Raw genomic sequence first — 57201 nt, forward strand, 5'->3', positions numbered from 1 at the left:
GGAGGAGACACGTCTTGCCAACGCCTGGGTCACCAGCGAGGAGCACGCTCTTTCTGGCGTGCACCGCTTCGATGAGCATCTCGAGTATCGCCTGCTTGGACGGAGGGAGCCAGAGCTCGCCGTCTTCGACCTCCTTTGAAAATGGCTCTGCGGTGAAGCTGAAGTAGCTACAAAAGTCCATGGTCATTCCTCCTCGCCATCGCGGGGCGTTCGTCCGAGAGCCTTGTCCAGAAGCGTTTTCGGCGGGTCGAAGGGCACCCGCGCCTCGTGCGCGACATCAAGGTTGCAGGCCGGCCGCGGGCGACGGGCGTTCTTCACCGGATCGACCCGGTGCAGGGCGAAGCGTTTGCCCTCGTGTTCGATCCAGGGCGGCTCGTTCGGCGTGACGAGGCACCGCGACACCGTGACGAGGTGGCCGGCGAGGAAGCCGAGATCGGTCTCCCAATCCTCTCCATCCATCGAGAGCGTGCTGTCGCGTCGGACGCGCCGACGGGCCTGGGTCGTGAGCGCGTCGCGGAGCTTCCGCTCGTCGAGGTTGTCGGTGACGTGGGGATACCCCTCGTACACCTGCGCGGGGGATTTGCCGAAGAGCGCCGCGTGCGGTGTGCGGTGGTAGTGCTCGTCGACCCAGGCGTAGAGCCGGACGTTGAGGTCGTGCAGCGAGCCGAGCGCTCCGGTGAAGTCCACGCACCTCTCTCGCAACGTCCTCCAGAAGCGCTCCATCTTGCCGCGCGCGGGGGCGTCGTACGGACGGGCGTGGATCAGGGTAGTGCCGAGTCGCTCACACGCCAGGTGCAAGGTGTGCCCGCGGTAGGTCGAGCCGTTATCCAGGTAGAGGGCGTCGGGAGCGCCATGTTTGCGCAGTGCTCGGATGAAGAGCGCCAGCATGTCGACCTCCCGCTCGGCGCTCATCGCCTCGATCGCGAGGATGTACCGGGAGGCGTCGTCGAGCAGCGCGTGGATCCGCACCGGCGCCACGCTGCCGCCAACGAGGATCGGTGACACATGACACACGTCGCCGTGCCACAGAGCGCCGGGGTGCTCGGCCTGCCAGCGCAACCGCACCTTGCCGCCCGTGCGATCGCGCAGCGCGACGCGATCAAGGCGGTGTTCGGCGTACAGGCGTCGCACCGTGGTGGCGGAGATGGCCTCCTTGTCGATCCGGCCCGCCGCGATCAGCGTGTCGAGGATGAGCGAGACCGAGGCGCTCGGGTGCTCTTCTCGAATGTCGAGCAGCATCTGCCGTTGCTCGGGGGTGAGCTCGCGCGCCCGTCCCTTGTCCTTGCGGGGCTTGGGACGCAAGCCTTCGAGACCTTCGGTCTTGTACGCGTAGTACCAACGCTCGAGCGTGGGGACCGAGTAAGTGCGCGGAGAATGGGCGCGCGGTGGGCGAAACCGCTGTTTGCTCAGGTCGGCGAGCGCTTCGGCGAGCTCTCCCCGGTCGAGCTCGCGGTGCATGAGCGAGCCGATGATCTCACTGCGATAGAGCGCTACCGCTTCCGCGTGGTCCTTCGGCTTGAGGGGGTCTTGCACGTCGTGTCCTTTCCGGACCGGTGACACCGCACCGGCCGCACAGCCATCCAAGCGCAAGGCGCTCCGCCGACCGAGGATCCAGCCGGGTGGAGCCCGACATGAGCCCGAGAAGCGGGCCGCTCGCCATCACGCAGCTCGCGCGGCGCCGGCCATGACGGCGGCCTCGAGGACCTCGGCCGCAAAAGGCGCCATCGCGACGAGCGTCATCGCGGCCCGCTCGGCCCGCTGCCGCAGCGAAGCAGCAAGGGGACTGGGGCGGACTGACGGAAAGAGGCGCCCCTGGTCGATGGCGCGTAACCAGCGCCGCACGGTCGCCCAGCTGTCGGCATCGAAGCTGGCAGACCAGGGGCTGACACGCCGCCGCACCTCGATGAGCGCTGCACTGGCGATGCCGACGAGCAGCAGGGCCAGACCGATCGCCGTCGCGGCGAAGTGCCGTCGCGGTGCGACGCCCCGCGGTACGACCGTGATCGTCGCGCCGCAGCGGCGGCATCGATAACGGCGCACCTCGATCGTGACGAGCCCGCCGCGCTCGCCGGCAGCCAGCGGCCCGCGTACCTGCCGGGACCGCGAGCCGTGACCCCACAGCCCCAACCCGCCCCCCAGCGGGCAAGCCGCGGCACCGCAACGCGGGCAGCGGGCTGGCCGCGCGCGATCTACGGTGGGCGGTGAAGCGAGCCAGCCTTTGACATCGAGGTCCAGATGGACGATCTGTTGAGGGCTCCGCTCTTTCAAGCGATTCGGAGCACGACGGGAGGGGGCACGCGGCCAAACGAGCTCCTCCCGTCGCCTATTTTGTGGCCCGCGCCGCGCCGATGCTCCGCTCCTGTCGCTGACCTACCCCGTTCGTGACGCGGACGGGCGAGGAGTCGTGCTGGTAATTTTCGGGAGACGAAGGGAATGCGCGCTCCCTCTTTTCCTGTGCACCCGCATTCGACCGACGCGATCGTGCTCAGGAGGAGCTACGCTGAGAATTTGATCGAACGCGGCGCAATGCATCGCCGGAGAAGGTCCTGGCAGCTTGCTGCCCCCGGACAACGTCGCCATCGACCATGATCCGCCTCGGCGATGGTGCGCTGCGGTGAGCCGGCCGCCCCGCCATCAAAGAGCTGGCTCGACAAGCGCATCATCGGCATCAACGACGGTGCTCAGTAACACCCGCGTTGCTGCCTGTGGTGGTCGCCCCGTCGAGCGCTACGGCGTGCTCGCCGGGCACCGCGCTCGAGATCGTGTTTCCGGACGGAGCGGTCGTGCGCGTGCCGCCGACGTTCGACGAGGATACGCTGGCGCGCGTCGTTCGCGCACTCGGAGGCGTGCGATGATCCCGGGCCGCGTCTCGATCTACGTCGCCACCGAGCCGCTCGACTTGCGCCGATCGTTCGATGGCCTCGCCGCCGTCGTGCGCGAGGTGCTGCGGCAGGATCCGCTCTCTGGAGCGCTGTTCCTCTTTTTCAACCGAGCAGCCGACCGCTGCAAGGCCCTGTGGTGGGACCGCAGCGGGTATTGCCTGCTCTACAAGCGTCTCGAGCGCGGGACGTTTCGAGCCCCGCGTGCGGTCACGCCGGGAGCTACGAGCGTCGTCATCGACGCGGCCGAGCTGGCGAAGATCCTCGAGGGCATCGCGCTTACGCCGTCGAAGCTGCGGCGAGACGTGCGCCTCGGCGAGGTGGCTCCGCCTCCAGGCTCATGATCTCATCCGACCTGTCCGCGCTCTGCCGGACATCGCGCGCGCCGCATTGCCTCGAGAGCCCTTCTTTTTCCTGTAACAACCCTCTTCAAAAAGCAAAAAGTCACGAGTACTTACCGCCTCGTGAGCAAGTCGCTCGATGAGCAGATTCATGAGCTGAAGGACAAGCTGGCGCGCGCCGCGCACGAGCGCGACGAGTACCGCAAGCTCTACGAGCTCGCCAGCATCGAGCTGGAGCGGCTTCGCCGCCACATCTTCGGCCAGAAGGCCGAGCACGTCGACCCTGGGCAGATGCAGCTCGCCTTCGACGCCATCGTCCAGATGCTCGCGGGGGCAGCGGCGTCACCCGATACCGGCACCGCGAGCACGCCTGAGGACGACGGCGCTGCGCCAGGAGGCGGCTCTGGGGGCAACGGCAAGGGGCGCAGGAGCACCCCGCACGGACGGCAGAAGCTGCCCGAGCACCTGCCGGTCGAGCGGATCGAGCTGCTGCCGCCCCAGATCCGCGATGAGCGCGCCGCCGAGATGGTCCGCATCGGCGAAGAGGTCTCCGAGACGCTGGAGTGGAGACCCGCGAGCTTCGTGCGGCTGCAAATCGTGCGACCCAAGTTTGCCACCAGGGGCGAGCCCGAAGCCGGCGTCGTCATCGCGGACGTAGCCGACAGCCCCGTGCCCCGGTCGCTGGCCGGGCCAGGGCTGCTCGCGCACGTGCTGGTGAGCAAGTACGGCGATCATCTGCCGCTGCATCGGCAGGAGAAGATCTATGAGCGCCAAGGGGTGCACCTGGCGCGCTCGACGCTCTGCGGCTGGGTGGGCTCGTGCGCCGAGGTGCTGGGCTATCTGGTCGCCGCCATGGCCAAGGACGCGCTCTCGGCCCATTGCATCGCCATCGATGCCACCGGGGTGCTCGTGCAGGCCAAGGACAAGTGCCGGCGTGGACACTTCTGGGTGCTCGTGGCCGACCGCGACCACGTGCTCTTCCGCTTCACGCCGCGTCACAACCAGGATGGCCCCAAGGAGTTTCTCCGCGGGTACAAGGGCTACGTCCAGGCCGACGCATCGAGCGTCTACGAGGAGCTGTTCCGGACCGAGCAGGTCACCGAGGTCGGCTGCTGGGCCCATTGCCGCCGGCGCTTCTTCGAAGCGATGTCGTCGGACCGGGAGCGTGCGATGACGGCGCTCGGCTTCATTCACCAGCTCTTCGCCATCGACAAGGCGACCAAGGACCTGGCCCCCGGTCGCCGCACCGAGCAGCGCCGAAGCCATGCCCAGCCCGTGCTCGATGCCTTCCGCGCGTGGCTCGACAGCGAGGAGCTGCTCGTGCTGCCCAGGAGCCCCATCGCTGGCGCCATTGGGTATGCGCGCAACCAGTGGCTCGCACTCATCCGCTTCCTTGAGGATGGGCGGCTCCGCCTGGACAACAACCGCAGCGAGCTGGAGCTCCGCAGAGAGGCACTCGGGCGTAAAAACTGGATTTTCGTGGGCAGCGACGATGGGGCGGAGTGGAACGCCATCATCGTGTCGCTGATCGCCTCCTGCGCCTTGCACCAGATTGACCCCTGGGCCTACCTGCGCGACGTGCTGATCCTGCTGCCGAGCTGGCCGCGCGAGCGGATCCTCGAGCTCGCTCCCAAGTCCTGGAAGCAGACCCTCGAGAACACCGACGCTCGGCAGCGGCTCGCTGACAGCCCGTGGACGGCGCCGGTCACGCTGGCCGCGTGAGCGCATCGAAGCCTGCTCTGCGCCACGGGTAACGTCCGGCGACGTCGCGCTGGGCGTGGGCGCCGCTCGCCGGCGTTGCCGCGGCGGCGCCGCCTCGGCGCCATCGATCGCGGCGAACGCGCTCGCCTTGCCGGGGCGCCGCCTTCGCACGCCCGCGTCACCGGTGCCGCGCTCCTCTGGCGTCGCTTCGGGGTCCCTCAGTCGGGTCTCGCCACCGTTGCCGGTGCCCTGCCGTCGCTCTCGCATCGCACGGCAAGCCTATGTCCCTGGCCTGCTCGACGTCAGGATGGGCTCTGCCGAACGGATACGGAGGAGGCCCGGCGAGGGCGTCTTCGCCCGCGTCGGAGACCGAGGCGCGCTTCGTTCAGGGCGCGTCGGCAGCGGTCGGAGCAGCGCTCGACGATCTCGCCCAGGCGTCGGGCAGCAACTCGTCCAGCCGGTCGCGCGGCCAGCCCGCCTTCCACTTGCCACCCACCGAGCGGCGCATCAGCTCTGCCGACGCTCGACCGGAGCGACGGCACGTTCTGGCGAGCCGAGGTAATCACGCGCAGACATGGTTGGCGCAGGTAGCGCAGCGACGCTCGGGGACAGCGAGGCGGTGGGCAAGGGGGCCGACAGCGCAGCGACGTTCGGCGCAGGGCGGAGCGCTGGCAATTCCTGCGCGCCATGCGCCGCTGATATCTGCGACGGATCGCGCCATGTGGTCCTGATCTGCTTGTCCTTCGTTGCCTCGACTTTCGAGGAGAACGAACGGATAATTGATCGTTGGATGTCTAGCGGCAAAACATTCCACTCGTCAACTATCTGTTGAACATAAGCGCGTGCATGCTTTCGAGTCTCGACGGTGTCGTTGCCTGCCGTTTCCTTGAACTCGGCTTCCTTCGCCTCGATCGCTGCAAGCGCGTCGTCGAGGCGATTCAGTTCTGTCTTCACGTCGTCAACGGTGAAGAGACCCGTTGCGACAAATTCCACGACTCGCTGTCGCGACATCTTGATCTCGCGGCGCTGGGCGGCAAAGTCTGGCTTCTCGATTTGACGCGGCGGTCTAGTCAGCGAAGTGAGGAGCGAGCGAGCAAACGTCAAGAATTGCTCGCTTGCGGCAGCGTCCGCGTCCGGCTGGCGAACCCACGCGCTGAGCTTGCAGCGGACGCCTTTCTCCTTCTGCTCCACATGGCCACGGCAGACGTAGTAGCCCACCTTGTGTCGGCCGCTGCGGTCCACCGGACGGGCAGCGACGCTGCCGCCGCATTCCGCGCAACGGCAGAAGCCGCGCAGCAAGTAGTTCGCCGTCGCGGACGTGTCCTGGGGCTTCCTCCCGCGACGACGGCCTCTCAATGCAAGCTGGGCGTTGTTGAATGTCTCATCGTCGATGATCGCCTCGTGTGCAGGGATCCACTCGGCCGGAAGTTGCACGACGCCGCGCGTGGCGCTCGGCCGCACGCTGGTCTTTGCGACACGGCCCGTGTAGGTACGGTTGCGCAGCGCGGTAAGAACCCAGGCGCGCCCGAACGCCTTGATGCTGCCGTACTCTTGACGAAGCCGCTTGGCGGTCGCGAATACGCTATAGCCTTCAAGGCAGAGCGCGAACATGCGACGCACCACCGCGGCGTGCTCCGGAACCACGCGGAGGGGGAGCGGTGTCTTCGTCCCTTTGGGCTTGGGCTGACGTTCGTAGCCGAACGGCGGATGCCCTTCGACGAAGTGCCCTTGTGCGCGCAGGTGCTTCCGCCCCCCTTCGGTTCGCTCCTTGATCCGACGGCGCTCCTGCTCTGCCCCGACCGCCCAGTTGGCGAGCGTGTCCTCTGCCATCGGCGAGCGCGAATCGAACCCCTTGTCAATGGCGACGAACACGGCGCCCTTGCGCATGATCTGCCGAACGTTCTTGACAATGAAGACCACGTCGCGCCCGAAGCGGTCGATGTCCGTCACGATGACCATGTCCCCCCGGCGGACGTCCGCCAGGAGCGCGGCGACCTTCTTCCTGTTCGCCTCGTTCTCCTCGCCGCCGCTCTCTACCTCCGGGAACAGGATCGGCGCCGGCAGCGAATGGAGCCGGCAGTAGTTGCCGATCTTCTCGGCCTGGGCGTCCAGGGAGACGCCCGCGATCTCCTGCTCCCTCGTCGAGACGCGCGGGTAGCCGAGCGTCCGCCGGATCGCGGCGTTGGGGGTTGCGTCTTTCATTTGTTTCACCTGTCCGAAAGGTTGATCATGCTCCAGCTCGCACGGCTGAGCAAATCGCCGGTTTTGGCCGGGATTTCGGCCTCCTCTGCGTGTACTAAAAGTTCCGCTACTCTGGGTGGGGAGCGTCGCCGCGCTCCTGGGCGGAGAGGCGCGCCGGGGCGAGATCGCGCACGAGCTCGCGCCCCTCGTCGAACGCGAGATCCTGGTGCGGCGCCGCGAGAGCCGCTTCTCGGGCGAGGAGGAGCTCGCGTTCCGGCATGCGCTCCTCCGCGAGGGGGCCTATGCGACGCTGACCGAAGGCGACAGGACGCTCGGGCACAAGCTCGCCGGCGCGTGGCTCGAGCAGGCGTCGGAGCCCGCTGCTGCAGTCATCGCCGAGCACTTCGATCGGGGCGGCGACCCCGCCCGCGCCGCCGACGGTTACCGGCGCGCAGCGGCGCAGGCGCTCGCTGGAAACGACCTGGAGGCCGTGTTTTCCCACACAGCTCGCGCCCTCACGCTCGGCGCGAGCGGCGAGGCGCGCGGGGAGCTGGCGCTCGTTCGGACCGAGGCGCATCACTGGCGCGGGGACATCGCCGAGGCGCTGCGCTGGGCGCAGGTGGCGATGGAGTCGCTGCCCAGGGGCAGCGCTCGCTGGTACGTGGCCGTGGGCGACGTGGGCCAGACCGCGGGCAGGCTAGGACATCACGAGCGGCTGGTGGCGCTCGCCGATGCGCTCGCGGGCGCCTGGTCCGACGACGCGACGACCGGCCCGGCGGTGATGGCCGCCACGCGGGTGGTGGTGCGGCTGTTCTTCGCGGGCATCTACGATCGGGCCGAGCTGCTCCACGCCCGGATCGAGGCCGTCGCCGGGCGGTTCTCGGGCGACCCGGCCGTGAGCGGGCCGATCTTCCGGGCGCTCAGCGTGCGCGCGCAGTTCGCCGGCCACCTCGATCGCTGCCGGGCGCTGACGGAGGCCTCGCTGCTGCTTCGAGCAGACGGGCGACGTCCGCAACGCCTGTGTCGCCCGCGGCAACCTCGCGGAGGCCGAGATCAGGCTCGGCGCTTACGCCGAAGCGGTGGCGCTCCTCCGCGGCGCGGTGGCCGACGCCGAGCGCATGGGGCTCGAGCGCGCGGTCATCACGGGCCGACACAACCTCGGCTTCGCCCTCGGCCGCCTCGGCGCTATCGAGGAGGGGCTCGCTGTCGAGTCGGAGGCTGTCACTGCCGCCATGAAAGGCGACTGGCGGAGCATCGAGGGGGTCTCGCGCGCCTACCTCGCATGGCTCTTGCGGAGCGCGGGTGAGCTCGAACGCGCCGAGGAGGAGGCCCGGCGTGCGGTGGCGCTGCTCGAGGCGGCGAAGCCGTTCCAGGTCGTGGCCCGAGCGACGTGGGCCGAGGTGATGCTCGCGCGCGGGAGGCCGTCCGAGGCGCTCGCCGAGGCGCGTGAGGCGATGGCGCTGCTCGCCTCCCTCGGCAAGGTCGAGGAGGGCGAGGAGCTCGCCCGCCTTGTCTACGCGCGGGCGCTCGAGGCGATTGGCGACCATTCGGCAGCGCGCGCTGCCATTGCGGACGCGCGCGACCACCTCCTCGCGACCGCGGCGCGGATCGACGATCTCCGCCGTCGCGACGGTTTCCTCCAGAACGTCTCCGAGAATGCGCAGACATTGGAGCTCGCGCGGGAGTGGCTCGGGGCCGCTGCCATCCTCCCGGCGTTTGCTGGGGACGGCCGGCCACCGGCGTAGGCGTGAGAGCTGATTCAAACAGCGCTCTGGGCGATCAGCCGAGCGAGCAATCAATCCTTCTCACCGTTCGTGACGCCGCGCGATTCTTCGGGTCCGACTGGTTCAACAGAATCGTGTCAAAGCACTAGTACATCGCGCCGTGGCGCCCGCAGACACGCTTGCGCCCCTTCCCGAACCCGTTCACCATCTCGCCCGGCGAGGCATGCCGACGGACCATGGCGAAGAAGAGGCAGCCGTCCTGGCCGCGGCGCGCGCCGGAGACCACGCGGCGTTCGCCGCGTTGAGCGAGCGCTACCGCCGCCAGCTTCGCGCGCACTGCTATCGCATGCTCGGCTCGTTCGACGAGGCCGAGGACATGGTGCAAGAGGTCCTGCTCCGCGCCTGGCGTGGCCGCGAGGGGTTTCAGGGGCGATCGCTGTTTCGCACCTGGCTCTACTGCATCGCCACCAACGCCTGCCTGAACGCGCTGGAGCGCGCCCCGCCGCGGGTGCTGCCGCAGGACCTGGCGCCGCCGGTCACCGCCTCCACGCCGGCGTCGCAGGCGCGCTCCACGCCGCCCTGGGCGCCGGAGGTCCCGTGGCTCCAGCCGTTCCCGGACGACCTGCTCGACGCCGAGCCGCCCGCCGACGCCGTGGTAGAGGCGCGCGAGACCATCGCGCTGGCGTTCCTGGCCGCCCTGCAGCACCTACCGCCGCGCCAGCGCGCCGTGCTCATCCTGTCCGACGTGGTGGCTGGTCGGCCGCGGAGATCGCGGAGCTGCTCGAGCTGACCGTCCCGTCGGTGACCAGCGCGCTCCAGCGGGCGCGCTCGACGCTGCGCGCGCGCTTCCCCGCCGGGGCGCCGGACCCGTCTGCCGGCGCGCCGGTCACGGGTCGCGAGCGCGCCGCGCTCAAGGTGTTCATGGACGCGTGGGAGCAGGGAGACGCCGCCGAGCTGACCCGGCTCCTCCGCGAGGACGCGCGCTGGGCGATGCCGCCCGCGCCGCTCTGGTTCGACGGCCGCGCGGCGATCGCCACCCTGCTCGCGCTGTTCCCGCCCCGCTGGCAGGGACGCGAATTCAGGATGGCGCCGGTCGGCGCCAACCGGCAGCCGGCGGCCGCGGCCTACCTGCGCCGCCGGGGCGAGGCGGTGTTCCGGCTGTCGGGGATCCACGTGCTGCGCGTCTCTGACGGCCAGATCGCGGAGATCACGACGTTTTCGGCCGAGCTGTGCGCCGGGTTCCGGCTGCCGCCGACGCTCACCGATTAGTTTTTCACCGCCTCGGGTCTACGCGACAGGACCGCGGAAAGGAGACCCGAGATGAAGAAGACGACCTCCAGGGACGGCACCACCATCGCGTTCGACCAGACCGGTCAGGGGGCGCCGGTGATCCTGGTGCTGGGCGCGTTCAACGACCGGATGACGGGCGCGCCGCTGGCAGCGTACCTGGCGCGGCGGTTCACCGTGCTCGCGTATGATCGCCGGGGGCGCGGCGACAGCGGCGACGCGGCGACGTATACGATCGACCGTGAAGTCGAGGACCTGGACGCGGTGATCCAGGCCGCGGGCGGCGCCGCGGCCGTCTTCGGCTACTCCTCCGGCGCGCTGCTCGCGCTGGCCGCCGCGGCGCGCGGCCTGGCCATCACGCGGCTGGCGCTCTATGACGCGCCGCCCGGCCAGCCCGCCGAGCACACGCAGGCTCTGGCGTCGCTGGTCGCGGCCGGACGTCGCGGCGACGCCGTGGAGTACTTCCAGCGGCGCATGGTCGGGATCCCCGACGAGGTTGTAGCCCAGCTCAGGCACGCCCCCTTCCGCCCCGCGCTGGAGGCGATGGCGCACACCCTGGTCTACGACGCGACGATCGTCGCCGACGGGCACATCACCGCCGCGCTCGCGGAGGTCCGCCAGCCGACGCTGGCGATCGCCGGCGGCGCGGGCGCGCCGGTCATGCGCCGGGTCGCCGAGACGCTCGCCGCGCAGCTGCCCGGCGGACGGGCGGTCACGATCGAGGGCGCCACCCACGACCTCGCGCCCGCCCTGCTCGTGCCGGTGCTGGAGCGGTTCCTCGACGGGTGAGCGTCAGCGGGCGTGCCCGCGCTCCACGCGCGCGGGAGGCCGTCCGAGGCGCTCGCCGAGGCGCGTGAGGCGATGGCGCTGCTCGCCTCCCTCGGCAGGGTCGAGGAGGGCGAGGAGCTCGCCCGCCTCGTGTACGCTCGGGCGCTCGAGGCGATCGGCGACCAACCATCGGCGCGGGCCGCCATCGCGGACGCGCGCGACCACCTCCTCGCGACCGCGGCGCGGATCGACGATCTCCGTCGTCGCGACGGTTTCCTCCAGAACGTCTCCGAGAATGCGCAGACATTGGAGCTCGCGCGGGAGTGGCTCGGGGCCGCCGCCATCGCCCCGGCGTTTGCCGGGGACGGCCGGCCACCGGCGTAGGCGTGAAGGCTGATTCAAACAGCCCTCGGGGCGCTCAGCCGAGCGAGCAATCAATCGTTCAAGCCTGAGCGCGCCCCGCTCACTTCATGGATGTTACGAGTCGCAGCCCACGTCCCGCCCGTTCAAGAAGGCTGCTTGAACGACGTGCCGTCGCGCGCCGACTGGCCTAGAACCATGTCTCCCAGCGGCCGCTGTCGATCTCGGCCGCGTGCACCGTCGCGGAGATGCGGTCGCGGTCGCCCGGGAACGGCTGTATCTGGTGCAGGCGGTAGCTGTCGATGACCAGCGCGCCGCCAGGGCTGTAGCCGGCGACGAGGCTCCGCGCGGACAGCGCCTCGTCGCGCGGGTCGTCTCGCCCATCGTAGAGGACGTCCCAGAGCTTCAGCCCGCCGTCCGCGTCCGGGAGCTCCAGCATCACGACGACCGTGATCGCACGGAGCCGGCGGGCAAGGTGGTAGTCGGAGAGCCCCTCCGTATCGAAGTGCACGACGCCGCCTTCACGCGCGACCTTCTCCCCCGCAGGGAAGATATGGACGCCTGGCCCGCAGAACCCGCGCCGGGGCTGCGCGAGCCCGCCGGTGAGCGCCGCGACGAGCTCGCGCATCCGGCGCTGGAGCCCGGGGAGGTGGCGCTCGACGCGGGCGTCGGAGGCCGCCGCATCGGCGAAATAGACCCGGGAGCGCCCCTGCTCCAGGTGCGTGTAGAAGGCGCGCCCCAGCGAGAACTGCTCGCCTCCGAAGTCGGCAGTCCACTCGGCCTGGGCTGCGCGGACCCCTGCGACGAGCGCGGCGCGCTCCGCCTCGGCGAACACGCGCGGCACCTCCAGCGCGAAGTGGTGATCGAGCGCGTCGACGGGCCGGAGCATCGCGCGCGGGGACGCTGGAGAGGAAGCGGCGGAGGGCGGGCCGGGCGGGGGATCGAGCCGCAGTACGGAGGCGCGGCGCGCGGTCGGCATGGCCAAACCACCGTTAGCACCGCGCGAGCCGGCCAGCCAAGCAGCGGCGCGCCGGCCGCGCCGCGAGGCCCGGAGCGCCTACCGGTTTTTCCCGCGCGAGCCGCCGGATCCGGGTTACAGTGCCGCCGCGGGAGCACCTTTTTGCGAGCGAGGACAGCGATGGTGTCGGGCAGGCGAGGGGAGAAGCGGCAGGAGCAGCAGGCGTTTGCGCTCAAGGGCACGATGCCTGCCATCACGATGCTCTGTCTGAAGACGGCGAATGTCGCGGCCGTCGAGCGTCAGCTCGCCGACCACATCTCGCAGATGCCGCACTTCTTCCTGCACCTGCCGATCCTGCTCGACCTGGCGGAGCTCGGCGACGAGCCCGTCGACCTCGGCGCCCTCGCCGGGCTGCTGAGGAAGCACAACCTCGTGCCCATCGCCGTGCGCAACCCGACGGACGCCCAGCGCGAGCGGGCCGTCGCCGCCGGCCTCGGCGTGCTGCGGACGCCGCTCACGCGCTCGTCCCGCCAGGCCGGGTCGGCCGAGGGGAGCACCCCCACGCCGGGCCCCGTGGCGGTAGGGCCCGCGCCGGACCGCGGCGCGTCAGGGGCCGCCGCGGCGGCGCCCGCCCGCCGCCCGAGGGACGCCGCCCCGGCGCCGGACGCGGCCGGGGAGCCGCCGCCGGCGGGGCTCACCGTGCGGCAGCCGGTGCGCAGCGGGCAGGTCATCTATGTGCCGCACGGCGACCTCGTGGTCCTCTCGCCTGTCAGCTCGGGCGCGGAGCTCATCGCGAACGACAACATCCACGTCTATGCGCCGCTCCGCGGCCGCGCCATGGCCGGCGCCCACAACAACGCGGACGCGAGCATCTTCTGCATGAGCCTAGAGGCGGAGTTCGTCTCGATCGCCGGCCGCTACCTCATGGCCGACGAGATCCCCGACGAGCACCGCGGCAAGCCCGCCCGCATCTCGGTCCAGAACGACGGGCTCGTGGTCACGCGGCTCTAGGGCGCGTCACCTCGGACGGAGCTCGGTCAGGACGAGCAAATACTCCGGGGGGTTGTTCGGCGTCAGCTTCGCGTACGGGTTCTCCATCGTCGGGAAGCCGGTGAACCGCTTCGTGCTGTACTCGCCCCACGACGGGTTGTTGAAGAGCGGGATCACCGGCGCGGCCTGCACGAAGATCATCTGCAGCCCGTCCAGGATGCGCTTCTGATCGACAGGGGCCGTCGCGGACTCGAACGCGTGGAACAGCACGTCGGCCTCCCTTGCGCCGAAACGGTGCCAGTTGCGCGGCGCCACCTCGCCGAGCGGCTTCACGAGATCTGCGCTCATCAGATCGCGATAAAAATTGTACGGCGTGGGCTCGACGCTGGTCCAGCCCATCGACAGATCGAACAGGCCCCTCTGCAGCGCCGCGTAAAACGCGCTGAAGTCATATGTCTTCATCGACGCGGCGATGCCCACGCTCTCCAGGTTCTGCGTGATGATCTGCACCGCGCGCACCCAGTCCGACCAGCCGCTGACGACGTTGATGTCGAAGTGCATCGGCTTGCCGAGCCTCGTCCGGATCCCGTCCGCGCCCCTCGGGTAGCCCGCCTCGTCGAGGATCTGGTTGGCCCGCTGCGGATCGAACTTCACCCAGTCGCCCGCCTCCACCGCCTTGTCGCTGCGAAACCGCTCGTAGGAGTCGTCCAGCCCCGTCGCGTCCGCGCCATGCGTGTAGTTGTCCGCCGCGAGCTTGACGATCTGGTCGCGGTCGATCGCCATGCTGATGGCCTTGCGCACGCGCACGTCGTCGAACGGCTTCTTCGTGGCGTTCGGGTACAGCGTGGCGGTGCCCCCGACGAGCGGGAACCAGTAATGATGGTTCGCCGGATCCTTGGCGACGAAGACCCGCTCGATGTCCGGCACGAAGGCGCCCGCCCAGTCGATCTCGCCGTTGACGAGCGCCAGGGTGACCTGGTCGTTGCTCGGATACGCCGGGAAGCGCAGCCCATCGACCGCCGGCTTGCCCTCCTGCCAGTAGCGCGGGTTCTTGCCGAGCTCGTACACCTGGTTCTGGAAGACCTTCACCTCGGTGAAGGGCCCTGTCGCCACGGGGTTCTCGTTCGCGAACGTGACGGGGTCCGCGACTTCCTTCCACACGTGCTCCGGCACGATCGGCTGGTGGCCGATGTAGCTGAGCCCGGGCACATAGGGGCGCCTCAATACGAACTCGACGGTGGTGTCGTCGATCGCCGTCACGGCGCCGAGGAACCGCCACACCCCCGCGAGATCGAGCGCCGCGTGCTTCTTGATGAGCGCGAACGTGAACGCGACGTCCCTCGCCGAGAACGCCTGTCCGTCCGACCACTTGACGCCGGAGCGGGTCGTGAAGGTGAGCTTCTTGTTCGCGTCGCTCCACGCGTAGCTCGTCGCGAGCCACGGCGTGTACTCGCTCCGCATCGTGTTGTAGACGAGCATCGGCTCGTAGATGCCGGCGACCGTCGGGAAGCGCGCGCTCCCCTCGGGGAGGAGGGGGTTGAAGTTGCGCACCCAGGTGGCCTGCTGTTCCCTCGCGATCGTGACCACCGTGGCCCGCTTCGGCGGGGGCTGCTGCGCGGAGCCGGCCCCCGCCTCCTGCGCCGACCCCGCCGGCGTCGCCGCCCGCTCCGGAGCGGCGGACGGGTTCTCGCTGCCATTCTTCGAACGACAGCCCGCCGCGGCGCAGGTGGACAGCAGCAGCGCCGACAGGACGAACGCGCGGCGCGGCATGGTTCGACTCATCCCAGACATCCACCTCTCCACGCGGGCGATCTCGACCCCCCGCGACGCTCCGTTCCCGTGACCGCTCCAGCGACGACGCCCGGACCCGCGCCCGCCGAGGCACCCAGGCACGACGCTCGCCCCCGTGAAGCATCGGGCCAGGTGTCGCCGCGCTCGCACTGTATCGGCGCATGTGAGCACATGTCAACTCGACCGGCTCGCGCCCGATTTCTGGATCTCCTCGCGTCCTCCCGCGAAACTGGCGGTGGCTCGGGGCCCCGACCGGGCGCACAGGAGGCTCCGCCGCGCGGAGCCCCTCCCGAGGAGCGGACCGTGACCACCCCCGTCTCACGAAAACTCGTCGACCTGAGCCACACCGTCGAGCACGGCATGACGACGTACAAGGGCGTGCCGGCGCCCGTCGTCTGCGATTTCCTCTCACGCGAGCAGTCCCGCGGCGTTTACGCGGAAGGCGTCGAATTCCACATCGGCCGAATCGACATGGTCGCAAACACGGGTACCTACGTGGACAGCCCGTTTCATCGCTATGCGAATGGCAAGGATCTCGCCGGCTTGCCGCTCGAATCGCTGGCCGATCTGGAGAGCGTTGTGGTCGAGGCGCGGGGCCGGTCCGGGCGGGCGATCGACGCTGACGCGTTCGACGGGCTCGATCTCGCCGGGAAGGCCGTCCTCGTGCGCACGGGCTGGAGCGCTCACTGGCGCACGGACGGCTATTTCGAAGGACACCCGTACCTGACGCGGGACGCGGCGCGGCTCCTGGCCGGCGCAGGCGTCGTGTTCGTGGGCGTCGACACCTACAATATCGACGACACGGCCGATCCCGCGCGGCCGGTCCACTCCCTCCTGCTCGGAGCGGACATCCCGATCTGCGAGCACATGACGGGGCTCGATCAGCTCCCCGCCGCCGGAGCCCGCCTCTTCGCCGTCCCGGTGAAGGTCCGCGCCTTCGGCACGTTCCCGGTCCGGGCGTTCGCCATCGTGTGAGCCGCGCAGGGCGCTCGGTGGAAGTCCGGTGAGGCGCGGGCTTGGCTTACCTGGCGCGGCGGCGCGGCGCCGCGGTGTCCGCAGCCGGCTCAGCCTCCGTCGAGCGGGAAGAGCTGCAGGTTCACGGCGACGACGCGCTCGGGCGGCCGCGATTCTGCGATCACCGCGCGCATGTTCTGGAAATAGCTCACGTGGAGCTCGGAGAGCTTCTCGAGATCGGCCGCGGAGACCGTGAAGACGTTGAACGAGAAGCGCCCCTCGGCCTTGCGCGTGAGCCGCGCCAGCCCGACGCCGGCCCAGAAGCACTTGAGCCGGTGCTCCGCGTCCGGATCCGGGCGCGTGTCCACCGTCCGGATCGGCGCGACGATCCACCGCCCGCGGCTCCTCCGGATCTGGCCGGCCTCCGCGAGCCGATCGAGGCAACGCGCCTCGTCCTCGACGGGGAACCCGAGCCGCCGCGCGATCCACCCCGGATCGTGGCGCGGCAGCGCCCGGTAGGCCGGCAGCTCCAGCGCGAGGAGGACGGCGGGGAGCAGCGGCTCCTCGTAAACGGCCCGGCGCTGGGCCTCGAGCGTGCGCCACGCCGCGCTCGCGGCCGGGAGCACCGCCGGGTCGGCGAAGAGCGCCACGAAATCGAGCAGGCGCAGCGAGCAGGCCTCGACCATCCGCAGGAAGTCCGGCAGCCGCGGCTCGGCCTCGCCCGAGAGCCAGCGCGCGACCGCGTAGCGGCTCCTGCCCGCGCGCCGCGCCACGTCGACGATGGGCGACATGGAGCGCATCTCCGAGAGGAGCGCCGCGACGCCCTCGGCCGACGCCGGATCGGTGCGCGCGAGCCACGCGGGAAGCGACGGGAAGAAGCGCCTCACCGCCCCCGCGACGTCCACCCCCGCGCGCCGCGCGGCGACGAGGAAGGTGGCCGCGGTCGGCCAGCGCCTGCCGGACTCCCACGTGTAAACGACGTTGGTGCGGAAGCCGAGCCGGCGGCTGAAGGCCAGCTGCGAGCGCCGGCCGCGCAGGGCGCGGATCAGCTCCTTTGCAAGGGATTCATGGTCCACGTACCGCAGATTCGCACATGTCGAGGCCAGTTTGCCCTATGGAATGTGCGAAGCTGACCTGGCGTCGCGTCGATAACGAACGCAAGGTACGCCGCAGGAGGTCGTGAACATGCGCGAGCGGCGTTGGCTTTCTTGGGTGGTCGCGGTGGCGACGAGCGTCGGGCTCTTCGGGTGCGTCGATGGCGCGGGCGGCGCGCCGCAGGGCGGCCAGATCGGCGGAGTCCACGGCGCGGAGGGCGGGTGCGACGAGGAGAAGGAGGACATCGGCGCAGACGACGTCTCCCCGCTGGGCTTCTCGGCGCGAGCGGCGCTCACGGAGATCTCCGGAGAGCGCTCCGCCCCGCTCACGTGGGCGAAGGGCGGCAGCACGACGGCGACCGTCTCTGTCGGCGAGCTCATCGCCGCGCGCTTCGTGCGATCGACGGTGGCAGAGGGCGGCGATTCGAGCGGCGCCGAGCCGGCGCTCGCATTGGATTGCTCGGATCACCTGCAGCTCGACGTCCCGCTGGCCTTCTCGACCGAGGACGGCGCGTTCGACGAGTCGTTCGCTGTCACGCTCAGGGTCCCGCGGGTCGACGCTGCCAGCTTCTTTTACAAGATCGATCTCTCCGCGCTCCAGGGCTCGTACGAGGTCACCGAGGTCGATCCCGCGGAGTTCAAGGCGGTCACCGTGTACCTGAGCGGCGCGCTGAGCAGCGGCGCGGTCTCCGGCACGATCAGCGGGATCGCCGAGAGCCACCCGACCGGGAGCGGGCCGGACGGGTCGGTCTCCGCGCGGCAGTTCGGCGTGGCGCAGTTCTGAGCGCGGAGCCGCTGTCGCGCGACAGCCCTCTTCAGCGGAGCATCGCTGTCCAGGGCGATGCGCGCCGGGCGCGGCCCCGGCTCGCTACTGCGGCCCGTTCGCCGCCGCTGCCTTCGCGGAGGCGATGTAACGCTTGACGCCGTAGATGGCGAGCGCCGCGCTGGCGCCGAGGATCTCGACGCCGCCATGGCCGCTCAGCGTGAGATCCAGCCCACGGTCGCTCGGCGCGAGCGCGACCGAGACCAGCGTCGGCGATGCGGCGAGCGCGCCGAAGCTCGCCGCCACAGGGCCGTCGAGCAGGCCCGCGAACGCCTGACGGTCGATGTACAGCTGCAAATGCGAGGCGCCCTTCGCGCGCGCCCGGGCCTCGGCGAACGACGGGGTCGCGGCCAGCGATTCCTTGTCCTTCCCGAAGCGCGCGGCGACCTGAGCGAGGTAGCCCCGGTCGCCCGCGCCGATCAGGACGAACCCGGGCCGGGTCTCTGCCCTCAGCTCGTTGCCGTCATCGAGATCGTGCGCCAGCGACCCAGGCTTGGACCTGAGCTTCTTCGTCGTCCGCTTCATGTGCGCGGCGACCGCGCCGAACACCTTCTTTTGCGCCGCCTCATCCGCGGTCGCCAGCGCGATCAGCACGGCGCCGTGCCTGAGCGCCTCGGCGCGCCCGCCGGCTGCGAGGCTGAGCTTGTGCTTCGGATCGCGATAGATCCCGACCGCGGCCTCGCCGCCGAGCGCCCTGTCGACATCGCCGAGCTCGAGCCCTACCTCGGCGAGCGCGGCCGCAGCCGCCGCCGCGGTGGGCTCGCCGGCGAGCCCGTCGAAGGCGCCGAGGACGTCGCTCACCGTCTTTCCCGGCGACCGCTGAAGGGACAGCCCGAACGTCGCCAGCGCCCCCTGGGGCAGCTTCGCCATGGCCGCATGGTCCGTCGCCGACAGCACCGCGCCGAGCGCGGGGACTTCCGGTCCGAAGAGCGCGAGCTCCACGTGGAGCCCGGTCGCATCCTGGCTCATGGGAAGGGCGATGAAGAGCCGCGAGCCGGGCTCGGGGCCGCTGCCTTGCAGCCGGTGGAGGTCGATCGCGAGCCATGGATCCTTCGCGCGCCCGGGCTGGAAGAGCGCGGATGTCTTGAACGACGGCTCGCGCTGCCCCGCGACGCGCAGGGCCCTCGATAACGGCTCCGGCCGGGCGCATACGAGGGCGACCCGCGCCTCGGCGAGCCACGCGCCGTGGGCGACCACGCTGTCCTCGTCGTCTCGGAGCGCGAACCTGCCCTCGCCGGCCTCGCGCGGCAGCTCCTTCAGCAGCCGCTCGACCGGGGCTCCGTCGCGGAATCGCGCCGCTATGCAGCCGTTCTCGACGATCGCCCCCAGCGATTCGCGCGGAGCTGCCTCGCCCCCGACGAACGCCGCGGCGCCGTCGAACGACGCCATCAGATCTCGGGCGAGGTCGGGGCTCAGGCCGGGCTGGCGCGCCAGGGCCGCCGTGACCTCCTCGAGGAACGTCTCCCGGATAAGGGGCGCAGCGCCGGCGAGGAGCGCGCCGGCCTGCGGGACGCTCACGACCAGCACCGCATCGCCGGGAATGACGTCGACGAGCGACTCCACGCTTCGCGGCATCGCGGGGGCGGAAGGCGGCGCGGTCCCCGCGAGCGCCGGGGCCGCGGCCGAGCGCGGCGGCGCCGGCGCGGGGGGCCCTCCGCAGGACGCGAGCGCGACCAGCCCGGCCACGGCGAGGAGTCTGGGAAAGGCGCGGCGCATCGACAGGGGGGCTCTCCTCATGGACGTGCGCCGTGGTACACCCGACCGACCCAGGCGTCTCCGCCAAAGCGCCTGAGCCGCCGGGGGGCGCGTGCCCGGTCGCCGCGCGGGCCCTGCCCATCGCCGCAATCCCGGGCCGTCCGAGGCGAGAGCGCCGCCCCGACGCGTCAGCGGCGCAGCTGCGCGCGGACCTCCATCAGGATGACGCCCAGCATGTTCCGCCCGCTCCCGTCGCCGCCGTCGGCCCAGTAGGCGTCGTTCGCGGTGTGCTCGACGAGCTCCGCGTCCCCGGTGTCGAGCAGGGCGCGCTGGAGATCCTCGTGCTGGGTGAACTTCGCCAGCACCACCTCGCGCATGACATCGTCTTTGACCTGCTCCCAGTCGGGGCGCAGCGGGCGGCTCCGCTGCCGGCCCATGCGGGCCGCCTCGCCGGGGCCAGAGGCGTTGCGGATCGCCTCCTCGTGCTCGGTGCCGGGGAACTTCTGGGCCTGGAAGTAGTGCTCGCTCGTCGGCCACACCTTGCCTTTGAGCGTGACCGGGTGGAGAGAGAAGTTGGAGAAGAACCCGTGAGCGTCGCCGGAGCGATAGAAGCGGATGACGGTCATGGGCCCAGTCTACCCCACGGCCCCCGCGGCACCGGGGTGGAACCTCGCCGCGAGCCCGCCGCCATCGCGGCGCCGCTACTGGATCGAGCCGATCTGGTCGAGGAAGTCGTTGTAGTCCTGGACCTTGTTCGCGGGGACCACGTCGACGCCGAGGTTGACCCGGTGCTCGTCGGGCATCTGGTTCTCGTCTGTCATCAGCGGGCGGAGGATCTCCTTCGTCGCATCGAGGCCGATGTGCTGGATGCCATAGAGAATGTAGGGCACGAGGTACCCCTCATAGTACTGACGCTGGACGACCGTGGCCTTGATGCGCTTCTTCTGCATGTATTCGACGGTCTTCGAATCGAAGTCGAACGCGACGATGGGGATGTCCGGCCTGTTGGCGGCTTCTGCGGCCATCACGCAGCGATACGAGATGTTGAACACGCCGATCATGCCCACGACGGGCGGGTCCGCGTTCAGGATCTGGGTCTTCATCTGATCGACGTCAAAGCCTTCCTGGCCGTTGATGAAGACGGCCTGGACCACCTGGGTCGTGTAGCCGGCCGCCCCGAGCGCCTCCAGGACGCCGAACGTTCGCTGGGACCCGTCGTACCACTGCGTTGACGTGTCGCCGTGGACCACCACCGTGCCTGGCGGGGGGGGCAATTCCCCGATCCTGGAATCGAGGAGAGCCTGCGCCGCCCTGGCGCCGGCGGACTTCTGTATGGCGCCGACGTAGAGCGTGCGCCCCGAGTCCTTCAGGTCGGTGTCGAACGTCACCACGTGGAGCCCCTGCGCCGCGGCCTCATTGATGGAGGCCTCGTTGAGGAAATCGTAGGGCGATATGCCGATGCCCTGGGCGCCATCCTCTATCGCGTTCGCGACCTGTTGATTCTGGAGGTTCTGCGACGCCGCGCCGTCGTCCGTGGTCATCTGCGTGCTGGGGCCGAGCACGTTCCCCACGGCCTCGAGCTCGCCCATGGCTCGGTTGGCGCCGGTGGCGATCGGCTCGAAGAAGGTGGAGAGGTGCTTCAAGAGGACCACCACCTGGATCGGCTTGAGCCCGCTCTGGTTGATCGCGCCGATGAGGTGGTCGACGGTATCCTCGAGCTGCGTTGGCGTGAACTCGGTGATCGGGCTCCGCTCTCGCTTGATCAGCGCGATCTCCTCGGTCGGCTTGTCCGACTGGGCGGCGTCCTCTGCCGCGCACGCCGCCGTCATCAGCATGAGCCCGAGGGCCGTCATCCAGCATCGTCCCGTCATCTTCATGACATTCCCTCCTCGGCGGCCGGCGAGCACGATGCCGAGATCTGGGACGCGAGTCCCACAAGCGTCCTGGTCTCCGTACAGCGGAGCCGACATCTGCGATAAACGAGCACCATGTCGGTTCGACGGGCGCATTGCAACGTCGTGGGCGTCCTGAAACCCATGTTTGCAATTTTGAGATACGACGTCGACGAAGTGACTGTCAATAGGCACGGAAAATCGCCGATGAGGAGTGGCGTGAGGGCGAGGTGGGAGCTCTCGGCTGAAGGCGCCGCGCGCAGGGGCGCCATGAAAGCGCGATTACACACCTCGCCTCGCGCCGACGGTGCGCCTCGGCCAGCGCGCCGCCCGTCGAGGAAGGAGGCGGAGAATGCTTAGGTGAGCTCGCTGAGCGCGCCCGTGGTGAGCGCCGGGTCGGGCTGGGAGCCGAACGACTCGATCTCGACGCCGAACGCCTGGGCGATCGACACGAGGATCCGGCTGTTCGTGACGGGCGTGAACGTGGCGTCGCTCTCGCCGCACCACGGCGCGTCGGCAGGGCAGTCCGCCCTGAGCTTGATGCGCCGGCCCATCCTGAACTTCCCGTTCGCCCCGCCCGCCAGCAGCGTCGGCACGTTGCGCTTGCTGTGCTGGGCGGGGTTCCCCATGTCGCTCGACGCGTAGATCAGCGTGCTGTCGAGGGCGCCGAGCTGGTCGAGCCGCTGCATGAGGCGCGCGATCTTCGAGTAGCTGTACCGGTTGAACCTCGCGAGCGGCACCCAGGTTTCCGGGTTGCCAGCGCCGGGGCGGCCGTCGTTGCCGACCGGCGAGGCGTCGTACGTGTGCGCGACCGATCCGTGGTTGTCCGTCGGCAGCCCGAGCGGGTTGTTCGCGTAGGACAGGTCGTTCATGAACAGCGTGGCGAAGCGCGTGATGCCGCAGGCGAGCGCCTGCGCCAGGAGGTCGACGTGCGCGTCGGTGATGGCGTCGAAGTAGGGCTCGCCGCCGTTGTACTGCTTCACCGACGGGAACTTCGACGCGTCGGGCTGGGGCGGCACGACGCACGCCGGTCCGCCGGCCGAGGGCGCGTCGTACTGCTTCTCCAGCTCGCGGAGCGACGTCAGGTGCTGGTCGAGCTTCTGCTGCTCGGCGGGCGCGAGGCGCGTGCGCAGGCGGTTGATGTCGCCCTTCACGAAGTCGATGACGCTCTGGCCGAGCTCGCGCTGCCGGGCCGCGCGGGCCTGGGCCTCGGGGTCGTCGCCCACGACGAGGCCCGCGAACAGCAGGTTGAACGCCTCCACCGGGTGGATGATCTTCGGCAGCGGCGCGCCGCCCGCGCCGAAGGACAGCGTCTGCCCGGACTCGGTCCCGTCCATGCCCACCCCGAGCGCGACGCTCGTGATGCGCGTGTCCGCGCCGAGGCCCCTCTCCACGGCGAGGTACTGGTCGAGCGAGAGGTTGAGCGGCTTCTTCCCGTCGATGCGGCTGCCGGTCAGCATCGTGCCGGCCGAGTCGTGCCCGTTGGCGTTCGACAGGTGGTCGATGCCCTCGACGACGAGGATCTTGTCCTTGAAGCTCCGGCCGTAGGCCGCCGGGTCATCGAACGGCTGGAGAGAGCAGTTCTCGTACGCGATGTCGAAGCTCGTCTCCGTGTCCCCCGCGCGCATGGCCCAGTACTCGGCGGCGATGCCGTGGGGGTGATAGACGGCGACGAACTTGAGCGGCAGCTCCTCGCCGCCCGCCTGGGCGACGGAGTCCGCGAGCATGTTGACGAAGGGAAGCGTCGCGAGGCTCGCCCCCACGGCGCGAAGGAACGTACGGCGGGTCGACCGGCGCATCACTGGGGCCTCCGATGGCTGAAGAGACTGCTCTTGACGTAGGTGATCAGCGTTTCGACGAGCTTGCCCTGCTCTGCCTCAGGGACGGCCTGCCATGCCTTCAAGAACGACTCCTCGCTCTCCGCGGCGGCCTTGCCGCTGCGGCCCACCGAGGCGCGGAACACGTTGCGGGCGAAGCACGAGCGCACCGTCGGGCTCGTGGACAGGGCCTGCGCGAGGGCGTTGCTGTCGGCGTACGCACCGTCGAAATCGGCGCTGATCGCGACGGTGACCGCGCTATCGACGTCCGTCCCGTTGTCCTTCTCGCGGACCTTGCCCATGCCGTCGAACCGCTCGAACGAGAACCCGATCGGATCGATGCTGTTGTGGCACCCCTTGCACTCCGCGTCGGTGGAGTGGATCTCGAAGCGCTGCCGCGTCGTCTTGCTCGGATCCGGCACCGGCGGGACGACGTTGATGTTCAGCTCGGTCGGCGACGGGATGTCGACGCAGGCGACGCGGCGCAGGACGGTCACCCCGCGCAGCACGGGCGCTGTCTCCGTGGCGTGCGCATACACGGAGAGGAACGCGCCCTGGTTGAGGATCCCCCGCCGATCGGAGAACGACACGCGCCCCGTGCCGGCGGCGCCGTACACGCTCATGAGCGGCTGATCGATGATGCTCCAGTCGGCGCCCAGGAGCTCGCCGACCGTCCCGGTGGAGTTCATCAGGACCTCCGTCACGAAGTCCTCCGTCTCGCGCTCCATCGAGGCCCTGGCGCCGGCGAAGTCGCCGTAGACGTTCGAGTCCTTCGCCGTCATGGCGATCCGGTCGACGCCGAGCCACTCGCGGACGACCCGCACGATGCGCTCGCGCGCCGCCGACGTCTGGAGCAGCCGGCGCACCTCGGCCTCCCGGCCCTCGGGGGTCGACAGCGCCCCCGCGACGGCGGCCTCCATCAGCGCATCATCGGGCGGGCCAGCGGTGATGAGGTAGGAGAGGGAGCTCGCCAGCTCATGGGGAGTCAGCGCCAGCGCATCTCCGCCGGATCCATCGCCGATCTCGGTCAGGTAGAGAAAGCCTGGCGACTGCAGGACCGCGCGCGCCACGAGCTCGATGCCGTCCGCGTAGGTCGCGCCCTTCGCGCCGACCTGATAGACAGCGAGCAGCGCGTCGGCCTCCGCCGCGTCGAGCGGGCGGCGGTAGGCGCGCCCTCCGAACGACGTGATGAACGCCCTGGCGCAGCTCTCCGCCTGCGTCCCCGGATCGGCGCAGGGGGCGAGCTCCGCCGCCTTGCCCTTCACCTCGGCCGCGAGCGCCTCCGCCGCAGCGGCGAGCTGCTTCGCCAGCACCGGATCGACGCGCTGCGCGTCGTTGACCGTGAAGCCGTCTTGCCGCGAATCCGGCGCGAAGCCCTCGCTCGGGTTGGTGGTGGTCCCTGTCAGCGCGCGCGCCGAGGCGGCGTACTCGGCGTTGGTGAGCCGGCGGATGCGCGCTGGGAGGAGGCTCGCGCTCTCCGTCCCATCGGGCAGCGTGACGCCGCCTCCGCCCGTCCCGGCAGCGTCGGGATCTCCTACGTCTCCCGTGCAGCCGGCGAACCCTGCCAGCGCTATCGCCAGCATGATCCCGGAAGAATGATAACCAAGTGATCGACCCATGGTTCATTTTATGCGCGCGAGCGCTCCCGTCTGCAACCGCGCTTGCTCTCTCGGCGCGCCTGCGAACCAGCCCACGCGACACCGGATAATCGCTCTCACGATCGTCGATCTGCTCATCTGCGACGATATCGTGCTTGAGGTGATGAACAAGGAAGTGAGCCGCCACGTGGTCCAGCTCGTCGAATCGCCGCGCGCTCGGCGCGCCGCACACTCGCCGCCACCAGGCGCGCCTACATGTAGGTAACTTGGATCCAGATCGCCGGCCGGGGTACGCTGCAAGTTTCGTCGCGAAAAAGTTGTTCGTTCGGTTCGCGATGACGTACCCAGTCGAGCGCGTCCCCGGCCTCAATGGAATCGGGCGGGCGCCGAGCTCCCATCACGTCGACGCCGCCCCCTCAACGCCGGGAGGCGGGCATCCGCGCGGGCTCGGCCGTAGGACAGACCACGTCTCTCGAACCATCTCAAGGAGGTTTCTGGTGTCAAAGGTAGTCGTCGTCACCTCGGGCAAAGGCGGAGTCGGCAAGACCACCACGACCGCAAACCTCGCGTCCGGCATCGCGGCCGTCGGTTGCAAGACGATCGCCATCGACTTCGATGTGGGGCTCCGCAACCTCGATCTCGTGATGGGGTGCGAGCGGCGCGTGGTCTACGATCTCGTCAACGTGATCCGCGGAGAGGCGACGCTCCGTCAGGCGGTGATCCGCGACAAGAGGCTCGATTCGCTCTACGTGCTCCCTGCGTCGCAGACGCGGGACAAGGACGCCCTCACGCTCGACGGCGTCGGGCGCATCCTCGACGAGCTGCGGGGCGCGGGCTTCGAGTACATCTTCTGCGACTCGCCGGCGGGCATCGAGTGGGGCGCGCAGATGGCGATGTATTTCGCCGACGAGGCGATCGTGGTGACGAACCCCGAGGTCTCCTCGGTGCGGGACTCGGACCGCGTGCTCGGTCTCCTGGACGCGAAGACCCGCAGGGCGGAGCTCGGCGAGCCGCCGGTGAAGACGCACCTCCTGCTCACGCGGTACGCGCCGGCGCGCGTCGCCAAGGGCGAGATGCTGGCGCACCAGGACGTGCTGGAGCTCCTCGGCATCCCGCTGCTCGGCGTGATCCCGGAGTCGCCGGCGGTGCTCCAGGCGTCGAACGCCGGGACGCCCGTGGTCCTCGATCCGACCAGCGACGCGGCGCAGGCCTACCTCGACGTGGTCCAGCGCTTCCTTGGCGCGGACCGCCCCCACCGCTTCCTGGAGCCGGCCAAGAAGGGGTTCTTCAGCCGGATTTTTGGCGGCCAGGCGGCGACCGTCTGAGGGAGTTCTGCCATGTCGATCATGGACTATTTCCGTAAGTCGCAGCCGAAGTCGGCCAGCGTGGCGAAGGAGCGTCTGCAGATCATCGTGGCGCGCGAGCGCGTGCGCCCGACGGGCGAGCCGGACTACCTGCCGCGGCTCAAGCAGGAGCTGCTCCAGGTGATCTCGAAGTACGAGCGGATCGACCTGGACCAGGTGAGCGTGAACGTGGAGCGGAGCGGCGATTGCGACGTGCTCGAGCTGAACGTCGTGCTCTCCGAGTCGGAGCGGGCGGCCGTGCGCGCCGCCGCGACCCGGGTCGGCGCCGCCGCCGCGCGGAACTGCTGACGCGCGCCTCAGCCGGGCTCTCGCGCCCGTGGCGCGCCCTCCGCCATCGCGATCTCCCGCGCCCGCTCCGACGCCGCCCGGAGGAGCGGTCCGAAGAGATCCGCCGGAGAGCGCTCCTCGGTCCAGCCTGGCGGCGCGCCGAGCTGCGACAGGAGCGCCGCGTGGGCCGCGGGTGGGTCCAGCGCCACGTCGAGCGCCGGCGGCGCCTCGCGCCAGGCGTCGTAGTCTTTCGCCGCCATCTTGCCGGGCGTCACCGTCGCGATCGCCGGCGCCTCACCGGCGCAGGGGGCGCCTTTGCCGGCGCCCGCCCGCCTGGCGCGCGCGGGAGCGCCCCGCGCGGCGCGGATCGCCTCGATCACCTGCTCGCGCGTGCGCCCGCGCAGCTCGAACAGCAGGAAGGGGTCCTTGTCGAACGCCTCGCCGAGCACGTAGTGCGTCGCGGCGACGTGCTTGCAGGGGTTCGCGGCGTCGGGGCACGAGCAGGCCGTGGTGAGGTCCTCAGGCCGCTCCGGGAACAAGCTCGTCCCGGCGCTCTGGAACGCGGTCTCGATCTCCTCCGGCATCTGTCCCGCGAGGAGCGCCGCCGCGAAGCTCGCCCGCTTCGCCATGGCGGCGATCGCCTTCGCCCAGGTGGCGTCGTCGAGCCGCGCGATCGTGACGATCACCTTGTACGGCCTCGGCTGCGAGCCGGTCACGCGCGCGGTCACGAGGCCGGGCTTCACCGTGAGATCGTGCGTCCTGCCCGCGCGCGCGTACGTGCGCCCGCGCGCAAGGCGGCCCGCGTCGTCCGGCGCCATCCGCTCCAGCGCCTCCAGCCAGCGCTTCCCCCACCAGGTCGTGCCGGCCCGCTTCATCCGGATGCCTCGCGCCGGCGGCGGCGGCTTCGGCCCGGCCTCCCGGTGGAACGACGCCCATCGCGCCGGCGGGCTCATGTGGGCGCTCCTCCCCGCGCTCGGTTCACCCGAGGCCCCGCGCCCGCCCGCCGGCTCTCGGCGCGGCGCACCTGCCGCGCGCGCGGTGAATCGCCGCGACCGCCTTCGTGCGCGCCGCGCTCGCCTTCCGGCACGCCGCGCCCGTCCAGCGCGTCGCCGCGCTCCTTCGCAGGGTCCGGCTCCGGCTCCTCGCGATCGTCCAGCTCGCCGGCGCCGGTCACGGCGTCCCTCGACAGCGCGAACAGCTCGCGCAGCGCCGCGTCGTCGAGCTCGGTGATCCACGCCTCGCCCTGGCCGACCACCTGCGCCGCCAGATCGCGCTTCTGCTCCAGCATCCGGTCGACCTTCTCCTCCACGGTGCCCGCGCAGACGAGCTTGTGGACCTGCACCGCGCGCCGCTGCCCGATCCGGTGCGCGCGGTCCGTCGCCTGATCCTCGACCGCGGGGTTCCACCAGCGATCGAAGTGGAACACGTGGCTCGCCGCCGTCAGGTTGAGCCCCGCGCCGCCGGCCTTCAGCGAGAGGACGAACACGCGCGGCCCCCGCGGATCGTCCTGGAACCGCCGCACCATCTCGTCGCGCGCGAGCCTCGGCGTGCCGCCGTGCAGGAAGAGGACCTCCGTGTCGAGCGAGGGCGCGAGGTGCCGGACGAGCCGGTCGCCCATCTCGCGGAACTGCGTGAACACGAGCGCGCGATCGCCCGCCGCGAGCGCCTCCTCGAGCATCTCGGTGAGCCGCGCGAGCTTGCCTGACCGGCCCGCGAGCGGCCCCGCCTCCCCGAGGCACTGCGCCGGGTGGTTGCAGATCTGCTTGAGCACCGTCAGCAGCGAGAGCACGAGCCCGCGCCGCTCGATGCCCTCGGCCTCCTCGATGCGGCGCATCGCCTCGTCGAGCGCCGCCTGGTAGAGCGTCACCTGCTCGCGCGTGAGCGCGCAGAAGACCCTGGCCTCGTCCTTCGGCGGAAGGTCCTGAAGCACGGCGGGATCGTTCTTGATGCGTCGCAACAGGAACGGCCCGGCGACGCGCCGGAGCCGCTCTGCGGCCTTCCGGTCGCCGTAGCGCTCGATGGGCACCGCGTAGGCGCGCCGGAACGCCTCGAGCGGGCCGAGCAGTCCGGGGTTCGCGAACTCGAGGATCGACCAGAGCTCGGCGAGGCGGTTCTCGACGGGCGTTCCGGTCATTGCGACGCGGTGCGGGGCGCGGAGCGCGCGCGCGGCGCGGGCGGTGCGCGACGAGGCGTTCTTGATGTTCTGCGCCTCGTCCAGCACGACGGCCGCCCAGTCGACGGCGGCGAGCGCCGCGGCGTCGCGGCGGAGCAGGCCGTACGTGGTCAGGACGAGCCCGCCGCCCGCGCGGCGCGCGCCGCCGTCGCTTCCCTGGGCGGGCCGCTCGCTCGCGCCGGAGGCCCGCGACGCGAGCTCCTCGGCCGAGCGGGCGCGCCCCTCGCCGTAGTGCCGCACGAGGGGCAGGGCAGGGGCGAACCGCGCCGCCTCCCGCTCCCAGTTGCCGACGACCGACGTCGGGGCGACGAGCAGCGTCGGGCGCGTGTCCTCGGGCGCCGCCGCCCGCCGGCCGACAAGGAACGCGAGCAGCTGGACGGTCTTGCCCAGGCCCATGTCGTCGGCGAGGCAGGCGCCCAGGCCGAGGCTCGCCATCGTCTGCAGCCAGGCGACGCCGCGCGCCTGGTACGGGCGCAGCGTCCCCACGAACCCCGCGGGCGGCGCGGCGGCGCGCTCGGCGCCCGAGCGGAGCCGCTCCATCGCGCGCGCGAGCGCGCCCTCGGCGACCACGGGGACGGCCAGGCCGTCGACGTGGGTCTCGCCGGCGAGCGCGCCCTCCAGCGCCTCGCGCGCCGAGATGCGACCGCCGCCGGCCTCGAGGCGCCGCGCTATCTCGGCGAGCTCCTCGGGGACCACGACCACCCAGGCCCCGCGGTGCCGGACGAGCGGCGATTTCTGCCGCGCGAGGGCGGCGAGCTCGCGCGCGGAGAGCGCCTCGTCGCCGAGCGCCGCCTCCCACACGAAATCGAGCGCCTCGTCGAGGCCGAGCCCGGCGCTGCCCGCGACGACGCCGGCGGTGCGGCGCGCCGCGCCGACGCGCATGCGAAGGCGCAGGCGGCGCTGCCCCGAGGCCAGGAGCTCGCCCGGCACGACCACGCCGAACCCGGCCTCGCCCAGCGCCGGCGCGGCCTGCGCGAGGAAGGCCCACGCCTCCGCGGGGTCGAGGTCCACGCGCTCCGGCCGCGCCTCGCCGAGGGCGCGGGCGATCGGCGCGAAGAGCCGCGCCGCGGCGCCGAGCGCGCCGAGGAGGACCTCCTCGGCGTCGGAGAACGCCCGCCCGAGCGCCTTCAGCATGCGCCCCTGGGTCTTCCACACGTCGGCGGCGGGCACGAGCAGGCTGGCATCGTCGGTCGCCTGCAGCAGGAAGCGGAGCACGAAGCCGCGGTCGCCCTGGGGCAGCTCCAGCCGGAAGCAGGCGCGCAGCGCGTCGCAGGCGCCGAGCGCGGGCCGGATCCATGCGTCGAGATCGGCCACGAGCGCGCGCTCGGCGAGGCCTTCTGCGGCGAAGGCGCGCTGCGGACCCGTCAGGGCGAGCACCAGCCGACGCTCCCACGGGGCGTGCGCGGGGCGCGGCGCGCGCGCCGGGCGATCGGTGGCGCCGCCGCGCGCGAGCGCGTCGGCCGCGGCGTCCAGGAAGGCGCGCAGCAGGGCCTCGGCGGACCAGACCTCCGCGGCGCGGGGCCCGCGGGGGCGCCCGCGGCCCTCGTGAGCGGGGGCGGCCTGCGCGCCCGCTGGCACCGCGTGCGCGGCCGGCGGCATGGCCCGGGCGAGCGCCGCGACGCGCGCGGCGTCCTCCGGGGCGGCGAGCGACACCGCCCAGCGGGCCTCCGTGCGCCCCCCTGCGGCGCCGGCCGGCACCACGCGGGGCACGACCCGCTCGCGCACCACGAGATCGAGGGCGAGCTTGCTCGCCAGGCTCCATGCGGCGACGGACGGCGGAGCTCGCCCGAGGTCGTCCTGGGCCATGCTGGCGAGCGCGGACAGGCCGTCCAGGAGCGCCGCGGCCTCTCCGGTCTTCCTCACGGCCCGGCCCGCCTCGGAGACCACGACCGCCTCCGCCGGGGTCGTCGCGCCGAGCGACCGGGCCGCGAGCCGATCCACGGCCGTGTCGTCCCAGAGGAAGAAGCGGAGATCGCCGGGCAGAAAGACGAGCGGCATCGACGCGCAGATCCATTGCACAGACGGCGACGGCGAAAAGGGGGCTTCACGCGTCGTGAGCCAAAAAGCGATGGGCCGGACGGGAGCGCTCTCGCTGAATCACGGGTGTGGCCCATTGCGGGTCATGGCTGTGAATTGCCAGAATTTGTTTGAAACCTCTGTTCGGGAGGGTTTTGAGAACATCTCATGGAAAAAATCGTGGCTCGAGGGAATGGGCCTCGCACCGTGCTGCGCCGGGACCATGGCGAGCTCGAGCGGTCGGTTGACGCCGAGCGCGCGCAGGGGCGCCTGGGCCGCCCGGGCGCCGCGCGAGAGGCAGGCCGCCACGTGGTCCGCTTCGGCGGCCCGCTCGCCGTGCCCGTGAGGCTCGCGGCATCCGTCTCGAGGTCGTGGACGCGCTGGAAGGCACACCGCCGGGTCGCGCGGAATGCTTCGTCAGCATGGTTCAAAGATGGTGGAAGGGTTCTAGCGCTCGTTAGCCCCGGCGGTGCTCCAGGAGCTGAATGTTCCGTGATCGGGAGGCATCTGAGGCGGCGAAGGAGAGAGAGACGGAATGCGATCGAGCCGGTACCCGGGAGTTGCCCTGGCCTGCGCGGCGGTGGTGTTGCCAGCGGGAGAGGTCTGGGCCGACGGAACGCCGTCCTGGGAGGAGTTACCTGCGATGATCACCCCGCGCAGCGGGCATACGGCCACGTTGCTCCCGGATGGCCGGGTGCTCGTGGCGGGCGGCCACGGCAGCGACGGGACAACGCTCCTTCGAGAGGTCGAGGTCTATGGCCCGGCGAGCAAGACGTGGGCGCCCGCCGCGCCGCTCCGCAGCCCGCTCCGCGAGGTCGCCGCGACGGCCCTCCTGCCGAGCGGGCTGGCCCTCTCGACGGACGGCGAGCATGTCGAGGTCTATTCCCCGGCTCTCGATCAGTGGCAAGCGGCGGCGCCCCTGACGCCGGGCCTCGCCGCGCCCCGCGCCGTGGCCCTCCCGAGCGGCAAGCTGATGATGCTCGGCCAGGCGTCGGGCTCCCTCGCGGGCAGCATCTATGATGACGCCGCGGGCACCTGGACCCCCATCCGATCGCTGAGCGGCGCGACCGCCAGGACCGCGACGTTGCTCCGCGACGGCCGCGTGCTCGCAGCGGGCAGCAACCGCGCCAATATCTACGATCCGGAGACCGATTCCTGGACACCGACCTCCGGGTTCCTCGGCGGGGCCATGGCGTCCCCCGCGACGCGGCTCGCCAGCGGCGATGTCCTCTTCGTGGGCGGATACCCCTTCTGGAACACGCATACCTCGCAGCATTACCTCCCCAAGGCCGATGTCTGGGTGGCGATCCCGGGGCATGACCCTTTCTACGACCCGTATCCTGAATGCTTCCCGGACGGGGACTACGACATGGGCCTGGGCGTCTCGCTGCTTCCCAGCGGAAGCGTCCTCCTGACAGGAGGCATGGTGACGTACATCTGCGGAATCCAGGACCAGAATGGCCAGCTCTTGAACGAGTGGCGCTACAGCGAGTTCAGCGCCGCGCTGGAGCTGTATGATCCGGCGAAGGCTTTCTGGGTACCCCTCGAGGTGGAGCCGCCGGAGACGATGGCGCGCGGGTATCACACGGCGACGAGCCTCGACGACGGCAGCGTGCTGATCGTCGGCGGGCTTGTCGCGTCCGGCTCGCCCGTCGATGCGCCGGTGCCGACGGCCTCCGCCCTGCTCTTCCACGAACGCGCGCCGCTCGGCGCGGCCTGTGAGGCCGGCGGCGACTGCGCGAGCGGCTTCTGCGCGGATTCGGTCTGCTGCGATGCGGCCTGCGCCGGTCCGTGCGACGCGTGCGCGGCCTCGGCGGGGGCCACGAAGGACGGCGCCTGCACGCCGATCTCGGGCACGCCCTGCGACGACACTGGCGCGTGCCTCAAGGGGGGTGTCTGCGAGGCGGGCACCTGCGCCGGCGGCGTCCCTGCACCCGACGGAACCCCGTGCGACGACGCCGAGGTGTGCTCCGCGACGAGCACATGCGAGGCGGGCGCTTGCGTCGCGGCGAGCCCGGCGAGCTGCCAGGCGACGGACGGCTGTCACGAGCCTCCCGCATGCGATCCTGCGCTCGGGTGCTCGGGGCGTGCGCCCGAGAAGCCGGACGGCGCGCGCTGCGATTTCGCCGGGACGCCGGATGCCTGGCAGGCCGCGGCGCGGATGCCGAACGAGATGAAGCACGCCCACACGGCCACGTTGCTGCAGGACGGCACGGTGCTGGTCCTCGGGGTGGAGGATAGCTCGGCCACACGCGGGATGGCGATGCGCTACGACCCGAGCATGGATCGATGGCAGCTCATCGAGGGGACGACTCCGCAGGTGCGGTCGATCATGCGCCCCACGCCGCTGCTGCGGGACGGCACGGTCCTTGTGATCAGTGGCGATCGCGTGGACCGGTTCAACCCGGCCACGGGCGCATGGGAGCAGGCTGCGCCCCTCATGGTCCGGAGTCACATGTTTGGCACGGCGACGCTGCTCCAGGACGGGAGGGTGCTCGTCATGGGGGGCAGCGACGCGTCCGCGGAGGTGTATGACCCCGCCGCGGACGTCTGGACCTTGGTCGCGACCGCGAACGCGCGGCGATACAACCACACGGCGACGCTGCTCCAGGACGGCAGAGTGCTGGTCGCGGGCGGCAGCAGCGACGATGGGGCGAGCGCCGAGGTGTACGACCCGGCGACCGACGTCTGGACGCCTGTGGCGTCGATGCGCCAGGCACGCGCGGCGCATGCGGCCACGCTGCTCCAGGACGGCAGGGTGCTCGTGGTGGGGGGCAGCTCCGAGGGCATCGCCCGCGCGATAGCCGAGCTCTACGATCCGGCGAACGACACCTGGACGTCAGCGGGGGAGATGGTCGCCCCACGGTATATCAATGAGGTCGTGCTTCTTGCCGACGGCAGGGTGCTCGTGGTGGGCGATCTGGATGGTGATGGTCAGTATTCGCTCGATTATACGGCTGAGCTTTACGATCCTGCGAGGGGCATCTGGTCGCCGGGGCCGGCCTTGAACATCCCGCTCACCTATAGCGTGAGGGCGCGGCTGGATGACGGTCGCGTTCTGATAGCGGGCGGCACGCTCGGCAGTCCGTACTACCCGTCCCCCCTCGTGCACCTCTATGTTCCTGGGCAGCGTCCGGGCTCAGGGGTGTGCCAGGCTGGCGTATGCGTGCCCAGCGCAGGTGGAGAGGGTGGCGCCGGCAGCAGCGGTGGCGGAGAGGGCGGCAGCGGCGGCGCTGCCGGAAGCGGCGGCGATGCCAGCGGTGCCGGCGGCAGCGAAGGCACCACGAGCACGAGCGCAGGCGCTACCAGCGGGACGGGCGAAGGAGGGAGCGCCGGTGGAGCCGGCGCGCAGAGCGGCGCTGGTGGCGGCCCGCCAGGCGGCGACAGCGGTGGTTGGCATTGCCAGATGGGGCCCGGATTCCAGGGGACACCCCCATGGCTCGTCCTCCTCGGGGGGCTCGCTGCCCTGCGCGCGCGCCGGCGCGCCGTGAGGATCCGCGGCGCTGCGTGAGCCGCTCGCGCAGCTCGACGTGACGTCGGTCGATCGCCTCGTGAGGGACCTTGCGAGGCGCGCCCTCGCCGCGCAGATCGCGGCGAGGGCGCGATGCCGACGCCTGCGGTAAGCGCAATCGTTTGACCGCCCAGTACTGCGAGAGCACCTCGACGCCCTGTTCCGAGATCGCTCTCGAGGACTGCCACGACCTGCCGGGCTGCCGCGTCGAGCGGTGATCGGCAGGGCATCGCTCCGCTCGAGGAACACGACCGGCCGAGCGAATTGCAAATACGTTCACGGATCCGCGGGGATTAAGGGGACATGGATCCGTGACAAGCTCGGGCATCCGAGGGCGTTCCGAGTGGCAGCCGGGCGCTTGCGTCCATTGAGGTAGGAAAAGTACGACCATGTCAAAGCGCATGAACCGAAGAATTTTCCTCCGGGGGCTGGGCGGAGCTTGCGTCGCGGCGCCGTTCCTCGGCTCGATCCTCGACCGAACCGTGATGGCGCAGCAGGCCGCGCCGCCGAAGCGGCTGATCGTGATGTTCACGCCCTATGGCTGCATCACGACGCGGTGGTTCCCGAAGAAGTCGCACGGGCCGCTCACCGCCGCGGACCTCCAGCCGACGACGCTCAAGCACCTGGCGCCTCACGTCGACAAGCTCCTCATGCCCCGAGGCATCCGCGCGATGAACGAGTGGACGGCGAAGCTGGAGCGGGGGCAGGGGAACGATCCCCACACGCAGGTGAACGGGTCGTACTTCACTTGCCACCCGGTCACGCCCAACAGCGACGACCCGTTCAGCTTCGACCAGGCGACGAAGTTCAACGCCCAACCGACCGGTCCCTCGCTGGACCACGTCATCGCACGACAGCTCACCCCGCAAGGCACGCCGTTGCTCTTGAACACGGCTGGTCAGAACGAAAACCCTCAGTCGGCGATCTCCTACTCCGCCGCCGTGACCCTCTTCAAGGGCGTCAACGCGTCGCAGGCCTTCAGCAGCCTCACGGGCCTCTTCGAGGCGGGGAAGCCGACGTCTCCGGACACCTACGCGGCGATGCGCGGCAAGAGCGTCCTCGACGTCGTGAAGGACGATCTGCAGAGGCTCGAGCGGTTCGACATGAGCCGTTCCGACAAGCAGAAGCTCGCAGCCTGGAAGGAGCTCCTCAGCTCGACAGGAAACGTGGTGGCTTCTGCGCAGTGCAACACGTCGCTCGCCACGGCGCTCGGCGCGACGCAAGAGAACGTCGCCCTGGCGATCACGCGCCCGAGCGTCGACGACGTGCTGACGCAGCGAATCTCGGACAGCCTGGATGGAGCGGACCTCTGTTCGAACCTCGCCGTGCTCGCGGCGGCGTGCAACGCGAACCCCGTCATCCTCCTGAAATACCCCGGGAACTACGTCTTCAAGGGGCTCGGCGTGAACCGCGAGAGCGCCAGCCTCTCGCGTCGCCTGGACAATGCGGGCATGACGGGCACCTGTGTCCCGGGGGCCATCGACATGCTCCTCACGATCGACGACTACTATGCGAGGAAGTTCGCCCACCTCGTCGAGCAGCTGAACCGTATCGAGGAGGGCGACGGGACGCTCCTCGACAACTGCGCGGCCGTGTGGTTCCAGGACGTGTCGGACGGCTGCGCCCGCAACCTCAACAACCTTCCGATCGTCCAGGCCGGCAGCGCCGGCGGCTATTTCAAGACCGGCTGGGCCGTGAACGTCGATGACGGCTCGCCCGATCTCACGACCGGCAACAGCGAGATCACGTGTGCCGACGGCACGTCGGACCAGGTCGACGCGATCTCCCAAGAAACAGGGACCGATCCGTCGCTCGCCAACGCGCCGATCAACAAGTACTACTGCAGCTTGATGAACGCCCTCGGCGTCAAGGCAGGACCGGATGGCTTCCCGGCGCGGGGCGGTTCGGGGCCGGTGACCCACTTCGGCATGTACGACCGGACGGAGGACTTCATCGGCGGCGGGACCAATCCCCCGACCATCCACGATCCAGGCGAGTTCACCGCGCTCAAGGCGAGCTCCTGAGCGATCTCGTTCCCGAGCCTGTCGGCCTCGGGGCGGTGCGCCTGATCGAGATGTCCCCATCGGCGAGGGGGGTGTTATGCTGGCCCGCGTCGAGCGAGCGCGGCGCGGCGCCGTGCCGGGAGGTCGTTGGATGTCATCTGTCAGGGGTTTCACCCTCGAGCTGTCTCGGATCGAGTACGTCGGGCAAGGCCTTGTCCGGCCGGAGTGCGTGATCGCCGAGCCCGGCGGCACGCTCTGGACCTCGGATGCTCGCGGTATCGCGACGCGCATCGAGCCGGATGGCAGGCAGGCGACCCTCGGCCCCGAGGTGCCCGAGCCGAACGGCATGGCGATGGATCGGCAGGGCAACCTCATCGTCGCCAGCATGTCCGGCGGCAAGATCCACAAGCTCCACCGCGACGGCCGGTCCGAGGTCCTCCTCGACTCCATCGACGGCAAGCCGCTCGGCGCCGTGAACTTCTGCTTCATCGACTCGCGGGATCGCCTCTGGATCTCCGTCACGACACGGCATCTCCCGTGGTGGACCGCGGTCGTGGGCAGCATCCGCGATGGGTACATCGTGCTCGTCGACGAGAAGGGCGCTCGCATCGTGGCCGACGGCCTCAGCTTGACGAACGAGGTGCGCCTCGACGCCGCCGAGCGGTTCCTGTACGCCGTCGAGACCGTCCCCGGCCGCCTCCTCCGGTTCCCGGTGCGCGACGACGGCAGTCTCGGCGATCCCGAGCAGTTCGGGCCCGACAGCCTCGGCATCGGCGGGTACATGGATGGCTTCGCCTTCGACGCCGAGGGCAACATCTGGGTGGCGGCCGTCTGTCGCAACGGCCTCGCGGTGATCTTCCCCGACGGCAGCTACCAGACCGTCTTCGAGGATCCGCGCCCTGCAGTCCTCGAGACGATGACCCTGAAGCAGAGGAACGGGACCATCGAGCCGGCCGATCTCGGCGCCTGCGCGGGAAACACCCTGCAGCTGCCCACGAGCATCGCGTTCGGCGGCCCCGATCTCCGCACGTGTTACATGGGGTCGCTGGCGATGCCCCACCTCCTCACGTTCCGCGCGCCCGTCGCGGGGCTCCCGCTCGCGCACATGCGCTGATCGGCTTCACGCGAACAACCATCCATGCCTCGTGTTCACCTCGTCACCACCGGCGGTACCATCGCGAGCCGCGTCGACCCGAAGACGGGCGCCGCCGTGCCCGCCGTCCGCGCGGAGGAGCTCGTCGCCGACGTGCCCGCGCTCGGCCGCGTCGCCGAGATCGCCGTCACCGAGTTCTGCCTCGAGAGCAGCTGGAACCTCGGCCCGGACAGGATCGCGGCGCTCGCGCGCGCCGTGCGCGATCTTCAGGGTGACCCCGAGGTGGCCGGCGTCGTCGTCACCCACGGCACGGACACGCTCGAAGAGACGGCGTTCGCGCTGGATCTGCTGCTCGACGGGGACACCCCGGTGGTGCTCACAGGGGCGATGCGGGACGCGAGCACCGCGGGGACCGACGGCCCGCGCAACCTCGTCTCGGCCGCGCGGATCGCGGTCGACCCGTCGGCGCGGGGGCTCGGCGTGCTCGTCGCGCTGAACGACGAGATCCACGCCGCGCGGTGCGTGATGAAGACCCACACGACCGCGCTCGGCACGTTCGCCTCGCCGGGCGTGGGGCCGCTCGGCTGGGTCGACGGCGAGGGCGTCCGCGTCCACGCGCGCCCCGCGAGGACGCCGACGCTGCCGCTCGCGCCGCCCGAGCCGCGGGTCTACCTCGTGAAGATGGCGTCCGGGATGGACGATCTCCTCCTGCGCGCGCTCCTCGATGCCGGGGCGCGCGGGGTGGTGATCGAGGGCTCGGGCGCGGGGAACGTCTGCGGGAGCTGGGAGGGGGCGATCGGCGCGCTGGTGCAGGCCGGCACGCCGGTGGTGCTGAGCTCGCGCTGCCCCGGCGGGCGGGTCACGCCGACGTACGGCGCGCCCGGCGGCGGGCGGCGGCTCCGGGACCTCGGGGTGATCGCCGCGGGCGCGCTCTCGGGGCCCAAGGCGAGGCTCGCGCTGATGTTCGCGCTCGGGGCAGGGCTCGACGCCGCGGCGCTACGCGCGTATTTCGACCGGCTTGCCGGGTAGACCCTCGCTCCTCGCGCCCGGCTGCGGGCCGCGCCGCTCGTCACCGGCGCCCGCCTTGCGCTTCAGCTTCTCCTCGACCCGCGTGCCCTTGAAGAAGCTCGCGTTGGCCTCCGTATAGAGCTTGTACGGGTTCTCGAACACATACGCCTTGAAGTCCTCGGCGCTGAGGACGCCCTCCTCCACGAGCTTCCAGCTCTCCGCGAGCGCCTCGGTCAGGTCGGGGACGTCCCAGTGGCCGACGTCGGAGGAGTAGATGGCGTTGATCTTCACGCCGAGCGGGTTCGCCTTGGCGTTGAACGCGGACGCGATGGTGCGGTCGTCCGACTCGGATCCGAAGAAGAAGTTATTGACCCAGCGGTCGCGGATGTCCTCGATCTTCTCGATGCCCGCGGCCGCGAAGTCATTGCGGTACTCCGGCGCAGGCTGGCGGGCGTCGCTCGTGTACCCGGCCCCCAGCGTGTCGGCGATCAGCTGCTCGCCCTCGATGGAGCGCCCGTTTGAAAGCTTTGCGAGATCCGCGCCGTAGCGCCGGAAGAGCTCGGTGAAGAGCGCGCGATCGGTCGCCGACGGGTCGTAATGCTTCAGGCCCTCCGGGCCGCGCTTCTGGAAGCGGTCGACAAGGTGGATGTAGACCCGCGCGCCCCAGTCCGCCCCGCCCTCGAGCATGCCGATGCGCAGCCCGGGGAAGCGGCGGGTGACGCCGCCGAAGAACAGCGCCTTGGCGAACGCCTCCGAGCCGTCGGCGAAGTGGCCGACGTGGTTGTTCATGTAGTTGCTGATCGACGAGCGCCCCGTCCAGCCCTGGCTCCCGTAATGGGTGAGGACAGGCACGCCGAGCTCGACAACCTTCGCCCAGAAAGGATCGTAGTTGTACTCGCTGTCGATGCCGTAGAAATCGATGTACGTCGCGTACTTCGCGATCTCCGGGTGGTGCGCCGGCGGGTACTTCTCCGCGATCGCTTTGATGGGGCGGCGCACGCCGCCGGCGATGTTGATCGCCTTGAGCCCCAGCTTCTTGACGGCGAACTCCAGCTCTTCGATGCCCTCCTCGGGCGTGTTCAGCGGGATGCCGGCGACCGGGGTGAGGCGGTCGCTGTACTTGCGAAACAGCTCCGCGTGGTAATGGTTGATCGCGCGCTGGAGCGCCTGCCGCGAGCCCGGGTCCTTCACGGCGAGCGGCGCGAGGGTGTTGTTCGGGAACAGGACCGAGTAATCGGACCCTTGCTCCTCGAGGCGCTCGGCGAGCAGCTCCGGCAGGTGGTACGTGGCCACGTCCAGCGTGTTGCGCGTCACCCGCGCCCACCACGGCGACCTGACCGTGCGGTAGTGCTGCCGCTCCTCGGGCGTCTGGCTGTACCAGTCCTTGCCGCTGCTGTTCTCGGCGTTGCGGCGGCGGGAGCTCAGCGCCTTGCGCAGGTCGTCGACGAGCTTGGCGCCTCCGTAGGTGGCGACGAAATCCTCCAGCGCCGGCGAGTAATCGTTGGTGTGGATGTCCGTGTCGATGACGGGGTAATCGAGCTTCTCCTTGACAGCCACGGAGGGCGAGGCCTTGAGACGAGCGATACGGTCAGTCATGAAAGACTCCGGAAAGGGGTTGGGCGCGCCGATGTCGCCGGTGTGAGATCGATGGCCGTGCTGGCGCGCGGCAATCTGCAACCTGCGTGCCTTGACGCCGTTGCCTCCATGTCGCTGTTTGACCGCGGATCTCGGCGTCTCTCCGGCGCGCTCTGCCCGCGCGTTGCTCGGAATCGAGCACCGATTCAGCGCGGCTGCTTCCTGAGCAACACTCAATCCGGACCGATGCTGTCCGCCCGCGCGGGAACCCTACGAGGGCACGTGCCGGGCCGAGGAGGGATCTTCCTTGAGCCGCGCGCGGGCGAGCGTCAGCGTGCGGGCGTCGGCGGAGATGCTCTCCAGAAAGCGCTTCCTGAACGCGGGATCGCCGGTCCTGTCGGCGCGGGCGAGCGCGTCACGACGGGCTGAAGAGCGCGAGGCACCGGTCGGCGAGGACACCGCCGACGAGATCGACGGGAGCGCCGGAGTTCTCGTTCATCCAGCGCGCGGGGACGGCCAGCTCGCGCTGCGCGCCGCCTGTCGCCGCCGTGACCTCCTGCATCGTGCAGCCGAAGATGACGCGGCTCACCCGGGCGAGCCAGGCCGCGGTGAAGCACATCGGGCACGGCTCCACGGTGGTGTACAGCGTGTAGCCCGTCAGGTCCGGCCCGGCGGCCGCGCAGGCGCGGCGGACAGCGCCGACCTCGGCGTGCCACGTGAAGTCGCGCTGGGCGTTCACCTCGTCGGTCGCCTCGGCGACGACGGTGCCGTCGGGGGCGGCCACCAGGGCGCCGAACGGCGGCTCGCCCGCGCGCTGCGCGCCGCGCGCGAGCTCCAGCGCGCGCGCCATGAGCGCCTCGTCGCGGCTCATCGGACGAGCCTCGGGTCGAGCAGCGACTCCGGCGCCGGCGCCTTCTTGACGAGCTTGGACTCGACCGCGAAGTCGACCACCGCCTTCATCGAGGCGTACACGGGGCCGGCCTTCTCCGCCGTGCCGAAGAGCTGCTTGTTCTCCGCCAGGTCGTAGATCTTGTCGCCGGCCAGCATGCCCTTCACGTCCTCGGGCGGAGCGTTCAAGTACTTTCCGACGATGGGAATCGCCTTGTCGGGCTCGCCGCGCAGGACGCGCACCCCCTGATCGATGGCGCCGATGAACCTCGAGCAGGCGTCACCGGACTCGGCGAGCCGCGATCGGCGCACGGCCACCGCGTCCATGATGGTGTCGGGGACGCTGGCGCTCGAGAAGATCACGTGACCGCCGCCCTTGGTCGCCTTGGTGATCCACGGCTCCCAGGTGACCGCGGCGTCGACCTTCCCCGCGACGAACGCGGCCCCGGCGTCGTCGGCGCTCATGCTCGTGATCTTCACGTCGTCCGGGGCGACCCCGGCCTTCTTCAGGCCGGTGAGGAACAGCATGTGATTGACCTCGCCGAGGGTGAGCGCGACCGTCTTGCCCTTGAGCTCGGTCATGGACGCGACGCCCTCCTTCGCCACCACCGCGTCCGCGCCGTTCGAGCTGTCGATGAGCGCGATGGCCACGACGTCCGTGTCGCCGTTGCCGCTCAGCACGGCCAGGTTCTGCAGGGTCGTCAGGCCGATATCGAGCTTCCCCGCGGCCAGCGCCGGCAGCGTGTCCCCGGGGTTCGAGAACGGCTTGAGCTCGACGTCGAGGCCAGCCTGCTTGAACAGCCCGAGCTCGTTCGCGATGAACACGCCCGCATAGCCGATCCACAGGTCGTGTCCCACGGTCAGCTTCACCGGCGCGTTCGCCGCGGCCCCGGGCTTCTCGCCCGGCGCGGCGGCGGCGGGCATCTCGCGCGCTGGCTCGTCCTTCTTCGAGCAGCCTGGCGACAGGACGAGGCAGGCGAGCGCTGCCCCGAGCTCTAGCACGACGGTCCTTCGGTTCATGGATCCTCTCCCCTCGGCGTATGCGTGAGCCCGAGGAGCAAGCGGCGGCGCTGCTCCTCGGGGCGGGCCCTCCCCCGCAGGAGCGAGAGGATATCCCGTTTGAGGCGCAGCAACGCCTCGTCGAGCTTGAGGTCGGGCGAGCGATCCGCCCGCGGTACCGGCACGTCGAAGGTGGCCACGACGCGGCCGGGGCGCTCGGAGAAGACCACCACGCGATCGGACAGGATCAGGGCCTCATCCACGTCGTGGGTGACGAAGAGCGTCGTGATCCGGTGATGCTGGATCACATGGAGCAGGAGCCCCTGCATCTCCTCACGTGTCTGGGCGTCGAGGGCGCCGAACGGCTCATCCATCAGCAGCACCTCCGGCTGCGCGGCGAGCGCCCGCGCCAGCGCGGCGCGCTGCTGCATGCCGCCGCTCAGCTCCGCGGGCGCGCTGTCGCGGAACTCCCACAGATCGACGAGGCGCAGCAGGCGCTCGACGCGGTCCGCCTCTCGCTCGGGGCCGGCGTGCCGCGCCCGGCTGCGGTGGCGGGCCAGCGTCAGCGGGAAGCGGACGTTCTCCCGCACGCTGAGCCACGGGAAGAGCGTCTGTTGCTGGAACACGACGCCGAGCTCGGCGCCGGGGCCGAGGACGCGCTCGCCGCCGAGCGTGACGGTCCCGGTGGTCGCCGGCTCGAGCCCCGCGACGATGTGCAGCAGCGTCGATTTCCCGCACCCGGAGGGGCCCACGAGGCTCACGAACTCGCCCTCGCCGACATCGAGGTCGAGCGGGCAGAGGGCGCTGGTCTCGCCGCGACGGCCGGCGAACGCCTTGCTGACGCCGCGCACGGAGAGCGTCACGCGTCGCGCCCCCTGGCCCAGCGGAAGAGCCGGCGGTGCGCCGCGCCGAACGCCCAGTCGAGCCCCAGGCCGATCGCGCCCAGCACCGCCAGGTACGCGTAGATGCTGGGCGTCTGGATGAAGCGATAGAACCTGAGGACGCGGAAGCCGAGGCCCTCGGTGGCGGCCACGAGCTCCGCGACGACGACGTAGCTCCACGCCCAGCCGTTGCACATGCGCAGCGCGCTCCAGATGCCGGGGAGGGCGGCCGGGGCCAGCACGCGCCAGACGATCTCCCGCCGGGTGGCGCCGAGGCTCTGGCTGACCTGGAGCAGCGGCGCCGGGACCCGCCGCACCTCGTCCGCGGTCATGAGCAGCAGCTGGAAGAAGGTCCCCAGGAAGACGAGGAGGACCTTCGCGCCCTCGCCGATGCCCGCCGCGATCATGACGAGCGGGATCAGCGCCGGCACGGGGACATAGCGGAGGAACTCGGTCGGCGGCTCGATCAGCGCGGCGATCGATCGGAACGCGCCGGCGAGCACGCCGAGCGGCACCGCGAGGAGCGCGGCGGCCACGAACCCGGCCGTGACCCGCAGGAAGCTGTAGCGGACGTCGAGCCAGAGCTCCGCCGAGCCGAGCGCGTCGGCCGTCGCCCGCCCGATGCTCGCGAGCGTGGGAGCGAGGGCGGTGTTCACCCCGTCGCGGCCCGTTAGCCAGGCGTACGCCGCGAGGGTGGCGAGGAAGCTCGCCGCGCCGAGCGCGAGACGGACCCTGGCGGAAACGGGGCGGCCGAGCGCGAGCCAGCGCGGCGGCGGTCGCTCGCACTGTCGCGACGGGGCCCGCGGCGCTCGGTCGCCGGGCATCCGTCAGCCGAAGAGCTGCATCACCGAGGCGCTCTCGGTGACGTAGGCGAACGCGTTGCTCATGCAGAGGATCGCGGCGTCGTGGAGCTCCCGTGAGGTCCCGGCCACGGCGTCGACCGGGAGCAGCACGCGGTAATCCAGGTTCCTCGCGGTGAGCACGGTGCTGAGCACGCAGATGTTCGTGCACACGCCGCAGCAGATGAGGTTCTCCACCCGCTTGCACCGGAGCAGCAGGTCGAGGTCGGTGCCCAGAAAACAGTCGTAGCGCCGCTTGGTGAAGATCCGATGATCCTGCGGCTCGATCCGCAGCCCATCGACCATGTCGGCGCCGCGGGATCCCTCGAGGCAGTGCAGCGGCTCGAACTCCAGCTCGATGCCGAAGTCGCACCGATCGGCCCTGTGCATCTCCTGCGTGAAGACGACGGGCAGCTCACGCCCTCTCGCCCACGCGACGAGCGCGTTGATTCTCCGCACGATCTCGAGCGCCCCGCGCGCTTCGCAGGGCGCGCCCTCCTCGACGAAGTCCCGCTGCATGTCGATGACGAGGAGGGCGGTATTGGCAGGGTGGACTTTGTCGAGGGGCAACGGGCGGATACGCGGCGTCATCGCGGGTCTGACCGCTCGACGCGCGGGGGACACCGGGCGCGGCGAGCTCGCTGAGGGGTGGTGAAGAGGTGAACCGGCCCGCTCTACACCAGCCGGGAATGAAGCGTCAAAAGGCTGAACGGAATGTAACCGGCGCCTCGCCGGAGGGTCAAGCGAGACCTGGCGCGTGAGGACTTCGAGGGGGCGCGAGGCCGGCTGTTACGTGGAAGGCCGCGGGGAAGGATGCGTGGAAGAGCATGTGCGGGGGAGTGGGACAGGTCTGCTGGTGTCTCTCGATGTCTCTCGCCATCTACGGTGGCGCCATCGGATGCACGCGGGCCATGGCCTTCCGCCGCGCCATCGCGTAACGCACACCGGCCCGGAGATCTCTCAGGAGGACGATCCCCTCCAGCGTCTCGCCGAGGCTCGCGAGCGCTGCGGCGGTGCTCGCGGACATCCCCACTAGGACGCACTCGGCGCCGAGCAGGCGCGCGGCGTGCACCGTGCGCAGGAGGTGGTGCGCGACGGCGCTGTCGATCATCGGGACGCCGGTGAGATCGACGATCACGAGCTCGGCGTCGTGGCGCTCCACGCCTTGCAGGAGGGCCTCCATGAGCTGGCTGCCCCGCGCCGTGTCGAGATGGCCGATGAGCGGCACGAGGATGATGCCGTGCTCGATGGGCAGGACCGGGGTCGAGAGAGCGGCTATCGTCTCGAGCAGGCGCGATTGGATGGCGAGGAGATCGGCCTCGGTGCTCCGCAGGGCCTCTTCCGTCCTCTTTCGTGCGGTCATGTCGACCACGACCCCGACCATCCCGATCACGCGCCCGCTCGCGTCGCGGAACGGGACGTTGTTCTCCAGCGTCCAGCCGTCGCTCCCGTCCTCGAGCTTCCACTGGAGCTCCACGTTGAGCCGCGGGATCCCCTCCGACATGATGTTCTCGTCGTTGTCGCGGTAGCTGCGCGCGACCTCTTCGACGAAAATGTCCTCATCGCGCTTCCCGATGATCCTGTCGGCCGAGAGGTGATAGTGCGCCGCGTAGGCCTTGTTGACGGCGAGGTACCGGTGGTGTCGATCCTTGAAGAACACCATCGCCGGGATCGCGTCGAGCATCGCGACGTACCCCGAGGCCTCCGCCGCGAAGAGGCTGGCCAGGAGCCCAGGATCGCGCTCGTCTGGCTGCGCCTCGTGCGTCGCCGCGCCCGGCTGCTGCGCCTCGGCCAGCGCCTGCTCCAGCTCCGCGACGCGCCTGCGGAGCGCCGCGACCTGCTCGTTGAGCAGCGTCTGGGGATCTGGATCTGAAAAACACTGCATTACAGGGGACCACGTTTCGGCCGGACCACAGTGAACGCATGATTGTCGGGGGCGCAACACTTGTCAAGTATTCGATATCCGCTCTCGACTCACGGCGTGTCGCCGGTGCGGCCCGGGAGGTGCGGGGCATGTCGACCAAGACGTTTCGCGCGCTCGCCCCGTGCAGGCGCCGGCGCCCGCGTCACGCGCCGTTCGAGCTGGACCCGTGCTCATTCGTCAGCACCGCACCTGCGGAGAGCGGGGGTTCGCGTCGTTCAGCACGGACGATGCATGGCGGCGCCGCGTGGGGTCGAGCAAGCGACGTGGACCTGTAATTCGTTGTCTTGCAGGTTTCAATTTCGGGTCGGGTGGCACGACCGAGACGCCTTGAACGATCGGCTCTCCCCTGGTCGAGACGAGCCGTGGCCGGGCGTGGCTCAGCGGCTCGCGCGGGCCGCCGTGCCTTCGCCGGCGGCGGCGCAGACCGGGGCGTGAGCGTTTCGGGCGCACCAATGAGCGCCGCGGGCGCGCGCCGCGCGGCGACCCGGCGCAGGGTAGGCGCACCAGCCGGCGCGTCGCCGGCCCGTTCACACGAGAGATCACACCATGAAAACGCAATCGAAACGCGCCGCCGCGGTCCTCGCCTGCCTCTCTGCCGTCCTCCCGGCGTGCGCCGAGAGCGAGGCCCCGGCCGCACCGGAGCTCCGCCGCGTCGGCGGCTTCAGCACACCCGAGTCCGTGCTCCACGACGAGGAGCGCGACGTTTACCTGGTCTCGAACATCGTCGGCTCACCCGTCGAGAAGGACGACCGCGCGTTCATCTCGCGCGTCTCGCCGGACGGCGAGGTCCTCGATTTGACATGGATCGACGGCGCGTCGGAGGGCGTGACGCTGAACGCCCCGAAGGGCATGGCCATCGCGGGCGGCAGGCTCTATGTGGCCGATATCGACGCGATCCGCGTCTTCGACGCGAGCGACGGCGCGCCGATCGAGGACATCGAGGTGGCCGGCGCCGGCTTGCTCAACGATGTCGCGGCCATGCCCGACGGGTCGATCGTGGTCTCGGACTCCGGCGTGGCCATCGAGGACGGCGCGTTCGCCTCGATCGGCACCGATGCGCTCGTCTCGGTCGATCCGGGCGGGGAGGTCTCCCGGTTGATCGCGGATCCCGCGCTGCCGCACCCGAACGGCGTGGCGTGCGCGGAAGGCGAGATCTGGGTGGCTTACCTCGGCGCAGCGCGGGTCGACGCGCTCGACGCCTCGGGGAAGCTCCGGCGCGAGATCTCCCTGCCCGCTGGCACGCTGGACGGCCTCGTGCGCCTCGACGACGGCCGGCTCCTCGTGTCGAGCTGGGACGCGGGCGCCGTCTTCGAGATCGACCCCGCCGGGGACGCGGCGCCGCGCGTCTCCACGCTCGCGGCGGATCTCCCGAGCCCCGCCGATCTCGGCTGGGATCGCGCGAGAGATCGCCTGCTCGTCCCGCTCTTCAACGACGGCGAGATCGTCCTGCTCGACGTGAAGTGAGCCGGCGGAGCAGCGCTTTGGGCCGAGGGGCGGCGCGGTTACGCTGCGCCGCCCCGGCCGGCCCCGCGCTGTGTCTCCGCGGCGAGAGACGCGCCCTTTTCAATCAGGAGCGACGATGAAGACCCATCTCACCCGACTGCTCGAGCCCACCGATCAAGCCCAGGCCTGGGGCGCGCTCAGAGAGGCCATCTCCCGCCTGGAGCGCACGTCCTCGGCGAGCGGCGCCGGCCTGGCCCGATGGCTCGGCGTCTTCACCCGCACGCGCGAGCGGATAACGATACAGCGGCTCTCCCGGCCGCTCGTCGTGCTCATCCTCGACGGCGCGAAGCGGATCTTCCTCGACGGCCCGGACGGCAACACGCGCCTCGTCGCCCGGGAGGGGCAGATACTGCTCGTGCCGCAGGGCATCCCCCTCGAGCTGGTGAACGAGCCCGATCCGGAGCGCGGCGCGTACCGCTCGTTCACGATCGAGCTCTTGAGCGAGGTCGACGAGCGGCTCCAGCGCCGCTATCCCACGCTCTGCGTCCAGCGGGGGCTCGGCGGCTTCGAGGCGGATCGGCCGCACCTGCTGCGCTCCGCGATGCCGTCGATCCAGGCGCTGATCCACCTCGTGAACACGCTCCTCCTGCCCGGCGCGCATGCGCTGCTCATCGAGCACCGGCTGGAGGATCTCATCCTGACCCTGCTCCTGCAGCACCGGGAGCAGCTCGACGAGGCGCGCGCCGCCTCGTCGACGCTGGCGCTCGATCCGACGCTCGCGGTGCGGGCGCTGGTGCGCCGCGATCCGGCGCGCCCGTGGGCGGCCCCGGAGGTCGCGCGCGCGCTCGGGGTGAGCGACGCGACGCTGCGCCGCCGGCTCGGCGCGAAGGGGGTCTCGTTCAGGGCCCTGCTGTGGAAGGAGCGCCTCGATCTCGCCAAGGCGCTCCTGCGCTCGGGCCGCCACGGCGTGCTGGAGGTCGCGACGGCCTGCGGCTACGACTCGGCGTCGCGCTTCGCCGAGCAGTTCCGGCGCTCCGAGGGGGTCAGCCCCTCGGAGTACCGCGCGCGACACCGGGCGAGCGCGAACGACTGCTGGAGCGAAGAGCCCGAGCTCGACGCGAGGTGAGGGATCGGCGCCCCGGCACGCGGTAACGAGGGGCTCAGCCCGCCTTGTCGATGCGGCCGTCGGGGTAGCGCGCGAAGCGGCCTTCCGCGCGTCCGTGGACCGGGCCGTCGCTCGGCCACGGCCATCCGCCGAAGCCCGTCCGCCGGTAGTCGAGGAAGGCCTGCTGGACCTCCGCCATCGAGGTCATCACGAAGGGGCCGTGTTGCGCGACGGGCTCGCCGATGGGCTGGCCCTGGAGGAGCAGGAGCTCGGCCTCGTCGGGGCCGTTCTCGAGCAGCGCGGCGGCGCCGTCGCGGAGCGTGATCCTGTGGGCCGCGGGGACGCGGCGGGCGCCGACGCGCAGCTCGGCGCCGCGGAAGAAGTAGAGCGCGCGGTTCGTGCCGGGGGAGGCGGCCGGCAGCGTGAACCGCGCGCCCGGGGCCATCTTGAGCGTCCAGATCGCCACGTCGGACGCCGCGCGCGCCGCCCACGACCTCGGCGGCGGGGCCGGCGGGCGGAGCTCGCCGAGGCGGCCGGCGACGATCGTGATCTCGGTCGCCTTGCCCGCGGCGTCGCGCGCGATCTGCCTGGGGATCGTGTCGCCCCACAGCATCACGAAGTGCGGCTCGGCGAGCTTGTCGGCGCGCGGCAGGTTGAGCCAGATCTGGAAGAGCTCGAGCGGGTTGGGCCCGTCCTTCTCGACGAGCGGGAACATCTCCGCGTGGACGATGCCGCCCCCCGCCGTGAGCCACTGGACGTCGCCGCGCCCATAGCGCGCGGCCGCGCCGAGCGAGTCCGCGTGATCGACGAGCCCGCGCCGCACGACCGTCACGGTCTCGAAGCCGCGGTGCGGGTGCTGCGGGAAGCCGGGGACCACGTCGCCGTGGTACATGCGCCAGCCGTCCTTGCCCGCGAAGTCGCGCCCGATGGCGCGGCCCGCGAGCGAGGCGGCCGGGCCCATCCGCTCGTTGCCGGCCGGATACGCGTCGTCGTGGTGGACGCAGAACAGGAAGGGGTCGAGCGTCTCCCAGGGGAACCCGAGCGGCGCCACGTCGCGGACGACGTCCGCCGCGGCGAGCGCGGCTTCGTCGGTGCGCTCGGGCGAGGGCGGGGAGGGGTCGCACGCGGCGACGACGGGCGTTGCGGCGAGGGCGCCGAGGGCGGTGCGGCGATCCATGGGGCTCATCGTCTCATCGTAAGGTGGACCTCATGGAGGGACAACGGTGCGAGCGCGCAACGCGGCGTTGCGCCGGGAGCAACCCGCGCAATGCGCGAGCCGAGGTGAGCAGGGAAGCGGTGAGGGTGCGCGTGAGGGCATGGGCGCGGCGAGTCGCGGCGCTTTTTCGCGTCGAGGCGGGGCGGGCGCGCTCGGAGTCGACTAGAGTCAACCCTCGTGTCCAGACAGCGCTCCGAATCGAGCATCATCTTCCTTGTCGCAGCGGTCCAGTTCATCAACATCCTCGACTTCGTGATGGTGATGCCGCTCGGGCCCGACTTCGCGGTCGCCCTCGGCATCCCGATGTCCAGCATCGGCTTCATCGGCGGCAGCTACACGGCGGCGGCCGCGATCTCGGGCCTCGCCGGTGCGTTCTTCCTCGACCGCTTCGACCGCCGCAGCGCGCTCGCCGTGGCGATGCTCGGCCTCGTCGCCGGCACGGCGGCCGGGGGCTTCGCGACGGGGCTCCCGAGCCTCATGGCGGCGCGCGTGCTCGCGGGGGCGTTCGGCGGGCCCGCGACATCCGTCTCGTTCTCGATCGTCGCCGACGTTATCCCGCCCGAGCGGCGCGGCAAGGCGATGGGCGTCGTGATGGCCTCGTTCTCGGTCGCCTCGGTGCTCGGCGTCCCCGCCGGGCTGGAGCTCGCGCGTCGCGGGGGCTTTCCGCTGCCGTTCTTCGCGGTCGCGGCGCTCGGGCTGCTCGTCGCCGGGCTCGCGATCTTCCTCCTGCCGTCGATGCGGGATCACCTGACCGACGCGCGGCCGTCCGGCAGCTCGCTCGGCGATCTCGGCGCGCTCCTCGGCCGGCCGATCGTGCTGCTCTCGTACGCGACGACGGCGATCCTGACGGTGGCGTCGTTCCTGGTGATCCCCAACATCTCTGCGTACGTGCAGTACAACCTCGGGTATCCGCGCGAGCGGCTCGGGCTGCTCTACTTCGTGGGGGGCCTTGTGAGCTTCTTCGCGATGCGGGCCGTGGGCCCGTTGGTGGACCGCTTCGGCGCGTTCCAGACGGGCTCGGTGGGGGCGGTGGTGCTCGTGAGCGTCCTGTACGCGGGGTTCGTCTCGTATACGCCGGGGCTGCCGGTGCTCGCCATCTTCATCGTCTTCATGCTGGGCATGACGTTCCGCAACGTCTCGCACAACACGCTGACGTCGAAGGTGCCGCGCCCCGCCGAGCGAGCGCGCTTCACCTCGATGCAGTCGGCCGTGCAGCACATGGCGTCCGCGCTCGCCGCGTTCTCGTCGGCCAGGCTGCTCCACGAGCTGCCGGACCACCGCCTCGACGGCATGCCGGTCGTCGCGGGGCTGTCGATCGTGTTCACGGTGGCGCTGCCGCTGCTGTTCCTGGGGATCGAGCGGCGCGTCGCGCTCGCGGCGGTCGGGCGCCCGGCCCCCTGAGGCTGCTGGCCGACGGCGGACGAGCGCGGCGTCGGCGGCGGGATGGGCCGGAGATCGCAGCAGGACGCCTCCCCGTCAGCGGGCAGGCTCCATCTGCGAGAAGCGGTAAGCCCCCACGGTGGCGGCGATGGACGAGAGGACGAGGAGCGCGAGCGCGAGCCCGATGTTGTTGAGCGACTCGCCGATGCCGACGAGCCATATCCAGCGCGTGTCGGGGTCCACCGCGCCGATGTACGTGAGCGATTTGATCGTGCCGCTGACGAACCCGAGCCCGCCGGCCACCAGCGTCAGGATACCGAGGCTCACCTGGAGGGGTACGAAGCGCCGCTCGGGCGAGATGGCATAACGGACGGATGCGGCCAGGAGCAGCAGCCCGAAGACGAGTGTCGGAAACATGCCCCAGCCGCCCATGTGGAAAGCTTCAGCCATGACGAGTGCCTCCTTCGATAGCGCTCTTGACAGGCGCCGGCGGCGAAGGTTCCGGGGCGGGAGAGGGGTTCCTTCGAAGCGCCCCGGCCACGCCATCCACGCTTGAGCCGCGGAAAGCGCTGTGGTCCGTCGCTGACCCGAGAGGCTCGCAGCTTGCATGGGCGCGGGCTTCGACTATAGCCTCGGGCTGATGAGCGGCCCCGAGAGCTCGCCGTTGACGACGCAGACCTTCGATCTGCGGCAGTCCCCGGACAGCCCGGGAATCTACTCCTACCTCCTCGTCATCGGCGCTTCCTCATCGTACAGGCGCGCCCTGCCCGACGACGGCGTGCTCGTCGTGGGGCGCAGCGACGAGGCCGACGTGAGGCTCGACACCGCGGCGGTCTCCCGGCGGCACGCCGAGCTCGTCTTCTCCAGAGGCGAGATCCGGATCACCGATCTCGGCAGCCACAATGGGACGCTCGTCAACGGCGAGCGCATCGAGGGCTCGTGCGCGCTCGGCTCCGGCGATGTCATCACCATGGGCGATACAACGCTGATCCTCCGGCGCGAGGCGCCGCCCCGGGGCAGCGCCCTCATCGAGATGGGCCGGCTGCGCCGGCGCGTGGAGGAGGAGATCGAGCGCGCCGCCGACTCGGCGCGGCCGTTCGGCCTGGCGGTGGTGTCCCTCGGGTCCGTGCAGATGCGCACGATGCTCGCGCATCGGGCGCTCTCGGCGCTCCGGCTCGTGGACATCGTCGCCTGGGACGGCGCCTCTCACCTGGCGATCGGGTTTCCCGAGCTCGGCGGAGAGGCGGCGCGCGCCGCGGTGCTCCAGGTGCTCGAGGCGATCGCGCCGCTGGCCCCCGAGGCGCGGGGCGGACTGGCCTCCTACCCGTTCGACGGCGGCGACACCGAGACGCTCCTCGCCGGCGCGCGGACCGCCGCGTCGATCGCGGCTCCGGGGGCGATCGCCTTCGCCTCGCAGACCGCCGTCCGGCACGTCATCGGCGATCGCACCATCGTGGTGGCCGACTCGGCCATGATCCGGCTGTTCGAGCTGATCCGGCGCCTCGCGGCGAGCGATCTGCCGGTCCTCGTCCTCGGCGAGACGGGGGCGGGCAAGGAGAACGCCGCCGCGGCCGTGCACCACTGGTCTGCGCGGGCGCAGAAGACGCTGATCACGCTCAACTGCGCCGCGCTCCCGGACGCGCTGGTGGAGAGCGAGCTCTTCGGCTACGAGAAGGGCGCGTTCTCGGAGGCGCGGGCGCCCAAGCCCGGCCTGCTGGAGCGAGCGCACGGCGGCACCGTCTTCCTCGACGAGATCGGCGAGCTGCCCCTCGGCGCGCAGGCCAAGCTGCTCCGCGCGCTCGAGGCGAAGCGGATCACCCGCCTCGGCGACGTCCGCGATCGCGAGGTGGACATCCGCATCGTCGCTGCCACGAACCGCGATCTCGAGGCCGAGGTCCACGCGGGCCGCTTCCGTCAAGACCTGCTCTTCCGCCTGAGCGCCGCCGTCGTCGAGCTGCCCCCGCTCCGGCACAGGCGGCGTGAGCTGCCGATCCTGGCCCGTCTGTTCCTCGCCGAGGCGTGCGCTCGGACCGGGCGGCCTGCGCTCGAGCTCTCGGAAGCCGCGCTCGCCGCGCTCTTCGCTCACCCGTTCCCTGGCAACGTGCGCGAGCTCAAGAACGCGATGGAGTACGCGGCCGCCACGGCGGACGGCCCGGCGCTCGAGCCCTGGGGGCTGCCCGAGCGCATCGCCGGGCTCGATGTCCCGCCGCGGACCACGGTGGACAACACCTCGGCCCCGCCCGCCGCGGCGCCCGCCCGCTTCAAGCCCATCGCCGAGGAGCTCCGGGAAATCGAGCGCACGCGCATGCGTCAGGCGCTCGACGCCGCGGACGGGGTCCAGAAGCGGGCGGCGGCGCTCCTCGGGATGCCTGTTCGCACCTTCACCTTCAAGCTCAAGCAATTCGGTATCTCGGCGCGGGAGGGGAAGCGGAGCGCGTGAGGCTCGGGCTCAGAACACGAGCCGAGCCCTGTGCGCCCCCGGTCGGCATGCCACCCGGGGTGTAGATCAACGACATCACGAACGCCGACGTCGCTGCATGACGGAGCGCGTCTCCGCCTCGCCGACGACCCGAGACCGCTGGGCTCGGCTCCTTGCCCCGTAGTCGCATTCTACCCTCGCCTTCGCCCTCGCTCAGCGACCGTGCACCTCGGCTGAGGGCTGGTTCGATGCCATCGAGGACACCTCGAGATCCAACGAATCGGTTGCCCCGTTCGCGATTGGAACGACGTCCTCAGCTCGCCGGGGGCACCCCGAGCGGCGCACGCAAACAGTAGACCACGGAGATCTGATGGGTCGCGAGCCGGCCCGAGGAAGGGGCGTCGGTCCGGGAGGGAAGTCGTGGTCGCCTCGGCGCGTCCGGGGCGCGGGGGGCGGCGCGCGATGGCAATCCTTGCCGCCTCTTCCTCCGAGGGCTGGCAAGCTTTGCCACGACGGCAAAGTTTGCCACCCGCGCGCTGGCCCAGGACGGGACAGCGGCCGCGGGCCGACCGCTCGATTGTGCGGCCGATCTTCTTCGATCGCGCAGCCGATCTGCTGCGGATCCCCATCGCGCGCAGGGGCGGCACGCCGGATGCGATGACGCTCTGCCAACCCGGCTCGCCGGAGATGACAGCGAAAGGTAAAAAATCATGAGAACGATCCAGAACATCCTCCTCTGCGGTCCCTTCGTCTGCGCCGTCGCTGTGGCCCTGCCGGGTTGTTCGAGCGAGCCCGGAGCGCCGCCAGATCCCGAGGAGATCCGCTGCGACAAGCTGGCCGAGTGCGGGAAGCTGAGCGAGGGCGTGGCGGCCGAGCAGTGCGCGGCCAGGATGAGCCTACTCCACGACCAGGCAGTGAAGGAGATGAACGTCTGCACGCCGGTCTTCAACCAGATCCAGAGCCTCATGGCCTGTGCGGCGCAGCAGGAGGGTTGCGAGAGCGACGTCGGTATGGAGGCCGCCGATCTCCCGCAGGAACACCCGTGCTTCGAGGAGAACGAGAGCTACAAGAAGGCCTTGCAGGAGGTGGAGGATCAGCGTCACGAGCCCGACGCAGGGGCCCTGTGCGTCTTCTTCTATGAGAGGGCCATGGCGTTGGCGACGACTCCCGCGACGGGCCAGGCGTGCACGACGAACGCCGATTGTCCAGATGTCGAATGTCCGGACCCGGCGCTCGGGAGGCGCGGCTATTGCCAGTTTGGCAAGTGCAAGACGGCAATCGACATCTGCGAGTGAACGCGCCGCTCGATCCTGCCGGAGTCGGACGGCTCAGAACGCGAGCCAGGTCGACACCATCGCAGCGTCGGGCGCCGCGGCGGGCCGGATCTCGACCTTCACGCCACCTCGGTCCTCGGTGCGGTACATCTGTGGCCTGTTCATGAAGAGCATGGCCGTCGCCGTGATCACCGTTGCTCCGCCGGCGAGGAGGGAGCCGGCAGCCAGCCAGCTCTCGTTGACGCTGGCGTCGTACTGGAAGCCGGGGGACGGAGGGCACGACCGACCGCACTCGCGCACGCTCCGCTCCTGGGCGTAGCCATGAAGGTCGTCGGCCTGCCACATCAACCGGCCACCCATGACGGCGACGGCCGCCCCGGCCCCGAGCGTGGCCCAGGGGAGCCAGGCGGGCCAGCGCTGCCTGGCGACGACGGTATCGGCGCTCAGGGCGAGCTGGCCGGAGGCCTCTTTGCCGGCGACCATGAAGATGGGCTTGGCGACGGTGAAGTAGCCGTCCTTTCTCGCTGTGAGGACATGCTCTCCGGGCGTGACCATCTGGCGCCGGGCGCCGGGTCCGACGAACCAGGGCTTGCCATCCATCAGCACGGTGGCCCCCGGCTCGTCGCAGCGGATCTCGATGGCGGCGAGCTCCTCCTCCAGGAGCGCCCGCAGCGCCGTGCGCGCCTCCTGCTCCTTCTCGGCGTCGAGCGAGCCAGGCCCCCATCGCAGGGAGAGGCGCAGGTTATCATAGGCCAGCACCGGCAGGCCGATGCTCCTCAACACCCGCCCGAGATAGAGCCGGAGCTCGGGGTGCTCCCACAAAGCCAGCGCCTCTTCGTACTTGGCCCGCGCCTCGGCGAACATCATGCGCCGGTGAAAATTCCGGGCCTCCTCGAAGAGCGCGCGGGCCATCTGCTTTCGATCCTCGGAGATGCCCTGATGCCATGGGGGCACCGACGATGCCGGGGGCGGCGGCGACTCCGCTGTCGCTGGAGGATGCGGCGATGAGGACGATGACGGCGGCGGCGCCTGGGCGAGCGCAGGCGTAGCGCAGAGGGCCAGGAGGGTGATGGGCAGGAGGAGCTTCGCCGACGGAAGGGAGACGTGGACAGGTCGTCTACGGGTCGTCGCCATGAAAGCCAATCGCTCTCCTCCGGCTCGCCCGTCATGCCACATCGTGCGTTCGCCCCGCTCGCCGGGCCGATGAGCAAGCTCCGCGCTCCAGGATATGCCCGCGCATGTCCTGTGTGAAGCGCTCTGGCGGCGGGTCTGTGTGTACACGGCTGCGCTGGGCGCCTATGCTCTCGTCATCGCGCCAGCCGCCGCGGAGGCGACGATTTTGATGGACATGTCTTTTTACAGGCAGGAGTGGCGGTGCCCACCGAGCTGATCACCCTGGAGTCGGTCCGTCGATCCTCCGGCGCGGCGCCGCTCGAGCGTGAAGGGCGCTCTGGCATCAGCACCGAGAGCCTCGTGGACGTGGCCGACTCCGGCGCGGCGCTCGTGGGCAGGGGGCTCCCGCGGGCCGCGCTCGCCGCCGCCGGGGCGACGGTCAGTGTCGTGCCGGCCGGCGTTCATGGGGCGAGGCGCGACGCGGTGAGCGACGCGAGCGCTCCGCCGTCCTCGTCGATTCCGCGAGCCGATCCGCCCATGGCCGGCACCCGCATCGGCCACTACGAGCTCTTGCGCGAGCTCGGCCGGGGCGGCATGGGCGTGGTCTTCCTCGCGCGCGACCTCCGGCTCGCTCGCCTCGTCGCGATCAAGCTCCTCACGAGGCTCAGCAGGAGCGGTCTACAGCGCTTCCTGATCGAGGCGCAGGCGACCGCGCGCTGCAAGCACGAGCACATCGTGACGATCCATGAGGTGAACGAGCACGATGGATACCCGTACATGGTGCTCGAGTACATCGAGGGGCAGAGCCTCCGCGCCTGGATGAGGCAGCGCAGGCCCGCGGACGCCGGCGAAGGGGTGTCGACGGCGCCGGTGCCGCCCGGCCTGGCGGTCGACATGATGGTCCCCGTCCTGCGCGCGCTCTCGCGAGCGCACGTGTCCGGCATCATCCACCGTGACCTCAAACCCGAGAACATCATGCTGGAGGCGTCGGGGGCGATCAAGGTGGTCGATTTCGGCATCGCGGAGCTGCGCGACGACGAGGCGAGCCTCGCGGTCGAGCGCGAGGCCGCCGAGCACAAGAATACGCGGCTCACCGGCGAAGGAGCGGTCATCGGAACGATGCCTTATATGTCCCCCGAGCAGTGGAGGGGGACGGACATCGATCAAGCCAGCGATATCTGGGCGGTCGGCATCATGCTCCACGAGCTCGTGATCGGCTCGCACCCGCTCGCGCCCGTCAACCCGGGGAGGCTCTTGGGCGTGACGCTCCTCGATGAGCCCATGCCCCAGGTCAGCGCGCGCCACCCGGAGCTCGGCGCGCTCGGCGCGATCATCGATCGCTGCCTGTGCAAGCGGAAATCCGAGCGGTTCGCCTCCGCGCAGGAGCTCTTGACCGAGCTCTTGCCGCTGCTGCCCGGGCGCCGTGAGATCCTCCTCGGCGCCGACGAGAGCCCGTTCGCGGGGCTCTCCTCGTTCCAGGAGGCCGACGCCGACCGCTTCTTCGGCCGCGCGCAGGACCTCGCGGGCGTGGCGGCGCGGCTCCGGAACCAGCCGCTGCTCGCGATCGCCGGGGCGTCGGGCGTGGGGAAGTCATCGCTCGTGAGGGCGGGGGTGATCCCTGCGCTCAAGCGCTCCGGCGAGGGCTGGGAAGCGCTCGTCGTGCGGCCCGGGCGTGAGCCGATGGCAGCGCTCGCGGATCTGTCCAGCCATGCCGCCGCGACGCTGGGCGCAGCTCCGCCGACGCCCGTTCCGGAGGGCGCCGCGGCGGCGGGCTCGGCCTTGGCCCCGTGGCTGCGCGCCGAGCCCGGCCTCCTGGGCGCGTGGCTGCGCGCGTGGTCGGACCGCGCGCAGAGGCGC

At 70.8% G+C, this 57201-nt stretch carries 48 protein-coding genes (2 of these 48 running past the window's edge); 23 read left to right on the top strand and 25 right to left on the bottom strand.

The annotated features are described in order from the left end of the window. The 3 genes from POL72_RS27715 to POL72_RS27725 all read right to left on the bottom strand — a co-directional run. On the bottom strand, window positions 1-187 hold the beginning of the coding sequence (locus POL72_RS27715; protein WP_272097399.1) for an ExeA family protein. The gene continues 629 nt to the left of window position 1, outside the view; the window shows 187 of its 816 coding nt (coding positions 1-187); the start codon lies at window positions 185-187; the stop codon falls past the left edge of the window. Next, a complete protein-coding gene (locus POL72_RS27720) occupies window positions 184-1533 on the bottom strand; it encodes a DDE-type integrase/transposase/recombinase (protein ID WP_272097400.1) in 1350 nt (449 codons plus the stop codon). The genes POL72_RS27715 and POL72_RS27720 overlap by 4 nt, the downstream gene beginning before the upstream one ends. Window positions 1534-1659: 126 nt before the next feature. Further along, entirely contained in the window at window positions 1660-2268 is a 609-nt protein-coding gene (locus POL72_RS27725; protein ID WP_272097401.1) for a DUF6431 domain-containing protein, read from the bottom strand. Between the two features lie 583 nt (window positions 2269-2851). On the opposite strand from POL72_RS27725, the gene tnpB reads away from it, so the two are divergent. Both tnpB and tnpC read left to right on the top strand, forming a co-directional pair. Next, window positions 2852-3223 carry an IS66 family insertion sequence element accessory protein TnpB gene (gene tnpB, locus POL72_RS27730; protein WP_272098738.1) on the top strand — a complete coding sequence of 124 codons (372 nt, stop codon included), beginning with the start codon at window positions 2852-2854 and terminating at the stop codon, window positions 3221-3223. 120 nt (window positions 3224-3343) lie between these two features. Then, complete coding sequence (tnpC, locus tag POL72_RS27735; RefSeq protein WP_272098739.1) at window positions 3344-4942, top strand: IS66 family transposase; 1599 nt, start codon at window positions 3344-3346, stop codon at window positions 4940-4942. A 486-nt stretch (window positions 4943-5428) separates the two neighbouring features. Here the strand turns inward: tnpC and POL72_RS27740 are convergent, their stop codons facing one another. Continuing rightward, a complete protein-coding gene (locus POL72_RS27740) occupies window positions 5429-7123 on the bottom strand; it encodes a recombinase family protein (protein ID WP_272098741.1) in 1695 nt (564 codons plus the stop codon). 106 nt (window positions 7124-7229) lie between these two features. Next, complete coding sequence (locus POL72_RS27745; RefSeq protein ID WP_272098743.1) at window positions 7230-7604, bottom strand: hypothetical protein; 375 nt, start codon at window positions 7602-7604, stop codon at window positions 7230-7232. A gap of 577 nt (window positions 7605-8181) precedes the next feature. Here POL72_RS27745 and POL72_RS27750 point away from each other — a divergent pair. The 5 genes from POL72_RS27750 (at window position 8182) to POL72_RS27770 (ending at window position 11265) form a co-directional block, all read left to right on the top strand. Next, a complete protein-coding gene (locus POL72_RS27750; RefSeq protein ID WP_272098745.1) occupies window positions 8182-8847 on the top strand; it encodes a hypothetical protein in 666 nt (221 codons plus the stop codon). A 202-nt stretch (window positions 8848-9049) separates the two neighbouring features. Further along, on the top strand, window positions 9050-9616 hold the full coding sequence (locus tag POL72_RS27755) for a sigma-70 family RNA polymerase sigma factor (RefSeq protein ID WP_272098747.1): 567 nt from the start codon (window positions 9050-9052) through the stop codon (window positions 9614-9616). Window positions 9617-9627: 11 nt separating this feature from the next. Further along, window positions 9628-10095: a nuclear transport factor 2 family protein gene (locus tag POL72_RS27760; RefSeq protein ID WP_272098749.1), complete on the top strand. Its 468-nt coding sequence runs from the start codon at window positions 9628-9630 to the stop codon at window positions 10093-10095. Window positions 10096-10146: 51 nt separating this feature from the next. Further along, window positions 10147-10902 (top strand): alpha/beta fold hydrolase, encoded by a 756-nt coding sequence (locus POL72_RS27765; RefSeq protein WP_272098751.1) that lies wholly within the window; start codon window positions 10147-10149, stop codon window positions 10900-10902. Window positions 10903-10914: 12 nt separating this feature from the next. Next, window positions 10915-11265 (top strand): hypothetical protein, encoded by a 351-nt coding sequence (locus POL72_RS27770; RefSeq protein ID WP_272098753.1) that lies wholly within the window; start codon window positions 10915-10917, stop codon window positions 11263-11265. A gap of 166 nt (window positions 11266-11431) precedes the next feature. On the opposite strand, the gene POL72_RS27775 is transcribed toward POL72_RS27770, so the two are convergent. After that, the gene (locus POL72_RS27775) at window positions 11432-12220 is read right to left on the bottom strand and encodes a hypothetical protein (RefSeq protein WP_272098755.1); all 789 of its coding nucleotides are present in this window, start codon (window positions 12218-12220) and stop codon (window positions 11432-11434) included. 159 nt (window positions 12221-12379) lie between these two features. Here POL72_RS27775 and minC point away from each other — a divergent pair, with 159 nt between their 5' ends. Next, the gene (gene minC, locus POL72_RS27780; protein ID WP_272098757.1) at window positions 12380-13210 is read left to right on the top strand and encodes a septum site-determining protein MinC; all 831 of its coding nucleotides are present in this window, start codon (window positions 12380-12382) and stop codon (window positions 13208-13210) included. A gap of 6 nt (window positions 13211-13216) precedes the next feature. Here the strand turns inward: minC and POL72_RS27785 are convergent, their stop codons facing one another. After that, the gene (locus POL72_RS27785) at window positions 13217-14959 is read right to left on the bottom strand and encodes an ABC transporter substrate-binding protein (RefSeq protein WP_272100020.1); all 1743 of its coding nucleotides are present in this window, start codon (window positions 14957-14959) and stop codon (window positions 13217-13219) included. Between the two features lie 324 nt (window positions 14960-15283). Here POL72_RS27785 and POL72_RS27790 point away from each other — a divergent pair, with 324 nt between their 5' ends. Continuing rightward, window positions 15284-15955: a cyclase family protein gene (locus tag POL72_RS27790; RefSeq protein WP_272098759.1), complete on the top strand. Its 672-nt coding sequence runs from the start codon at window positions 15284-15286 to the stop codon at window positions 15953-15955. Between the two features lie 89 nt (window positions 15956-16044). Here POL72_RS27790 and POL72_RS27795 read toward each other — a convergent pair whose 3' ends face one another. Next, on the bottom strand, window positions 16045-17010 hold the full coding sequence (locus tag POL72_RS27795; RefSeq protein WP_272098761.1) for a DUF4423 domain-containing protein: 966 nt from the start codon (window positions 17008-17010) through the stop codon (window positions 16045-16047). 109 nt (window positions 17011-17119) lie between these two features. On the opposite strand from POL72_RS27795, the gene POL72_RS27800 reads away from it, so the two are divergent. Next, window positions 17120-17812: a hypothetical protein gene (locus POL72_RS27800; protein ID WP_272098764.1), complete on the top strand. Its 693-nt coding sequence runs from the start codon at window positions 17120-17122 to the stop codon at window positions 17810-17812. An 84-nt stretch (window positions 17813-17896) separates the two neighbouring features. On the opposite strand, the gene POL72_RS27805 is transcribed toward POL72_RS27800, so the two are convergent. The 5 genes from POL72_RS27805 to POL72_RS27825 all read right to left on the bottom strand — a co-directional run bounded on the left by POL72_RS27805 (window position 17897) and on the right by POL72_RS27825 (window position 24874). Next, window positions 17897-19588, bottom strand: coding sequence for a hypothetical protein (locus POL72_RS27805; protein WP_272098766.1), 1692 nt, complete (start codon window positions 19586-19588; stop codon window positions 17897-17899). 146 nt (window positions 19589-19734) lie between these two features. Further along, complete coding sequence (gene ybiA, locus POL72_RS27810) at window positions 19735-20172, bottom strand: riboflavin biosynthesis intermediates N-glycosidase (RefSeq protein ID WP_272098768.1); 438 nt, start codon at window positions 20170-20172, stop codon at window positions 19735-19737. A 75-nt stretch (window positions 20173-20247) separates the two neighbouring features. Continuing rightward, window positions 20248-21423: a sugar ABC transporter substrate-binding protein gene (locus tag POL72_RS27815; RefSeq protein WP_272098770.1), complete on the bottom strand. Its 1176-nt coding sequence runs from the start codon at window positions 21421-21423 to the stop codon at window positions 20248-20250. Between the two features lie 371 nt (window positions 21424-21794). Continuing rightward, window positions 21795-23237, bottom strand: coding sequence for a DUF1552 domain-containing protein (locus tag POL72_RS27820; protein ID WP_272098772.1), 1443 nt, complete (start codon window positions 23235-23237; stop codon window positions 21795-21797). Further along, window positions 23237-24874, bottom strand: coding sequence for a DUF1592 domain-containing protein (locus POL72_RS27825; RefSeq protein WP_272098774.1), 1638 nt, complete (start codon window positions 24872-24874; stop codon window positions 23237-23239). Before POL72_RS27825 ends, POL72_RS27820 begins: the two co-directional genes overlap by 1 nt. A 476-nt stretch (window positions 24875-25350) precedes the next feature. Between POL72_RS27825 and minD the strand changes: the two genes are divergently transcribed. Beyond that, window positions 25351-26178 carry a septum site-determining protein MinD gene (gene minD, locus POL72_RS27830; protein ID WP_272098776.1) on the top strand — a complete coding sequence of 276 codons (828 nt, stop codon included), beginning with the start codon at window positions 25351-25353 and terminating at the stop codon, window positions 26176-26178. A gap of 12 nt (window positions 26179-26190) precedes the next feature. Next, the gene (minE, locus tag POL72_RS27835; protein WP_272098778.1) at window positions 26191-26505 is read left to right on the top strand and encodes a cell division topological specificity factor MinE; all 315 of its coding nucleotides are present in this window, start codon (window positions 26191-26193) and stop codon (window positions 26503-26505) included. A gap of 8 nt (window positions 26506-26513) precedes the next feature. On the opposite strand, the gene POL72_RS27840 is transcribed toward minE, so the two are convergent. After that, on the bottom strand, window positions 26514-27437 hold the full coding sequence (locus tag POL72_RS27840) for an SWIM zinc finger family protein (protein WP_272098781.1): 924 nt from the start codon (window positions 27435-27437) through the stop codon (window positions 26514-26516). Beyond that, on the bottom strand, window positions 27434-30655 hold the full coding sequence (locus tag POL72_RS27845) for a DEAD/DEAH box helicase (protein ID WP_272098783.1): 3222 nt from the start codon (window positions 30653-30655) through the stop codon (window positions 27434-27436). Before POL72_RS27845 ends, POL72_RS27840 begins: the two co-directional genes overlap by 4 nt. Window positions 30656-31208: 553 nt before the next feature. Between POL72_RS27845 and POL72_RS27850 the strand changes: the two genes are divergently transcribed. From POL72_RS27850 to POL72_RS27865, 4 genes are all read left to right on the top strand, one after another. Then, window positions 31209-34184, top strand: a complete 2976-nt coding sequence (locus POL72_RS27850) for a tRNA wybutosine-synthesizing protein 4 beta-propeller domain-containing protein (RefSeq protein ID WP_272098785.1) — start codon at window positions 31209-31211, stop codon at window positions 34182-34184. Between the two features lie 401 nt (window positions 34185-34585). Next, window positions 34586-36208, top strand: coding sequence for a DUF1552 domain-containing protein (locus POL72_RS27855; protein ID WP_272098787.1), 1623 nt, complete (start codon window positions 34586-34588; stop codon window positions 36206-36208). Between the two features lie 130 nt (window positions 36209-36338). Beyond that, a complete protein-coding gene (locus POL72_RS27860) occupies window positions 36339-37301 on the top strand; it encodes an SMP-30/gluconolactonase/LRE family protein (protein ID WP_272098789.1) in 963 nt (320 codons plus the stop codon). Between the two features lie 24 nt (window positions 37302-37325). Beyond that, window positions 37326-38309 carry an asparaginase gene (locus POL72_RS27865; protein ID WP_272098791.1) on the top strand — a complete coding sequence of 328 codons (984 nt, stop codon included), beginning with the start codon at window positions 37326-37328 and terminating at the stop codon, window positions 38307-38309. On the opposite strand, the gene POL72_RS27870 is transcribed toward POL72_RS27865, so the two are convergent. The 7 genes from POL72_RS27870 to POL72_RS27900 all read right to left on the bottom strand — a co-directional run bounded on the left by POL72_RS27870 (window position 38277) and on the right by POL72_RS27900 (window position 45355). Beyond that, window positions 38277-39884: an amidohydrolase family protein gene (locus POL72_RS27870; RefSeq protein ID WP_272098793.1), complete on the bottom strand. Its 1608-nt coding sequence runs from the start codon at window positions 39882-39884 to the stop codon at window positions 38277-38279. The two genes, POL72_RS27865 and POL72_RS27870, sit on opposite strands and share 33 nt — an antisense overlap. 394 nt (window positions 39885-40278) lie before the next feature. Beyond that, entirely contained in the window at window positions 40279-40734 is a 456-nt protein-coding gene (locus POL72_RS27875; protein ID WP_272098795.1) for a nucleoside deaminase, read from the bottom strand. Next, window positions 40731-41771: an aliphatic sulfonate ABC transporter substrate-binding protein gene (locus POL72_RS27880; RefSeq protein WP_272098797.1), complete on the bottom strand. Its 1041-nt coding sequence runs from the start codon at window positions 41769-41771 to the stop codon at window positions 40731-40733. The genes POL72_RS27875 and POL72_RS27880 overlap by 4 nt, the downstream gene beginning before the upstream one ends. Next, complete coding sequence (locus tag POL72_RS27885; protein ID WP_272098799.1) at window positions 41768-42613, bottom strand: ABC transporter ATP-binding protein; 846 nt, start codon at window positions 42611-42613, stop codon at window positions 41768-41770. The genes POL72_RS27880 and POL72_RS27885 overlap by 4 nt, the downstream gene beginning before the upstream one ends. Beyond that, on the bottom strand, window positions 42610-43455 hold the full coding sequence (locus POL72_RS27890) for an ABC transporter permease (RefSeq protein ID WP_272098801.1): 846 nt from the start codon (window positions 43453-43455) through the stop codon (window positions 42610-42612). The genes POL72_RS27885 and POL72_RS27890 overlap by 4 nt, the downstream gene beginning before the upstream one ends. A gap of 3 nt (window positions 43456-43458) precedes the next feature. After that, window positions 43459-44061 (bottom strand): cysteine hydrolase family protein, encoded by a 603-nt coding sequence (locus tag POL72_RS27895; protein ID WP_272098803.1) that lies wholly within the window; start codon window positions 44059-44061, stop codon window positions 43459-43461. A gap of 289 nt (window positions 44062-44350) precedes the next feature. Next, entirely contained in the window at window positions 44351-45355 is a 1005-nt protein-coding gene (locus tag POL72_RS27900; protein WP_272098805.1) for a PAS domain-containing protein, read from the bottom strand. Between the two features lie 585 nt (window positions 45356-45940). Between POL72_RS27900 and POL72_RS27905 the strand changes: the two genes are divergently transcribed. Next, on the top strand, window positions 45941-46858 hold the full coding sequence (locus POL72_RS27905) for an SMP-30/gluconolactonase/LRE family protein (protein ID WP_272098807.1): 918 nt from the start codon (window positions 45941-45943) through the stop codon (window positions 46856-46858). Window positions 46859-46973: 115 nt separating this feature from the next. Then, window positions 46974-47963: a helix-turn-helix transcriptional regulator gene (locus POL72_RS27910; RefSeq protein ID WP_272098809.1), complete on the top strand. Its 990-nt coding sequence runs from the start codon at window positions 46974-46976 to the stop codon at window positions 47961-47963. A 34-nt stretch (window positions 47964-47997) separates the two neighbouring features. Here the strand turns inward: POL72_RS27910 and POL72_RS27915 are convergent, their stop codons facing one another. Continuing rightward, on the bottom strand, window positions 47998-49128 hold the full coding sequence (locus POL72_RS27915; RefSeq protein WP_272098811.1) for a pirin family protein: 1131 nt from the start codon (window positions 49126-49128) through the stop codon (window positions 47998-48000). 207 nt (window positions 49129-49335) lie between these two features. Between POL72_RS27915 and POL72_RS27920 the strand changes: the two genes are divergently transcribed. After that, window positions 49336-50559, top strand: coding sequence for an MFS transporter (locus POL72_RS27920; protein WP_272098813.1), 1224 nt, complete (start codon window positions 49336-49338; stop codon window positions 50557-50559). Window positions 50560-50634: 75 nt separating this feature from the next. On the opposite strand, the gene POL72_RS27925 is transcribed toward POL72_RS27920, so the two are convergent. Beyond that, window positions 50635-50988 (bottom strand): hypothetical protein, encoded by a 354-nt coding sequence (locus POL72_RS27925; RefSeq protein ID WP_272098815.1) that lies wholly within the window; start codon window positions 50986-50988, stop codon window positions 50635-50637. Between the two features lie 157 nt (window positions 50989-51145). Between POL72_RS27925 and POL72_RS27930 the strand changes: the two genes are divergently transcribed. The 3 genes from POL72_RS27930 to POL72_RS27940 all read left to right on the top strand — a co-directional run bounded on the left by POL72_RS27930 (window position 51146) and on the right by POL72_RS27940 (window position 54252). Further along, on the top strand, window positions 51146-52978 hold the full coding sequence (locus POL72_RS27930) for a sigma 54-interacting transcriptional regulator (protein ID WP_272098817.1): 1833 nt from the start codon (window positions 51146-51148) through the stop codon (window positions 52976-52978). A gap of 441 nt (window positions 52979-53419) precedes the next feature. Next, window positions 53420-53671 carry a hypothetical protein gene (locus POL72_RS27935; RefSeq protein ID WP_272098819.1) on the top strand — a complete coding sequence of 84 codons (252 nt, stop codon included), beginning with the start codon at window positions 53420-53422 and terminating at the stop codon, window positions 53669-53671. Beyond that, complete coding sequence (locus POL72_RS27940) at window positions 53668-54252, top strand: hypothetical protein (RefSeq protein ID WP_272098821.1); 585 nt, start codon at window positions 53668-53670, stop codon at window positions 54250-54252. The genes POL72_RS27935 and POL72_RS27940 overlap by 4 nt, the downstream gene beginning before the upstream one ends. 33 nt (window positions 54253-54285) lie before the next feature. Here the strand turns inward: POL72_RS27940 and POL72_RS27945 are convergent, their stop codons facing one another. Further along, window positions 54286-55143 (bottom strand): hypothetical protein, encoded by an 858-nt coding sequence (locus tag POL72_RS27945; RefSeq protein WP_272098823.1) that lies wholly within the window; start codon window positions 55141-55143, stop codon window positions 54286-54288. A gap of 543 nt (window positions 55144-55686) precedes the next feature. Between POL72_RS27945 and POL72_RS27950 the strand changes: the two genes are divergently transcribed. Beyond that, a protein-coding gene (locus POL72_RS27950) for a serine/threonine-protein kinase (RefSeq protein WP_373372259.1) crosses the window boundary here: on the top strand, window positions 55687-57201 show its 5' portion. It continues 1449 nt past the right edge of the window; the window shows 1515 of its 2964 coding nt (coding positions 1-1515); the start codon lies at window positions 55687-55689; its stop codon lies off the right edge, out of view.

It is taken from the genome of Sorangium aterium (assembly GCF_028368935.1).
GTDB classification, from domain to species: Bacteria; Myxococcota_A; Polyangia; order Polyangiales; family Polyangiaceae; genus Sorangium; species Sorangium atrum.

What these genes read in the sequence shown, in the direction of transcription:
- tnpB (WP_272098738.1), top strand. Translation starts at nt 2,852, where the DNA reads ATGATCCCGGGCCGCGTCTCGATCTACGTCGCCACCGAGCCGCTCGAC.
- POL72_RS27740 (WP_272098741.1), bottom strand. Translation starts at nt 7,123, where the DNA reads ATGAAAGACGCAACCCCCAACGCCGCGATCCGGCGGACGCTCGGCTAC.
- POL72_RS27755 (WP_272098747.1), top strand. Translation starts at nt 9,050, where the DNA reads ATGCCGACGGACCATGGCGAAGAAGAGGCAGCCGTCCTGGCCGCGGCG.
- POL72_RS27765 (WP_272098751.1), top strand. Translation starts at nt 10,147, where the DNA reads ATGAAGAAGACGACCTCCAGGGACGGCACCACCATCGCGTTCGACCAG.
- POL72_RS27775 (WP_272098755.1), bottom strand. Translation starts at nt 12,220, where the DNA reads ATGCCGACCGCGCGCCGCGCCTCCGTACTGCGGCTCGATCCCCCGCCC.
- minC (WP_272098757.1), top strand. Translation starts at nt 12,380, where the DNA reads ATGGTGTCGGGCAGGCGAGGGGAGAAGCGGCAGGAGCAGCAGGCGTTT.
- POL72_RS27785 (WP_272100020.1), bottom strand. Translation starts at nt 14,959, where the DNA reads ATGCCGCGCCGCGCGTTCGTCCTGTCGGCGCTGCTGCTGTCCACCTGC.
- POL72_RS27800 (WP_272098764.1), top strand. Translation starts at nt 17,120, where the DNA reads ATGCGCGAGCGGCGTTGGCTTTCTTGGGTGGTCGCGGTGGCGACGAGC.
- POL72_RS27805 (WP_272098766.1), bottom strand. Translation starts at nt 19,588, where the DNA reads ATGAGGAGAGCCCCCCTGTCGATGCGCCGCGCCTTTCCCAGACTCCTC.
- ybiA (WP_272098768.1), bottom strand. Translation starts at nt 20,172, where the DNA reads ATGACCGTCATCCGCTTCTATCGCTCCGGCGACGCTCACGGGTTCTTC.
- POL72_RS27815 (WP_272098770.1), bottom strand. Translation starts at nt 21,423, where the DNA reads ATGAAGATGACGGGACGATGCTGGATGACGGCCCTCGGGCTCATGCTG.
- POL72_RS27820 (WP_272098772.1), bottom strand. Translation starts at nt 23,237, where the DNA reads ATGCGCCGGTCGACCCGCCGTACGTTCCTTCGCGCCGTGGGGGCGAGC.
- POL72_RS27825 (WP_272098774.1), bottom strand. Translation starts at nt 24,874, where the DNA reads ATGGGTCGATCACTTGGTTATCATTCTTCCGGGATCATGCTGGCGATA.
- minE (WP_272098778.1), top strand. Translation starts at nt 26,191, where the DNA reads ATGTCGATCATGGACTATTTCCGTAAGTCGCAGCCGAAGTCGGCCAGC.
- POL72_RS27840 (WP_272098781.1), bottom strand. Translation starts at nt 27,437, where the DNA reads ATGAGCCCGCCGGCGCGATGGGCGTCGTTCCACCGGGAGGCCGGGCCG.
- POL72_RS27845 (WP_272098783.1), bottom strand. Translation starts at nt 30,655, where the DNA reads ATGCCGCTCGTCTTTCTGCCCGGCGATCTCCGCTTCTTCCTCTGGGAC.
- POL72_RS27850 (WP_272098785.1), top strand. Translation starts at nt 31,209, where the DNA reads ATGCGATCGAGCCGGTACCCGGGAGTTGCCCTGGCCTGCGCGGCGGTG.
- POL72_RS27855 (WP_272098787.1), top strand. Translation starts at nt 34,586, where the DNA reads ATGAACCGAAGAATTTTCCTCCGGGGGCTGGGCGGAGCTTGCGTCGCG.
- POL72_RS27860 (WP_272098789.1), top strand. Translation starts at nt 36,339, where the DNA reads ATGTCATCTGTCAGGGGTTTCACCCTCGAGCTGTCTCGGATCGAGTAC.
- POL72_RS27865 (WP_272098791.1), top strand. Translation starts at nt 37,326, where the DNA reads ATGCCTCGTGTTCACCTCGTCACCACCGGCGGTACCATCGCGAGCCGC.
- POL72_RS27870 (WP_272098793.1), bottom strand. Translation starts at nt 39,884, where the DNA reads ATGACTGACCGTATCGCTCGTCTCAAGGCCTCGCCCTCCGTGGCTGTC.
- POL72_RS27875 (WP_272098795.1), bottom strand. Translation starts at nt 40,734, where the DNA reads ATGAGCCGCGACGAGGCGCTCATGGCGCGCGCGCTGGAGCTCGCGCGC.
- POL72_RS27880 (WP_272098797.1), bottom strand. Translation starts at nt 41,771, where the DNA reads ATGAACCGAAGGACCGTCGTGCTAGAGCTCGGGGCAGCGCTCGCCTGC.
- POL72_RS27890 (WP_272098801.1), bottom strand. Translation starts at nt 43,455, where the DNA reads ATGCCCGGCGACCGAGCGCCGCGGGCCCCGTCGCGACAGTGCGAGCGA.
- POL72_RS27895 (WP_272098803.1), bottom strand. Translation starts at nt 44,061, where the DNA reads ATGACGCCGCGTATCCGCCCGTTGCCCCTCGACAAAGTCCACCCTGCC.
- POL72_RS27900 (WP_272098805.1), bottom strand. Translation starts at nt 45,355, where the DNA reads ATGCAGTGTTTTTCAGATCCAGATCCCCAGACGCTGCTCAACGAGCAG.
- POL72_RS27905 (WP_272098807.1), top strand. Translation starts at nt 45,941, where the DNA reads ATGAAAACGCAATCGAAACGCGCCGCCGCGGTCCTCGCCTGCCTCTCT.
- POL72_RS27910 (WP_272098809.1), top strand. Translation starts at nt 46,974, where the DNA reads ATGAAGACCCATCTCACCCGACTGCTCGAGCCCACCGATCAAGCCCAG.
- POL72_RS27915 (WP_272098811.1), bottom strand. Translation starts at nt 49,128, where the DNA reads ATGAGCCCCATGGATCGCCGCACCGCCCTCGGCGCCCTCGCCGCAACG.
- POL72_RS27925 (WP_272098815.1), bottom strand. Translation starts at nt 50,988, where the DNA reads ATGGCTGAAGCTTTCCACATGGGCGGCTGGGGCATGTTTCCGACACTC.
- POL72_RS27930 (WP_272098817.1), top strand. Translation starts at nt 51,146, where the DNA reads ATGGGCGCGGGCTTCGACTATAGCCTCGGGCTGATGAGCGGCCCCGAG.
- POL72_RS27935 (WP_272098819.1), top strand. Translation starts at nt 53,420, where the DNA reads ATGGCAATCCTTGCCGCCTCTTCCTCCGAGGGCTGGCAAGCTTTGCCA.
- POL72_RS27940 (WP_272098821.1), top strand. Translation starts at nt 53,668, where the DNA reads ATGAGAACGATCCAGAACATCCTCCTCTGCGGTCCCTTCGTCTGCGCC.
- POL72_RS27945 (WP_272098823.1), bottom strand. Translation starts at nt 55,143, where the DNA reads ATGGCCCGCGCGCTCTTCGAGGAGGCCCGGAATTTTCACCGGCGCATG.